Raw genomic sequence first — 57,671 nt, forward strand, 5'->3', positions numbered from 1 at the left:
CATCGTGTCGATCATGTTCAGCTCGGCCATTGCCTGGGCGAGGAACGGGTTTCGGTAGCGGCGCGGCGTCTTGTGCCCTTCGACGTATTCGTCAGGCAGACCCTCGAAGAAGCTGCCTTCATTCTCGAACAGCAACTTGTCCGGCAACTCGGTCACCAGAACACGGCCATTGCGTGTGTAGTCCTGATGGGCAATGCAGTTATGCAGCGCTTCCAGCACGATCTTCTGGTCGTACTTGGAGACCTCGACCAGGATCAGCTGATCCTGCGGCAAGATGCGCAACTGGATATTGCGGATGCGCTGGTACAAGCGCGTGGTGCTGAGCAAAAAAGGCGGGGCGAAGTGCTCGTAGGCGCGCTCCGCCCCCTCCAGCTTCCAGGTCAGTTGCGCGGGATGCGGCGACAGGTGAAAGGCCGCTTCGGCCTTGCCGAGCAAGAGTAAGGCGGCGCGTGTGACCTGCCCATTCTGGGTTAGCCGGGCGCGATCCAGAAAAGTCGCCAGCGGCCAGTTCGCCACCTCATCCGGTTTAAAACGATTGGCGTACTTCTGGGCGAAGGAATCGCGCGCCTTCTGTATGGCATCCGTATCCAGGTCTGCCAGGGTAGCGTCGGGCACCACCTGCGCTGTCCAGTCCTGCGCCAAGGTCTGGTGGCGTATTTCATCCTGCTTGTCCAGCCCCAGCGAAATCAGGCTTTCGCCTGCGCGGGCGTAGTAATGCCCCTTCCATGCGATCGGAATGCCTCTGGGCGCGGCGGGAACCTCAAACAACACCACGCGGCCATCCGCATGATGCAGCTCGTGTATGTCGCGAAAGGTCATGCGTGGCTCGGCGTTTTCGGCAATCTGCATCTTCAGCGATTGCAGGCGATCGGCTTGCGGTCGGTAGTCGCTGCCCACCACGGAGCGGGTCTTGTTGCTCACGCCGAACACCAGCCAGGCGGACTCAGCGCCGCGCAGGTTGGCTTCGTTTGCCAGCGCGGAGAAATACTTCCCGATGTCATCGGTGCTGTAGTCATTGTCCGCCTGTTTGAACTCGACCACCTCATTTTCCCAAGTGGCGATCAATTCCGACAGCAACTGAGCGAGCCTTGCCTGTTCCATCCCGCCCTCCTCAGATGGACTTCACTTCGGTGACGGGCGACAACAGCTTGAAAATCTGCTCCACGTTGATCTTGGTGGCGTCGTCCTTGAAGCCCGCATCGCGGAACACCACGCGCAGCGGTTGGCGCTTGGCCAGTTCTTTCACGAAGGCTTCGTCGATGCCACTGTGCGCGTCAAAGCAGGCGGCCAGTGCGTTGCCGTCGACAAAGAACACATCCTTGCCCTGAATGGACTGTTTGGTAATGGGCAGAGCCAGGTCGACGCCCCAATCCAGCATCACCTGGAACAGCAGGTCTTCCGGCGTGCGGTCGGGCTTGATGTTATCGACGAACAGTTCGAACTTGACCTTGTCGAACGCATCTGGGGCGTAGTAAACGTCGACCATGTTGGAGGTACCAAGTGTCAGGACACGAAAACCAAGGTCGACCGTTTCTTCTCGGGCCGCTTCAGATATGGCCCTTGCTGCCCGCCTGATCCTCTCCTTTGTCAGAGAAGGTATGACTTTTGGAAAATTCTGCTTTTCGCAGAAGATATACCCATCCTTCTGATTCTTATCATCGAATTTAAGAGGCTCCGCTAGCTGGATCAGTAGCCACCGTACATTTTCACCAAACTCGGAGTTGTAATCCATGACGCCGTGCGCAGTCGTTCCCGATCCCGCAAAAAAGTCCATAACCACTTCTCCGGACTTGACGCGCGATATTTCACATAGGTACTTAATCAACGATGATGGCTTAGCAAAGCTAAACGGCACGCCGAGCTCCTTTAGCTCATGGGAGCTGTTTTGATTTATATGATCCTCAATAAGACTATTTGGCTTGGCACTCGAATTGGCAATCACGTCACTCAAATAAGTCTTCGTGAATACGTTCCATAACACCGCATTGCCGTTTGAATCAACTAAATTAGAGGATCGAACTCTTTTAACGACAATCTTGTCCTTATTGTTGAGATACGTTTCTCGACTCCACCTCCACACCTTATCCGCACCCGTGACTGGAGCCACTCCTGCCCCATCCACCTTGGTTGCGGGAAAAGTGTTGCCGGGAGGAATTAGCAAAGTACCATCTGGGGCTTCTATGTAATATCGCTGATTGCTGCAACCTCGCATCGAGTCCAGGCTAGTCATGTACAGTCGAACAAGTTGATACTTTTCACCTTTCCGAGGACCATCCTCATCTGCATGCTTATAGGCACTTACATTGACACCGCCAAAGAACACCTCGCAGAATTCTTTGTTCTTTGCATATGTCAAAATGTAGTCAAAATTTGGCGACCAATAATCGCCTTGATTATTTGCCTTCTTTGATACTCGACATGCACATCCTAGAAAATTTTCCTCACCGAAGACTTCGTCGCACAACTTCTTTAGAGATGCTTGTTCATCGTCGCCGATTGATATAAAGATGAGCCCATTGTCTGACAGTAAGCTTCTCGCAAGTCTGAGCCTTGGATAAATCATGCTAAGCCAGTCAGAGTGAAACCTTCCGTTCGATTCATTGTTTGCAACCAGCTTATTCCCAGCATCATCTTGTTGAAAAGATCGAATAAAATATTCTTCCGCCGTCTCAACAAAACTGTCCTCATAGATGAAGTCGTTCCCCGTGTTGTAGGGGGGGTCGATGTAAATCATCTTGACCTTGCCTAGATAGGTTTCCTGCAAGAGCTTCAGCGCGTCGAGATTATCGCCCTCGATAAACAGGTTCTTCGTGGTATCAAAGTCCACGCTTTCATCGCGGCAGGGGCGCAGCGTCTTGGCAATCGGCGCGTTGGCTGTGAGCAAGGCTTCACGCTTACCTGGCCAGTTCAGGTGGTAGCGTTCCTGCGGCCCTTCCACAATCGACTCGGCCAACTCTTGCCGCAACTGGTCAAAATCCACGGCCATTTTCACGCTGCCGTCCTCGCCCTTGGCTTCGGTGACGCAGCCCGGAAACAGCTCACGAATGCGGGCGATGTTGTCCTGCGTGAGATTCGGCGAGTGCATTTTCAGTTTTTCCATATTCACTCCTCTGGTCACTGCATTTCCGATATCAGGGCTCAGCAGCTCAATTGTTCAAGTTCAGTTTTCAATTGCCGCAGGGCCGCGTTGATCTCAACCTTGCGCTTAAATTGCTTTTCCTTAGCCAGTCTCGCCTGGGTCTTTTCCACTTCGCGGCGCTTGGCTTCTGCCTGCTCGATGCGCACGACCCAGTCGGACAAGGACTCCTGTGAACGTATCGGGAGCGGCAACAGGCCTTGCAACAAGCCGATGTAGAGGTTAGCCATGTCGAGGGCTACCGGCATAGCCGTCCGGACAGTGCTGGCTGGCATCCAGTCGCTGTGGAAGTAGCTGGAGAGCACCCAGCAACGGGCGTCGGCTTCGCTCGGCCGCTTGTACGCGGCAATCACCTGTGTTCGGCCATCAAAGCTCAGCTCGAAGATGATGGGAAACTGCACCGCTCTATCGATGCAGCGCAAAACGTCCAGATTCAGCTCCGACGTCTTGAGCTGGATCGAGAAAATCTGGATTTCCGGCACACCGGACCGCGCTGGCAGGTTGATCGTTTCTGGGGCGAGCTTGTACTGCCAGACGATCTGCTCCACCTGCCGGGTGAACAAGTCCTTCAGCCTCGTATTGGCACCGCTGTGTTCGTAGATCTTGTTCTTTGGCAGGGTGCGGCCAAAGGCGGCTTGCTTGGGATAGGCGATCAGCGCTAGTTTTTGTGTGGACGCTCTTTGACTCATCCGGCCTCCTGAATCACAAGGAAGCTAATGAGTTCGAAGTCGTCCAGGCCGGCGATGGTGTTAACCAGCGCGGTGGTCTTGCCGCCGCTGAACAGGCTGTCCAAGTCCTTTTCTTCCTTTACCTCGATCATCGAACGGATGGATTTTCCCAACAGATCCGAGTACGGCTGCATCCGGCGGCCATCTGCGGTTTCCTGATTGAAGCGCTGGCACACCTCGACAATGGGTTTGTCTTGGCCCTTGCAGCAACTGCGCACCAGATCGAGCAGGCGCTTGACCTCGGTATGGTCGTGAATGACTTCACCCTCGCGGTTGATGTAGACGAGGTAGTAAGGGTGCAGGCGGTTGTGTTGGTTGACGTTCACGCCGGGATTGCGGTTGCGCAAGGTAAAGATCACGCCTGGGCGCAGGCCCAACTCCGGCTTGGCAGGCACCACGGCGTGCATCCCGTTGGGCAAATGGCTGAGCTCGCCGTGGGCTTTGACGTAGTTGAGCAAGTCCATGCGGAAGTCGTTCAGCCCCAGGTCAGTGATCGACACGCCAGTCTTCAAATCCTCCAGCTCGATCACTTCCTCCTGCAGGCGACGCAGTTGCTCCTTGCGGTAGGACACATCATTGGATTGGGCGCTCAGCACGTTGTCGTCGCCGGTGGCCGTGACGTCGGCAATCATCATCCGACTCTCAACCCGCTCCTTGAGGTTGATGTACTCGTCGAGCGAAATGTCGGGCCAGTAGTTGACCAGCTGGATACTGCTGTTGGGCGAGCCAATGCGATCTATCCGGCCAAAGCGCTGGATGATGCGCACTGGGTTCCAGTGGATGTCGTAGTTGATGAGGTAGTCGCAGTCCTGCAGGTTCTGGCCTTCGGAGATGCAATCAGTGCCGATCAGCAAGTCAATCTCTGCCGGTTCGTTCGGCAGCACGACGGCTTTCTCCTTCGAACGCGGCGAGAAGAGGGTGAGCAGTTCCTGGAAGTCGTAGCTCTTCTTGAGCGTGGACTGCGGCGCACCCTTGCCGGTGACCTTGGCCGTGTGGATGGCGAGCGTGGCCAGCAGCTCCGGCGCAAGGTTGGCGTACAGGTAATCAGCGGTGTCGGCAAAGGCCGTGAAGATCAGCACCTTCCTGTTGCCGGGGTTGATTGGGTTTGCAATCTTGCCAAGCAGTTGCACTTTGAGGTGCTGCAACTTGGCGTCGTCCTGCGGTGTGATCTTGTTCATTGAAGCCAGCAAGGCATCGATGACCTGTAAGTCCGCCTTCAGTTCGTGCTCCCAGGACGGCAAGTCCATGTCGGCGAGGCTGATCTTGATCTTGGCGCCTATTTTTTCAGACTCGTCGCTGTCCCCAATGGTGGACAGGTCGTCGTCGTCCGCGTCGAGGTTTTCCAACTGGTCGGTCAGATCATCAATGCTGGTGACGCTGCCGGTCTGATTGAACGTGCTGATCTTGGTCAGCGTATACGTGTGGTTCGCACGCAGGGACTGGAGCGTCAAGCGGAAAGACTCAATCGAGCTTTCTAGGCGCTTGAGCAGATTCGTTGTCATCAACGCCTGCAGGCTCTTTTCGCGGTCGGCTTGCTTGAGCTTGCCTTTGCCAGCGACCTGGGTGTCGTACATTTCCTCGTACTTCTTTAGCCGACTTGGCAGGATGTAGCTGATCGGGGCGTACACGGCGAGCTTGAGCAGGGACAGTTGCTCGAAGATCTCGTTGAAGCTCATCACGTCCGTTCGCTGCGTGAGCGGGCTGTGGAACGACAAAGGCTTGCGGCGCTCGGGGAATTGGCCGATGTCCTTGGTGTCGTAGAAGGTCTGAATATGCTTGCGCGAGCGTGCAATCGTGACGCTGTCGAGCAATTCGAAGAAGTCGAAGTCCAACGAGTCCAGGATGGCTCGCGCTGTGCGCTCTTCCGGTGGAAGCTTTGCCCATGCATTGAAGCTGGCCTGCGCACCACGGAAAATATCCTCTACCGTCTTGCCAGTGCGCAGCTTCTTGCTGAGGTTTTCTGAGTCGCCCTCGTAGGCCAGTGCCAGTTGGTTGCGCAAGTCGGTAAAGCGGTTGTTGACTGGCGTGGCCGACAACATCAGCACCTTGGTCTTGACCCCTTCCTGAATCACCTTGCGCATCAGCTTTTGGTAGCGGGTTTCCTTGTCCTTGTAGGCGTCGTTGTTGCGGAAGTTGTGCGACTCATCGATGACGACGAGGTCGTAGTTGCCCCAGTTGATGCGGTTCAGCGGTGTACCGAAGGACTCGCCGCTGATACGGGACAGATCCGTGTGGCAGAGGACGTCGTAGTTGAACCGGTCGCGGGCGAAGATGTTGGTCTTGAGGTTACGGTTGTAGTTCAGCCAGTTGTCCGCCAGCTTCTTGGGGCAGAGCACCAGCACAGATCGGTTTCGCAACTCGTAATACTTGATGACTGCCAGTGCGGTGAAGGTCTTGCCCAAGCCGACGCTGTCGGCAAGGATACAGCCGCTGTAGGTTTCCAGCTTGTTGATGATCCCGGTGGCAGCATCCTTCTGGTAGTTGAAGAGCTTGTTCCAGATCAGGGTGTCCTGGTAGCCGGTGCGGTCGTTGGGCAGGACGTCTTCGTCGATGTCGTCTAGGAACTCATTGAAAATGTTGTAGAGCATCAGGAAGTAGATGCTCTCGGGTGAGTTCTCTTGGTAAACCGAGGCGATGTGCTCACAAATCTGCGCTGTCACGTCCTCCAGCTTTTCGGGGTCATTCCAGATCTGATCGAACAGGCTCAGGTATGTAGCGGCAAAAGGTGCCTCATCCATCTTGTTGACGAGGTTGGACACCGCATTGCCTTGCTGGTACCCGAGATCGACAGCGGTGAACCCGTGCAGAGGCATGTAAGCCGTGTCGGTGCCACCAGCCTGCACACAGGCGAACTGCTGCATTGGCGCTTTGGTGCGGTTACTCTTGAATTTGGCCTTGCGCCGTATCCACTCGGCGCACTCCTTGGCCACCGCCCGCTGGGTGAGCTTGTTGCGCAGCTGGATTTCAAACTCGCTGCCGTAGAGGCTGCGTTCCCGGTCGAGCTTGGGGATGTGGAACTCCTTTCGCTCTTTGCGAATCTTGTCGGTGACCTCGTTGGCAACAAAGGTGGGCGAGGTGAAGATGAAGTCCAGCTCGTCGATCTTTTCCAGCTCGGCTTTCAGCGCCTCGAAGGCGTACATCGAAAAGCACGAGGCCGCGATCTTCAGGCGCGCGCCTGGCCGGAGGGTCTTCTTGAGATCATCGCCAAGCAACCGGCTGATGTTGTCGATCAGCTCCATTAGTTCTTCTTTGTCGAGGTACGATCTTTCAAGCATTCACCCATGATTTGTGGCAGCATCGAATCATTGGTCTACCGTCTTCAGATCCACTTTTTGGACCTTTTCCAGATTCACCCGCTGTCGCGCCTGCCACAAGTCAAAATGATCCTGCATGATCATCCAACTTTCCGCAGAGCGCCCTAGCGCCTTAGATAACCGTAGGGCCATCTCCGAGCTCACGCCGTTGCTACCATTGAGCACACGGGCCAAGGTAGAAGCCGATACCCCGAGTTTGGTCGCCAACTTCCGTCCGGTAATCCCATTCGGTTCTAGGTAGACTTCACGGATAAATTCGCCGGGGTGTGGGGGATTGTGCATTTCCATTAGTGGTAGTCCTCATAATCCAAGACATAGGCATGACCGTCCTGAAAATCGAAGGTCAACCGCCAATTCGCGTTGACCCGAATCGACCAGCGCCCCTTCTCCGTACCTTGGGCAGGATGCAGGCGAAATCCGGGGATGTCCATGTCGCCGATCGACTGTTCAGTATCCAAGGCCGCAAGTAGCGTGCGGAGCCGCTTGGCGTGCTGTGCTTGGATGCCGGCGAGAGAGCCCGACGCATAGAACGCCTCCAGCCCCTTGTGGCGGAACGATCAAATCATGGCTTGGAGTATACGGTGATGCGCTGTCCGCAACAAGGCGGGAAGTGTGTACCAGGGTACCCGTCAGGGGAAACCTCTCGCCCGCCATGAGGGGAGGAATATTTTGACGTTTTCGTGCCCGAGACCCGCCACTGCCAACACGCCCATCTTTGTTGACACCACGCCAGCTATACACAGGAAACATGGATTAGTTGGGGTGGATAATGATTCGGGTCAAACCTATCAAGAGCCGTGGCGGTGCGGCAGGGGTTGCGAACTATCTGCGCAATGAACGCCCGAGCGAGTCGGCAGAACAGGCGGTTGGTTATTATAGCGAGCGTGGTGGGGCGCCCTCCTTTTGGGCGGGCCGCGGTGCGGAAGCCCTGGGTCTGTCTGGAGCCGTGGATGCCGACCAGTTCCAGGCGCTACTGGAAGGCAAGCTGCCGGATGGAACGGATTTGGCGGGCCGGCACCAAAATCGTCGCATGGGCGACGGGTACGTCATCAGTGCTCCCAAATCGGTATCCATGATGGCCTGCGAGGATGAGCGCTGGAAAGTATGGCACGACGAGGGGGTCAAGGCCGCAGTTGAGTTTCTGCAGGAACGCATGGTCTATGCTCGTCTTGGCAAGGGCGGCAGGGTATCGGAGTACAACGGGGACATCATCGCCGCCGTGCACCGGCATGAGGATGCCCGTCCAGTCGATGGGCTCGTGGATATGGACCTGCATAGCCATGTGACGGTGCTCAACGCCATGCGACGGTCCGATGGGCAGTGGACCAGCATCAATAACGACCAAGGCGTCGATTGCGAACTCCAGAAAGAGGCCGATGCCATTTATCTGGCCACCATGGCCCGATTGGCCGTGGAGCACGGCTATGAACTGGAGCAAAGCGCCACCGGTTTTGAAGTGGCGGGTATCACTCGAGACCAGATCGAGGCATTCAGTCGGCGGCGGGGGCAAATCCAGGCGGACCTAACCGACAAGGGCGGCATCGAGGGCGCCAGCGTCGCGCAACGCGACGCGGCCTGGTCTGCCACCCGCGCCGAGAAACGACAACTGAGCCAAGCGGAGCAACGTTGGGAGTGGCGGCAACGGCTGCGGGAGGCCAAGGTCCCCACCCACAACCTATTGGTGAGGAGCATGGAGCGAGCCAAGCAGCCTAACAGGCCTCACCCAGACAGGGCAGCAATAGCTGTGCGACAGGCGCTGGATCATTGCAGTGAACGCGATACGGTCTTTTCGGCGTCGGCCGTCCGAGCCGAGGCTCTGCGCCAGGGCATGGCGGAAGGTATTCCAATCGAGGCCATCGACGCTGCCCTGCACGCGACCCCAGAACTGCTGGATGGCGGAGCAGTGGATCGGGACGGAACCAACAAGATGCGCAAGATGCACACCACCACGCTGGCCGTCGAGGAAGAGCTGGCGATCCAGGCTATTGCTGCCCAGGGCCAGGTCCAAGCCCTGCAACCCCCGGAAGCCGTATCAGCGCTACTGGAGCAAAGACAGAACGCGCAAGGCTGGAACTATTCCGATGGGCAGGTCGAGGCCATACGGATGGCCCTCACCGGCAGGGAACCACATCAGGGAATCGTGGGTGCAGCGGGCGCTGGAAAAACCACCAGCATGGCCGTCATCGTGGAACAGTACCGACAGGCTGGATACGAGGTAATCGGGCTTGCCCCCTCGGCCAAAGCAGCGGCAGAGCTGCAATCCGCAGGCTGTACCACGCAGACCCTGGAATCGTTCCTGCGCAGCAAGCCGGCAGAGACCCCCGGCAAGACCCTCTACATCCTGGATGAAGCGGGCATGGTATCCCGCCAGGACCTGCTGCGATTTTATCGGCGTGCCGAACAGGATGGGGCACGGACACTGGCCGTGGGCGACCCCAAGCAATTACAAGCCGTGCAGGCCGGCAATCCCTTCGAACAACTGTTACAGCGTAACGACTTCCGTCAGACCAGTATCTCCAAGATCAACCGCCAGGAAAATAAGGCGCTATTGGCCATTGCCGAAGCCTTCGCCAGGGGGGACGCAGAGGAAGGATTGCGATTTGCCGGCCACTATACGCGGGAGATTCCCCTGCCCGATCCCGTACTGGGTCAAAAGCAGCTCGACAAAGCCATCAAACAGGAGCTACTGGCGAGAGCCGCTGCCGAATCCTACCTTCGGCTGTCTCCCGAGGACCGAGGGCAAACCCTAGTCCTCGCGGCCAGCAATGGCACCAGACAAGTCGCCAATGCTGAGATACGCAAGGGCCTCATCGATCGTGGCGAGCTGGGCCAAGACGCCATCGTGATCACCGCACTCGACAAGGTCAGCCTGAGTGCAACCCACCAGGGGCAGGCAGCCTTCTATCAGCCAGGGCAAGTGGTGGAGCTTGGCCGAGAGGAGCAAGGTGTTGGCGATCGCGGCACGCGCTGGAAGATTGTGGGAACCGAAAAGGGAAAGCTGCAAGTCGTCCCACTTCTCGACACGGGAAAAGCGCCGGTGAACCTCACGCCCTCACAAAAACTGCAGCTATACAATGTGCGCCAAATGGAATTGCGCCAGGGGGACAAGGTCCTGTTCCGAAAGAATGACAAGACTCGAGATATCGATCTACGCAACGGCGATGATGCCGTCATTGCAATAAAGGATGGAAAAGCGTTCGCCAACATGAGCGACGGCAGAACGGTGGAACTGAAAACTAGCGAAGTGATGGATTACGGGTACTGCCGAACCGTGCATGCCTCGCAGGGGGCGACGGTGGATCGTGCCATCGTCATTGCCGAAAAAACCAAGGCCGGTGCCAATCTCGGATACGTCGCTCTGAGCCGAGAAAAGCACCATCTGGAAATCATCACCGATAACAAAGAAAAGCTGGCAGAGAGTTGGGGCAAATACGTTCAGCAGGAATCTGCGCGGGATGCGGCAATGCGCGGTACCGCCCAGGCAGCCAGACAACAAAACCGCGAAGCCCTATCCTTCCAACGCGCACGTGCAGAGGAGAAACGTCGGCGCGAAACTCAGGAAAGGGAGCGATACAGCCGGATTATCGAACAAAAAGACGACCGAGGCCGAGGCCAGGGAATGACTCTCTAACTGCCACACCACGGATATGCCCAAACAAAAGCGAGCGCGAAGCGATCGCCAGTGCGAGGTCGTGGGACTCTGCACGTCGTGAAGCGCGGATTCAAGAAAGAGCGAACCCCGTCCTTCGGGCGCGTCGTGCAGCCAATACCAGCCCCCATGCCAAGGACGCTGGGCACAGGTATCGTCACAGCGGACCGGCGAGTTGCCTCGGCAGCACAAGCGCAAGCGGAGCGTACCCAACAGGGTGCGTTTGTGCGGATAAAAGCCTACCCGCAGGGTGGGCGTAAACCAACGTGCATATATGAAAGAGGCCCTAGGTACACGGCAAAGCGTGTGAATCAACGCCCTTTGTGAGGCATTCCCGTGCCACTCCGTGTCAACCCAAAGTCAAACCGTGTTTTGGGTTGACATTCCGCCAGCTATGGGTAGGCGGCGTAAATCTGGCACGGGGCACAGATGCCGCTTTCAGGAGGGTATGGCATGGCGCGAACGCTCACCGCAAAGGTGCTTCCCTACCTCGAAGCCATCGAGGCGGCGCACCGAGCCGGCGAATCGTGGAAGGATATTGGTGCATTGGTGGAAGCGGCTATAGACGTGCGTTTCGGGTCGCCCATTTGTTTTGCGAATGCGGTCCGACGGGCACGCAAAGGGGTGGACGATGGGCGCCTATGGGTCGAGCAACGGCCCTTGCCCGGCATGGCGGACAAGCCTGTGGGTCTATCGCCAATTCATAAAACACCGATATCACAGGAACCACGTAAATCACTTTCTGTTGATCTGGATAAACCGTAAAGGAGAGTTTATGAAACATCTGGTCATTAGCCATGGCGATAAAGGTGGCGTAGGGAAGAGTATATTTTCCATGCTGGCAGTCGAGTTCGGACTGTTCTCCGGGCGGAACGTTGCGCTTGTGGAGGGCGATACCAAAATCGGGGATGTGAAGGCACGCTATGAGAATGTGGTTTCCGTCTTGTCGGTAAATCTGGACAAAAGCGGCAAGGACGCCGAGAACGCGATAGCCACCCTGTTTAGCCACCTGGAAGCCCTGCAGAGTGATTTTGTGGTGATGAACCTGCCTGCCAATTCCCACAAGGCGATTGACGCCTATGCGGAGATTATCGCGCCCGTTGCGCACGAGTTGGGGTTGCAGATCTGTGTGGCGTGGATGATCGGGCGCGAGTCCAGCAGCGCGACCCTGGCGAACGAATCCGCCATCTGCCAGTTGGCGGATCGCAAAATGGCCGTGGTCAATCGCCACGAATCCGATTTTGACCGGGATTACTATTGGTTCACGGTTCCGCAGTATCGGGAAGAGTGGATCGCATCGGGTGGTTTGACCGGAGAAATCCCTGAACTCGCCTCGCGGGTCGGGGCAAGGGTGAAGGAATACCAGGGCCAGTCTTTTGCCTCGCTGACGGGTCCGGAAAGCCCGCTCTTCATTGTCGAGCGACAGATCATCAAGCACTGGCTGCAAAAATCTTGGCAAGGGTCGGTGATCCCCTTGCTGGAAGGGGAATGAATCATGCGCGATGAGACCCAGAAAGAGACGACGAACACGGAACCGATGTCCCAGGTACTGAAGGGGATCAGTGCGGAGGATCTTGGTGGATTCCTCGGCTGGTCAACGCGCTTTCGGATCGGCCCGGACGACCCGATGTGGGGCGCGGTACTGGCGACGAAGATCTCCTACCAGGCGGCGGCAGTGTCCATGGAGGCGGCGACCGATTTATCCACCCAGGTGGCGAAAATCCCGGAGGTCATCTACCGGGGCGCGAAACGAGCGGCCAACGAGGTGTCGGCAAGCATCGCGGGGCAATCTGACGCATTTATGACGCGACTCGAGGCAGGGGGTGGTAAGTTCGCCCGGAACTTTTATGCGGAGGTGGAGCCCCTCCTCGACCAGTCTATGAAGAAAGGCGGGGAAACCCTGGGAAAGGCCTTGCAGAGCGGCAGCCTCAAGCTGGAGAAAGCAGAGCAGGCGCTTGCGTCCCAGCTTTCGGGAGAGGCTGTGCAACGCTATATCCAAGGTGCAAAGCAGGAGGCGCTGGCCACCTTCACCGACGAGGCGAGGAAAGCTGCCCAGGCGGCTGTGCGAGCAGATCTCACCTGGTCATACGCAGCTACCGGGGCGGTGATTCTGGTGCTGATCCTGACCGGCTGGATCGCCAACGACATCTACCTGCATGCCACCGACCGGGTCACACCCGAACCCATCCAGCGGTACACCAATGGCAAGCGATATTGCCATCAGGCAGGGCCAGACTATGTGTGCGTGCTCACCAAGGCACCGCCGGGACCTTGAGGCTCCAGCATCACCTTCCATCCTCTTTAGCCTGGCAAGGTCGGTTGATTCTCTGCCGGGCCATTCGTATGATGAGAAACCAAGCACGAATGGTCCACGCCAAGTGTATACCTGCGACGATCGCCGGTAGCTGCGGGACATTGCAGACGCTGAAATCTTATACTAGGCTCAACACCCGAGAGTTCTTGAAGATGAGGATTGACGTGATCTCAAAGGACTGAAAAAGACTGAAAGCGGTCATTGGGAACATATGCCACAAGCGGTAGAGTACGGGGCGTGGGCGCTACTCGTCGGCAGTGCTCTGGCGGAGCTTGTATAGCGCCAAATTGTCTAGCACGCTTGGTCACCGGAGCAGATTGTCGGGAGATTGCGTATGGAGCACCCGGAAGACCCCAGTCAGCGGGTTTCACTCGAGGCTATATATCAAGCGCTGTGAAAGACCCTGACCTACGACTAAGGTAAGAAAATGCCGCGACACGAAGAGCTGTAGAAGCGTATCCTGCTGCGTGAGTATTTTGCTGACCCACATAGCCCCTGGCAGCGGCCCACTTACCTAATTGCCAATGGGCGTGCTGCGTCAGCACTGCCCGAAGGGTACAGATTTGGCGCTACACTCCCAGTAATACTTGACTATTGAAAATCTCTGGTTTCCTAACGCCAGCTAAAGTCTTGCCTAGAAATCAGCTCGTTAAATAGGCGTGTTGCGGCAAAATTGAAATCGACTTTCAATGCTCATATGCTCCCTGCCATCAGCCAATTTGGCTAGGGTTTTACGTAGTCAAATCCATGGCTCTCTAATTGCATAATTCTGACTATGCCAGCAGGGACAATAACCGCAGAAGGAACCAACTTTGGCATATGCCCTAACTTCTTTTTAAACTGGAGCATGGTGTTGTGGCATGCATCAAATTCAACGCCTTCTGCATTCAATGCCGCTATTCTTTGTTTCATCGGGCTGTTCGCCAGCAAGAATTTCAGACCGGGCCCGAATGCGACTATCACTACTTGGACTTTTTCTTGCCCGAAATAGTTTAAAATATTCTGGCTGGTATTCAGAGCCAAGTTCCATCGCGCCGGGTTATCCTGACTGATTTGTACCACTAGCTTTCTGTTCGCAAACGGGTGATCGTGAACGAAAGCGGGATGATCGAAATGAAAATCATGTAGCATTGAAACATTGGCTACCGCCAATGTTGTTCCGAAGATAATGAACAACATCCCCAGAAACAGTTTATTCACTGCGTGTTTTAGAAACATCATTAGGTTGGCCTCCTCGCCTCAAAAACTGATCATCGCCTGCATGGCAAACTCATTGTCGGTTGCAGCGCTAACGGCTGCGCCGGGGCTGTTTGGTGCCACCCCTGGGGCCTTGAGCGTGCGGAAATAGTATCCCGCCATCAATTTTGTGAACGGTGTGAAGTGGTACTGCAGGGCAAGAGCCCAGGTCTTGAAAATTCGCTCCTGACCCGCTGCCTCTAAGTTGGGGAGACGATTGTAATAGTCATAGCGAACATCCGCCTCAATCCGTTTGGTGAGGAAAAGCCCTCCCTCGATATAATATCCGTTGGCAGTGTTGTTAATGTTCGTATACAACTGATCATTGTACAGTGCTGGCTGCAAGCCGAGTGCTTGACTGAAGGCGGCAGGCGCAGAGATCCATCCATTACCTCGCATATACTCGAATTTCAGCCTGCGACCCCATTGGTGCATGTAGCCTTGCAGGTACTGAAATCCAGCCCCCTCCCGCTGCATGGTATATGCGTGGCCAAGATAGTCCGGCTGTGCGTTCTGGTACCAAACCCAAGCGGTGACATCACTGCGGAACGGGCCGTGCCCACCGAAGATATATGATCCCTGAAGTCGGGCTGCATACAGGGGACTATTGGAGAGATTCCCCGCCGCTACGCTTCCATACATGCCGACCATGGCCCCGTAAGCGACCTGCCAGTGTCCCCATGTCTTCCAGTCAAAAAGCTGAATACCTGGGTACCGGAACGCGTTGACTCCGAGGGCTTCAGAAGAGGGGACAAGCACAGATCCACTGGGACCTGTTGCATAGGGCGATGACGGACTCGCCTCATAAAATGGTTGCAGCATTAGCTGATTGATGACTGTGGGGAAAACCACATAGTTGTAGCTCATGTACCCATTCATGGCATCTTCCGCACTCGGTGCGCGGATTATTCCTGCTTCAATGCGCACCCCGGGAACGTAGCCACTGAACGTGAAACGACCATCTTGCAGTTGTGGAGTATACTGCCCCCTGACCATAGTAGCGGCATTATTCCCAAATTCACCCGCAAAAAAGTAAGAAATATGTGGATTGATCCACCCTCGGATCATTAAACGAGCACGCTGGATAATACCCGTAGTGCTATTTGAAAAATTCGGCCCCACCAAATTGTCATGGGGTACAGCGGAAATATATCGTTTCAGAGCTGGATTATAGATCTCTGCCGGCGTTCCCGCCATCGCGAAAACATCTGGTTCGATAAACCCAGAAATCAGAGGAACATTCTTGGTGTTGGTATCCTGAATTTTAAACCAGTTTGCTGCCGACGCTGTTGTGAAGCATATGCCAATCGAACTTACCGCCAGAGCGATAGCGAGTCGACGTTTTGCCGCGACGGGACCATTCATTGTTCCACTCCTTTGGACTTGTGTTAATTGGTTGTTCGTGTAAGCATTATTCGTGCCGCTTTGAAAATATTGACAACCATCCTCAGAGTGGCGCGAAATGGCGCAGCTAGGCCTTGTACTAATGTCCGACAAGGAACAGCGCAATCTGTTTTTATTATGATTTACTTATTTTTAGGAGATGTGAAATGAGAAGCTCTGTAACAATTCTTGCAGGTATCACAGCCGCCATATTCATGACGTCTGTAGCCGGCGCGACCGACCTGTATGTTGAGACCATTTCGGCACCAATCAATCAAGTCGCCCCAGAGCTGGCGCGCGCCTTGGCTGCACACCACTTCAAGGTCGTGATGCATCTGGACATATTGAAGCGAATCGAAGCGAAAGAAATGCAGTTGCATATCCCTCACCTGAATAAGGGTCAGTTCACCGATGTACAGGCTTTTGTATTTTGCAACCCAATGTTTTTTAGTCAGTTACTCAACAGTGACTGGAAGTCCGCTTCGCTCTGCCCCTTGAATCTAACAGTGTACGGAAAGGGTATGTCTACCACGATCGTGTATCCTGAGCGCATCGCGTATGTTCAGAAGACTCCCGCCAATAGGACAGCACAGCGTATCGACTCCGCAGTTATCGCAGCTCTGAAAAGTATTCCCAAAGCAAACTGATCCTCACAACGAAACGCTCTTACTCTTGGCGCCAGGGTTGACATCAGGGCGCCAGGATGATGAGCGTTAGGCACAGCGTGGGATATTGAGCCATCAATACACGGGAACCAAGGCGTATCCTCGCTGCTGGTAAGCAATCACCGAGATGAAGCCACTCTCGACAGGCTGTACAGTTGGTATCAACGCAGAGGGATGAACATCCATGCCATGGAGAGCAACACCGCAGGCCTGGAAGCGGATACCTTCCTTGGTGAGCATACCAATCTCATGCTCGATAGTTGCAACAGCTCGTTCCTCGGTATACGGGATTCCCCTACGGTTTTTTGTCAAGAAGGCAACGTCTGGTCCAATAAAGACCACGATGAAATGTGGCGTTACCTTCTGTTGTAGAAGCTGTTTACGGGTTAGGCCGATAACTTTTACCAAGTGGGCAACAGCATTGGGATTTTTGATGTTAACCAGAAACACCGCCTTGGCTAAATGAAGACCAGAAAGTGCCTGTGCATCGGATAGGGTGTTACCCTGACTGATGCAGGAAAAGAGGCCTGACGATATAATCAAAATAATTGCTAATATTCTGAAGTTCATGTCGTTTCCTCTCCAAGTTAAAAGTCAGCCTGCCATCCACGAAGCAAAATCAGTACCGACGTCTTTGCGCCCCGTAAGAAAGGTGTTTTGGCTGAGTAAGCGCTAAGACTGAACGACAGCTTACGCTGCTATTTTGGCCTGATTACCGGCAGTACATGCAACATGTATCCGCCGAAAAGTCCTACCATGGCACCAAGCAGAACTTCGCCCATCCGCATGGTAGCATTCAGCCATGGAGGGCTAGTATTCAAATGGGATAAAATCACGATCAGCAGTAGTGTCGATACGACCTACCGCCCGCGGTCAGCAAACCCTAATATTTGGCTGAGTAGTAAGGATAGACCTATCACCACGGCCAAGGATCCCATGTTCGGCGGAAGGTAAATTAATGTGAAAGAAACAGCCTGAGGGGCGCACGCATCCCTGACCGATTTTGGCCATAGGTTGTAAGCGGGATGAAGCTAGGCTGGATCGGGGAGGAATCCGAACTTGATCAGCTTTTTCACCCAGCGGGAGGCATTGCGTTGCACGCTCAACGCTTCATAGTCGGTGGCGGCATCCCGGTAATATGTACCGCGAGAGAGCATGAAGTAGATGATGCGGAGCATTTTATGGGCCAGGGCGACAATGGATCGTTTATGCCCACGGCGCACCACGAGGCTTTGAAATTTGGATTGTAAGGCGCATCGGGTGCGACTGGCGGCATGGGCGCATTCACAGAGCACGCGCCGCACATAGGGATTGCCTTTCCGCGTGCGTCCGCTTTTCCGTTTGCCCGCTGACTCGTTGTTCCCAGGGCAAAGTCCGGTCCACGAAGCCAGGCGATCGGCGCTGCCGAAGACACTCATGTCGTCGCCCATTTCCACCAGCAGCAAGGCCGCTCCCATAAGGTCCACTCCCGGCAAGGTCTGCAGCAAGGTCAGCGCGTGCTGTTGTGGTTGCAAACCCTCCAGTAATCGGGCGTCAAAGCGGGCGATCTGGGCCTCCAGGGCTTCGATATGACGCATCGTTTCTTCCAGCACAAAACCATGGCTGGCACTCAAATCGCCCTGCAGCGCATCCAGTATCTCCGCCCGGCTGGCCTTGAGGCGACGGCTCGCCAGGGACAGCACTTCCTGGGCAGTGGCGCCCTGAATCAGCGCCTTGATCATGGCCCGCGCCGATTGTCCGTGAATGTCGCTGACGACGACACCCAAGCGAATGCCACCATCGGTCAGCACCTTGTGCAGCCGGTTCTTCTCTGCCGCCAGCATGCCCACCAACTTTTGTCGCTGACGGGCAATCAGGCGTAATTCCCGCAGCGCGGCAGGCGGGACAAACGAACCTCGTAACAAGCCCGCACGTGCCAACATGGCCAACCACTCCGCATCCCCCACATCGGTCTTGCGACCGGGCACCTGTTTGACATGACGGGCATTCACCACTTTGGCCTGGATGCCCACCTTTTCCAGTGCGGCATAGGGGCTTTTCCAATAAATCCCTGTGCTCTCCATGACCACCTCATCCGGCTGAAAGGACAAACACCATTCCGCCAGAGCGCGGCGGTCCTTCTTGAAAGCACCGAACTGGCGACGCTCTACATGAATCTGGCCATCAGGGTCGGCCACGATAGCGCAAGCCGTCACTTGCGCCTGATGGATATCCAGACCGATGACCCGTTGAAAAATTGGTTGTAGTTCCATCACATTCCCTCTCGCTCTATACTGGTAAGTCGGGAGGCGGCGGATGCCGAGACCGAATCAACCAGCCTGCAGCAAGCCACAGACGGTCCTTTTAATGTGCGCTCTCTGAGAGGCAATCCGGGGTACGAGTCGGTCCGGCGGGTCACGTTAGATACGGGATCAAGTCACCAAAATTTTGCGCGATCTCTACCCGCCACCACCCACTCGCATTTTCTTTCATTCTCCGGGGTGGCGCGAGTCGCAATGTACGTTAGATAAATCACCGCGGCAAGGGCGCCCAGGATGCCTGAGATCAAGGTGGCCCAAATACTGGATCGTGTTTCCTGCCAGTGATCCTTGAAGACGGCCAAGACCGTGACCGCTGACCATAATGCGCCAATGACTGCTGCTGTAACATGGGTGGGTACCAGTTCATCAAGGCCATAGCCCATGAAATACGCGATGAGAACCAGGACGGTGATGATCGTACTGCGCAAATACGGATCCCGGCGCTGCAATTGCATTTGCTTTTCTTTTAGCTGCAGAAAACTTCGTGCAAACAATGGCATGACAGTGGCAAATCCCCCATTTTCAGTGTCGTCGACTTACCTCGGACCAAGTTCGTCGAGAGTGTAGCCCGTAGGGTAGCTTGGCCGACGTAATCGTGTACGTAGAACAGGTCTTTGGTGCAGAGGCAATGCGGCAGCAACTCTCCCTCGCAGGCGTAGTGCTTGGGTCAGTGTCCAGGTCCGCCAGGTAGGTTGAGAGGGAATGCCCAAGGCGGATAGCAGGGGCGCATCGAGCAAGGCATGGATGGCGGGGCGGCCCAAAGCGAAGAAGGCACGAGGCAGATAGAATCCGAGCAGCAGATCAGAGGTCTGCCGGGCAACGTCGCGGTTGGACTGAGCAAAGCGGAATCGCGCGCTTTCATAGGCGATGTTGAACCGCTCGAACTCCCCATAGTCCATGGGGATGTCTTGAATGTGCATGCGCTCACCGACGGCACGCCAAAAGTAGAACCAGGCCAGTCGTTCGCGCCCCCGCAGGGGGCGGTACCCATAGCGGTCTATCCAGCGGATCGGTTCGTAGACGAAGGTGGACAGCACATAGAGATAGTCTTCATTCCGAATGGGATAGCGTGCGTGTTGGCCATTGATGTTGGCGATGGCGGCCTTCCCCCTTGGGCTATCGTAGCCGTGCTCGATGATCTCGCTGAGCAAGAGATCGGTGTCGTCGTAGCGTTTTCGGGTTCGTTCTGTGAGCTCACCTGTGCTGCGCAACAGTGCGGATATCCGTGGAACGGCGTAGGTCCGGAACAATGCCAACTCCAATGAGCGGGCTACATCGAAGGGAAACGCGCAGGTGGCGATCAGGAAGGTCATGCGGCAGTGATCGGCCAGGGGGTCGAGCTGCAGGAGTTCCTGGGTATAGGCGGTATCGGGACGGATGAGTCCTCCACGGAGGATGACGGTGAAGGGTAGGATGGTGCCCGAAGAGTCCTCCGGGAGCAAACGACGGACTGGGGATTATCGTCGTATCGGGATGCGCAGGTTGCCGGCGTCCGGCATATCCCCGGATGGGCCACTGAAGAGAGCCCCGCGCAAGATCACGGACTCCGCTGGTAGCGTCAACCCGGTTTGGGCGAGTTGTCGCTAAGCGCGTAAGTTTCGTCGCTACCGAGAGGGAACCAGAAACGGATCCACTGTCGACGAACCATTTGGTGTTGGTTCCCTTGCCAACAATGCTGCCCATGGCTACTCTTAGCCCATGAAGGCCACAAAACTGGCTCAACGCCGAGTCGTTCTTTCGGAGACGCGCTTCGCCGAGATCGTGGTCTGGCATGTTGCTAACCCGGTACCAGGCAGCGCGCACTCATTCAAATATCGGCTCGCTTATGTGGTTCTCGGCGAGTGCGTACTGCGCTACGACAACGAGGCTGGGAAAGGAGACCATCGGCACCTGGGCAGCAAGGAAGAAGTTTACCGATTCTTCAGCCCGCGGCAGTTGATGGCCGATTTCTTCGAAGATATTGCGAGGTGGAATGATGAACACCCTGACGATTGAGGTCCGGTCCCTACGCGACAGCCTAGCGAACGCCGCGCAGGCTATGGAGGACTTGACGCCGACCGAGACCTCTATCAGCTTTGATTCTCCCGAGCTGCTCTGGAAGGTTTTGACCGCAAAGCGGTGGGAACTCCTGAAGGTCATGGTGGGTGCGGGTCCGCTGGCGTTACGTGAAATCACACGGCGGACGGGGCGCGACGTGAAATCTGTCCATCTTGATGTTCATGCACTGTTGGATGCGGGGATCATCGAGCGCCAGGCGGCGGGTTTTATTTTACCGTACGATGCCGTGCACGTTGATTTTTTTCTCAAAGCCGGATGATGTGCCAACTATGGCAGATCTGCGGGAACATTGCACCTACGGGGCTTGCGGAGATATTATCGAATGCGGAGAATGGCAAATTCAGACTGGGAGCAGCCACTCCATTAGACTAGTCCGACAAGGAACGGTTCGCGTAGTAAATGAACATTTAGGAGATAATCGTATGAAACGAAGTATTCTAGTATATGGCTTATCCGTAGCGATAATTGGCCTTTTTAGCTCTTCATCATATGCGCTCACAACAATGCAACTATCGCATATGACAAAAGAACAAAAAATGCAAGCTCAGAAATATTTCCGAGCTCATTCATTGGGATTTTCACAAATTTTTAAGCGATATCATCCTGGCCCTTACTGGATACTACATAACGCCAAGGAATTTGGCCTAACCAAGAATCAAGTTGCTCAGGAAGAAAAGCTCAAGGATGGCATGGCTATCAGCACCATTACTGATGATAAAAAATTGCAGAAAGCCTATGCTATTTACAAGAGAAATGCAGCAGCTAGAACGCCTGATGAGTCGGTATTAAAACGTGATATTTACAATGTTGGGAAAGCTGAGACACTCCTCGCATGGGAAATGGTTCCGTATCACTTGAAAGGTTATTCGCTCCTAACTCCAGCACAAAAAAAGATATACACTATGTTGGCAAAGAAAACCTGGATGGAACGCACAAAGAGGAAACAGTAATTCTTACCTGAATTTCTATAGGCTAGACGGTTGGGAAACTTGTTGGTGGATGCTCACTATTTAGTGTGCGCAATACTATGCAGTTGCTCAACCGTAGTTTTCTGTGGCTCGTCTTAGTAGTGGGGTTTTGATACGCAGAACTGGAGAAAAACGTGAATCTCCTGACGATATACGGCGCATCGGTGGTAACTTTGATGATGGTATTTTATGCTCTGGAGCAAAAATCATCGTGGTTTACCCTCGCATTTGGAATAAGCTGCATCGGTTCTGCGATCTACGGGTTTCTTGCCGGAACGTGGCCGTTTGGCATCGTAGAATCCATCTGGAGTTTGGTGGTTTTTCGGAAATGGTATTCTGTGCGGAACAATCCTGAGAAATAGAGTACTCCTGAGTCGATAATATGGATCTCGCGAACGACTGCTTCCGCTGCGTTCCTGCCATTGGCACGTTCTCTACAGAATAATCGCGTGGCCAGTCTTTACAGTGACAACGGACATGGTCGCTACTATCGTCAGCGCTGTGCGCATGAACAAAGGCGATTGTTCCCACCCAGCTAACTCGATTACAGAACGACCAGCCAAGGAAAATACGCATCCTGACGTCCGCATTCATGTCCTACTCACACTCTATAAAATCCCAAGCGAGTTGTCCATTGGGCTCCATAAAATAGGGTGCTGCCGTGACCGATCCGGATGTTTGGGTGAGAGGGCATGCCGCCATGGCCTCGAGATAGGCCAACAGCCGTCGGCGTTTTTTGCTTACCGCTTGCCGTGAGCAGCCCATCATCCTACCCAGTTGTGCCTGGCTTGCACTCGGGAACTCCAGACGCAAGGCCACCAGCTTGCGGATTGCGGGCGGGGCCAGCCGAATGAGACGCTCTGCGGTTCGGTCATCCTCCAGAAACGGTGCGGCTGCCCCTGACGCCACTACCGCATCCTTCAGTAGCGCCATGCCCTGAGCATGCTGTTGCCGGATACGACGATTTGCGAGAGCCTCGGACGTGGTCTTGGAGAGCAGTGGATCATGCTCGAGCAACCACCGATCCGCATCGTCAAGATGAGAGGGTCGTTTGATCATCTTCTCCCTCCTTGATGAGTTCATAGTGCGTGCAAACGCGCAGGCTGAAGGGATAGCAGACGCCGTACCCCGATCCGCCCTTGGGCGGCAAACCGGAGAGCGTGCGCGTGCAACGGCCTAACCCTTGTGGCGGGTTGATGGTATCGGGTTGGAAGTGGGCGCAGGTGCCACAAGACACACGAGTAGGTGCTCCCACGCAGGATGATTCCGCCAAAGAGAGAGAAGGGTTATTGCCCATCGGCTACACCTCCTAGTGCGCCTTCATGGGCGCGCTCTCTATCCCCCATACCCCCTGCTCTATGTGAGGGCGCAGAAGGCGCGCTCACATGAGTGGCTGTGACAGGTGCGCTCTCATCATATGAAGGCGCAGAGGACGCAGAAGGCGCACTTTCTCCGACAGCCTCCCATCCTTTGGCGGTCAAAGCCCATGCCGTTCGGGACTTGCGGTAGGCATCGCGATAGTCCTCCCGGCTGATGAGTCCTTCCCGCTCGAGTTGCCTCATGGCGGTGAGTAGTGCGCCGGCGTTGCGGTATTTTTTGCGCGGGAACCCCACTTCGTCTCGCAGCATGGCCCATGCGTTGGTGTGGGCTTTTGGCTCCGGGCTGACACGCTCCCCTCGCCTAACGAAATCCGCCAGGAGGCGCAGCAGGGTGCTGGTCGGCGGTTCGTTGGCCGCGTCCTCCGCGTCGTGTGCGTTCTCATCCAGCTCCAGCACTCCACCATGAGAGCGCACCAGATGCAGCGGCTCGGCAGTTCGCGGGCCAATGTTCAACTTGTCGAGGCTCAGGGTTAGGCGGCTGTCGTCATCCTTGGCGGGTGTGAGCGATAGGCGCGCGCGTGCGGAATTGTGCCAGGCTGTGCTGCCGCTGTAGCTTTCGCCCCGACCGTTCACGGCCTGCTTGGGCGTATGGGTCAGCAGCAGGATCGCTGGATGACTCTCCAATTGGCGGCATATCCTCGCCAGGGATCGCACAAAACCTCGGACCTGTGATCGATCGTTTTCGTTACCCTCAAAAACATCGCTGGCATTGTCCACAATGACGAAGACGGGCTGGTGCTCGGTAAGAATTTCCCACAGTCGCTTATATATGGTGGTCGGCGCGATAAAATCGCGACCCGTTTCCCGATCGCGAACCGATTCGCCAAGCGCGGGATTTTCGGTTGCATCCAGCACCAGCAGACGCTCGGCCAGGGCATGTGGATTTACGTCCAGAGCGTGGCAGAGGGTGGCCAGGCGATGGCGCAGCAAAGGCTCCGCATCCTCCCCAGAGAAAACCAGCACACGGCCAGGCGTTGTCGGTACTCCCAGGAGAGGCATGCCCATTGCCACCGCAACGGCCAGTTGCAGCGCGAGGGTGCTCTTGCCGCTCCCACCATGCCCAGATAGCAGACAGATGTGACCACGGGGCACCATGCCGTTCCAGACAAAATCCGGTGGCGGCGAGGGGGTATCGATCACCCCGGCCACATCCACGCGCGGCAGGTCCACCAGTGGCTGTGGTTCTGGAAAGCCACCGTCCACACCAGCGGGCTCAGATGGGGACTTGCGGCAGGGTGCGCACCCATCACCGTAGGGCAGGACGTTTCGCGTCCAGTCGCTCTCAAGCATGGATCACCGCCTGCCGTCTGAAGGCCATAAAATCGTTCCAATCGGTGCAGCCCGGTGGGATCTCAGCGGGCGGTGGCAGAATACGGGCGCGAGCGGCAAGGGCCGCATCCCGGCCCTTGGTGGTACCAACGCTGTCGAAGTCCGGACATACCACGATGTCCAGCGCAGGCCATCGGCGGCGGGCTTCAATGGCCACGCTGGCAAGGTTGCCGGCGTCGAGTCCGGCAATGACGCAGACGAGCGGGCGCAAGGCTTGGAGAGTACAGGCGGTGGCCCAGCCCTCGGCAATCCATAGTTGGCGTTTTCCGTCCGGCTTTTCTGCTACTGGGATAAAAGCCCCGGCCTTTTTCATGCCGCTGAGGAATCGCTTTTGACCGTCCGGCCGGATGTACTGCACTCCGCGCAGATATCCCGGGAAATCCAGCACAGGCAGGACCAAAGCGTCACCGCGTTGGCGGGCAATGCCGGGCTCTACGCCTTTTCTGCGTAGGTAATCGTGGTCTGGGGTGGTAGGCCTGGCATGCTTCCAGACCCATGCACCACGCTTGGCGGCGTCCCAGTATTGAGCTTCCCTTTCGGCCTGAGCGGCAGCGCGCTCCTGATCGATTCGGCGGCGCAGAATGGCTAGTTCGATGGCGGTGAGGGTTTGTCTGCGATTGGCGCACCACTTCACCCGGCGACCGGTCCGCCAGTCACCAGCAACGCCAGCAGGCGGTGGGTCGGAGTGTAAACGGTACCAGCCTGTCCGTTGCCCCGGCTTGTCACCGGCGAGACGCACCCGGTGCAGTTTTCCGTCTGGGTTTATGCTCTGGCCTGGGGCAAGCTCAATGCCCCCAGCAGCCAGGGCCTGAGTAAATTGCTCAATGATATCTGAGGCCATTGGATCAGCTCTCAGCACCCTGTCGGCGCTTAGCAAGCCAAGCGGCAAGATCTGCTACTCGATAACGCACCAATCGGCCAACTTTTATGTAGGGCAAGTTATAACGCCCAGTGGTGCGCCAGTTAGTCAGGGTAGAGACTTTGACGCCCAACACTTCAGAAGCAAGCTTTTCGTTGATTTGTACGGGGATGGCTTCAGGTGGGTAGCCGAGGGTACGACCAATCTCCGCCACAATCGTGTCCACAGATTCAGTGTTACTATGCATTGGGATTGCCTCACAATTCCAGATATCGTGAGACAATGATGGCGGGAGAATTCAGGGCGATGCGGCAAATAGACCTATTTGCCGTTTGCCGTTTTGAAAAGAGCTATTTTTCCTTGCGGCAGCGCATAGCTTCCGGGATGTCATTTTTCAGGTCACGGATGGTGCGCTCTGAGGCAGGCGTTCCTTGCAACTCGAGCAAACGGGTCATCTTGCTAGTAAACCCGCGATCCTTGGGGTTGATTCCGGCTTCCTTACAAAGCGCGTGGATGATGGTCAGCAAGATCTTCCGGCTATTCTGTGCACTACCTGGCAATATATCATTCTTGGCTACCTTTTCTGCTTCCTCACGCTGATTTTCTACGCGCCGGACCTCAGAACTGAGCACGGCCAGTTCATCGACCGTTATGAGTGACGCAGTCTCGAAATGATATCCCGCTGGCAAAGGTGGAAGCAGACCACCATAGGAGGTTGTTGAGTCTCGAACTTCATACATCCAAAACGACCGTTCATCTGGCACATCAAAGATCCTATTCTCGGCCCCAGTAAAATGACTGACGCTCTCCAACACATTATCGCCTAGCCCTCTAATCTCTTTATCCCAGGCCTGGAGAGAGCTTTGGGATAAAACGGCCATACCAGATACGCTAATTTCAATTCTGTGCGCTTTTATTTTGCGCCATATTTCGTGCGCAACACGCACTCTACCTCTCTCAAATGGCCTTATTTCTTGACCTTCAAGTCCTTTTTCTGCTTTACGAGAAACTCGAATACAAAGGTGCCCATATGGCAGACTGGGAAAAAGACTTTCTAGATTTTCTACCGTATCCGGATCATCAGAATCACCAGCGACCCAGACCCATATGTTATGCGGTATTGGCCATACGAACTGTAGCTTACCTTCAGCCCCGAGCCGTAAAAGGTATGATTCCGAGACATCCCATCTCTTGGTAAGTTCCGCCAACTCGTAGTAGTCAGGTTCCGGGAGTGTCAGTGTCATTAAGACGGTGATGAAAAAGTCGGTGGTATACTGGGCAAAATGGTGCAGCGGGGGTTGGAAAGATGCGTGGAGCGAAGGTAGAGACCCAAGGGTTGTTCAGCTACGTTTCCCCGGAGCAACGGGTGCCCCAGGACCATCCGCTGAGAGCGATCCGAGCTATCGTGGATCGCTCCCTGGCGGAGATGGATAGCCACTTCAGCACGATGTACTCGACCTACGGTCGCCCCTCCATTCCCCCGGAGTTTCTCCTGCGGGCGCTACTGCTGCAGGTGTTTTACAGCATCCGCTCGGAACGGCAGCTGATGGAGCAACTCAACTACAACCTGCTGTTCCGTTGGTTTGTCGGTTTGGGAATGGACGACGACGTCTGGGTGCCCACGGTCTTTACTAAGAATCGCGATCGGTTGCTGGATCATGGGACGGTACGGGAATTCTTCCGATCCGTACTGGAACAGGCCCGCGGCCAGAATCTGCTTTCCGAAGAGCATTTCTCCGTCGATGGCACCCTGCTGGAAGCTTGGGCTTCGCAGAAGTCCTTCCGGCCGAAAGATCCCGAGGACCGTGAGGGCGATGGTTCCGATTTCCGCGGCCAGTCGCGCAGTAACGAGACTCACGCCTCGGTGACCGACCCCGATGCCCGGCTCTACAAAAAGGCGCCCGGCGAAGCTTCCCGCTTGGCCTATCTTGGGCATGTGCTCATGGATAATCGGCATGGATTGATTGCCGGAGAGCAGGTCACCACCGCCGACGGTACGGCGGAAGTCGACGCCGCCGTCCAACTCGTGGACGATCTGGGCGGGAACCAGCGCATCACCCTCGGTGCCGACAAGGGCTATGACCGCCACGGCTTCGTCCAGAATCTCCGGGATCGGAATGTGACCCCTCATGTAGCCCGCAAGCGAAAAGGCTCGGCCATCGATGCCCGGACTACTCGCCACCGGGGCTATGCCATGAGCATCCACGTCCGGCGGCGGATAGAATCCATCTTCGGCTGGATGAAGACTGTGGGAGGGATGCGGAAAACCCGATTCCGTGGTTTGGAACGGGTCGGTCTGCACTTTTCCTTGGTCACCGTCGCCTACAACCTGGTCCGCATGGTGCGGTTGGGGGTGGCCTGATGGGAGTACTGCGTCTGGAATCCCAAAATGGCCCCAAAAAGACTGCAACAGCGGGCAAAACAGGCCTGATAGGGCTGCCTATTCGGCAATTTTTGACCAAATCCGATAGCGCCAGGGCGTTTCTACGGATTTTTTCCGCATCCTCTTAAGTGCGTCCCGTTGGAAATAAGAATGGGAGGAGTGTAATGGTCGCAATCTGCTACATCCTTGGCGGCGACCGCCTTAGCAATTCTGAGGAGCAAGATAGGGTTTTCATTCGCGATGAATCGCCAATCGGCTCCCGCGCATTCGCTGCTCAGTCAACGTGTTCTCGGTGATCTGCGCGTCTGTGACGCACTCATTCAAGGGCGCGGCTCCAGCCGCACTACGGCCCGGCTTCCGGTAGCTTCTGCGATCCGCGCAATGGTTCGCATGGATGGCGGGGATTTGCCACTTTCCAGGCGGGCAATAGCCGATTGGGTGGTGCCCATGCGTTGCGCCAACTCCGCTTGCGACAATCCAGCGCGGGTCCGGGCTTCGATCAACTCGCGGGCAAGGTTGAACTCACCTTCCAGCGCGTCGTACTCCGTTTTGAACGCGGGGTCTTTCATCCATTGCTCTTTCAGTTCCGATAAGCGGCTCATTGCAAAACCTCCTTGGCGCGTTGCCGTGCCGTCTCTATGGCCCGCTTGGGCGTCTTCTGCGCTTTCTTGACGAAAGCATGCAGGATGACCAGCCGTCTCCCTGTTGCAGTGACATATATTGCTCTGGCAATCCCATCCGGCGCCTTGGCGCGTATTTCCCAGAGCTTGTCTTCCAGGTGCTTGATGTGTGGCTCGTGGACCTGCTCCAGCCCCACCTGCTCAATGAGCTCCACTATCCGCAACAGTCGCGCGCGCAACGCGGACGGCAGGGCTTTGAGTTCATCATCAACACACTTGTCGAGGGTCTCTGCGCTCCACTTCATACTATAGCGTTTTTGCGATGACTGGGCAATTTCTTCATCGGCGTGATCTCAACAGATTGCTTGACCCCAGCCGCGACCAGGATGGCGTCCGTACCTTTCTGCCAGGCATCGGCAACGGGGTCTTGCGCCAACCTTGCGTAGACGGCAGTGGTTTGCTGCGAGTGGTGTCCCAGCCCCTTGCCGATGACGGCCAGAGATACCCCGGCATCGATCTGAAAGGATGCGAGCGAACGGCGCAAGTCATGGATGCGTAGGTCATCAATGCCTGCTCGCTGCAATAGACGTTGCCAGCCTTTTTTGGGTTCTACGAGATGGCCTGTCCTGCCCGGTCCGGGGAATACCCACCCCTGCGCCCCGGATGTCTCTGCGCGGGACTGCAGCACCTCTATGGCGGCGTCGGTGAGAGGTACGGCGATGCTATCGCCAGCCTTTGCCTTGGAGCTTGGAATGGTCCAGGTTTTGCGCTCTAGATTGATCTCCTGCCAATGCATCGCCAGCACGTTGGCCCGACGTGCCCCGGTCAGCAGCGACAGCATGACATAGTCGCGCACGTCCGGACTTTCCTCGGCGGCCAGTGCCTCAAAGAATCTTGGCATTTCATCGGCGTGCAGGCGACGATCCCGGCTTTCCTCTCGGTTCATCTTAAGGCCAGCAGCCGGATTGGCCAGTCGCGGAATATCCAGCGTGTTGATTCCGAAATTGAACACGGCACGGACCAAGGCCAAGACACGGTTGCCCTGATAGATCCCGGCTCCCGTGCTGACCTTCCGGTGCAGCGCGCGAATATGCTGACGTTCGATTTCGGACAGTTTCTTCTTGGCGATCTCTTGCAGGTGTAGACGAAAGTTGCGCTCGTCGTTGCCCAGGCTTTTTTTGCCCTTGGCGCGGCAATCCTTCACCCATTCGCTGAACAGATCGGAGAACGTCATCTCTGCCTTCTTGATGCGCCTCTGCTCAGCCGGGTTAGTCCCTGCGGCAATCTGGTTGATGATCCCAGCAGCGGTTGTGCGAGCTGTCTCAATGGTCACGGTAGCGGCATCGCCTATGCGAATTTCCTCCACCCTGCCGTCTACCTTGCGAATGCAATAGAAGGTCTTGGTCCCGGCTGGGGAAACATATACGGCCAAGCCCTTCTGTTTTTCGTCATAGACGCGGCGCCGCTTGCCGGGGATTGGTTCCAGCGCCGAAAGACTGGCCTTGGTGAAGTTCACTTTTTCAGTCATCGTGGTCTCCTTTCAAAATCTGGAACCAGTGATTTTCAGTCATTCGATCGCGCATCCAGTCTATCATTATAAAAAACATTATGTTACGAGCACGATCAACAGAACGATCAGACCTACTGATTCCGGTTGGATCATCCAACCTATATCCAACCAAATTACGGTAAATACGTCAAATTTGGTAAGGGTAGTATCTTTATAACTATCTGATAAATATAGATACATGAGAGTCGATAAACCGTCATAAATGCCAGACCGCAAGACTCTTAATCAGCGGGTCGTGGGTTCGATCCCCTCACAACCCACCAAACAAAACAGGCACTTAGGAAGTTCTCCTAGGTGCCTTTTTTCATGTCAGTAGACGTATAGTAGACGCTTGGCGTCCAATTCCAGGCACGCTCATGCCGGGTAAAGCAAGAACCAGACGGTGAGTGGTGCCCCCCTCCCCCATTTTGTGGGAAGAAGAGGTGTTCACGTACAGACATAATTTCCATGTCCGAACCACTAAACCCCCGCAACCACCCGTAGTGAAGCACGTTTGCACTCCAAAGCGGCCATCAGGTACTGTAGCCTACGCAGATATTGCTTCGCATTCTGCGGAGAGGACCACGGCTCAGAACGCGAGTTATAAAGCCAGATATGGCCTTGATCCATATTTACGATCATACGCGGGTCAAATTCCAGAACAAAACCAAGCTCATTTACCTGCGGACTGACATATTTTTCCGGATGGTTCTGGTCCCGGACCAGGTAATACCGATTCACCAGATGAAGCACCTCGGTACCGTCATAATATGTTCCCCTTTTCAGTCCATAAGGTAAGCGTTGGCACCATGCAGAATACAGCTCGGCCTTTGCTTGGCGTTTCTTGGTGGGTTTGCCATAGACCATGTTATCCAGGCTGAGTTCTTTCTTATGGTACTTAAGCAGGTTCTTTTTAGTGCTTAACGTATCTTTCACCATTTGCTCTGCTTCTCTGCACAGATCCAGAGCATCCTCAATTGCACGCAACTCTGCACGCGCCTCCCGAATGATCCACTGATCCATGGCCATTGCTTTGGCCTGTTCCATGTCTTCTATCCAGATTTCAGAAGGGTCACTATATGGCTCACGATATGTCCCGCCGTCATTAAAACTGCAAGATTCAGAATAATTGTCACTCAAATTAAAACCAGTGTTTTCTTCAGGGTTCATGGTGTGTTTTCCAGTTAGATTAAAAGGGGTGGAACTGACGAGTTCTTCAGCATATTCATTTGCGTGAAAACTCTGCGCGTCAGTCATAAACTTACTACTTTGTATGCTCATTTCAAATACTCCTCTACTTTTTTAACTAATTGAATCAACTGAATGTGGCGTTGAGCAGAAGGAACCCGCCCCTCCCGCATCCAGCTATGTAAGGTTGAAGAAGAAACGCGTAGCTGGGAAGCTACGAAGGTTGGCCCACCGGCCCGGTGGACTAGTTTGTAGACTTCACTACTGCCAGTGTCACTCATAAGAAACCTCCATGTCTGAGATTGGCTTCGGAAACGACAAAAACCACTTATGCAGTTTCTGTCCACTTACGCATTAATTTTAGTGTGTGTTTTTTTATTGAACCTAATTTTTCTCAAAAAAATGGTATAAGAATCCAGGAGCAACACCGCCCCGTTATTTCATTCGGAGGATTCAATGAAATGGATATACAATTTACGGTTTTGGCTGGGTCTGGCCATACAGGTGGCCAGTCATCTTTTGGATCGGGAAATGGATTAAGGAGGATTGTGTTATGGCCCATTTGGTAGAAACAATGGCATTTATAAGAGAGACCCCATGGCACGGCTTGGGGAATCGGCTGTTGGAAAAGCAGCCTTTGGACGTCTGGCTGCAGGCGGCGGGCATGGACTGGGAGATCAAGACCACTGATGTCCTGTTTCGTGTCGGTACCGGCAGTAATTTCAACATCCATCCCAACCCGGATGCCAAGGTGCTGTATCGGTCGGATACCTTGGCCCCCCTGTCCGTAGTTTCTCCCCGTTATAAGGTGGTTCAACCCAGGGAGATTCTGGAGTTTTACCGTGATCTGGTGGAGGTCGGTGGCTTTGCCCTGGAGACTGCCGGTGTCTTGAAGGGTGGCAAGAAACTCTGGGCGCTGGCACGTACTGGAGAGGAGTTTCTGCTGCGTGGTGCTGATCGGGTCAAAGGCTATCTGCTGCTGGCCACCAGCTGTGACGGCACCCTGGCCACCACGGCGCAGTTCACTTCGGTGCGGGTGGTCTGCAACAACACCCTGCAGCTTTCATTGGAGCAAGGCAAAGATGGCGCCATCAAGGTACCCCATTCCACGACGTTTGATCCCGATGCCGTCAAAGCGGCATTGGGTGTGGGTGTTACGGCCTGGAACCGTTTTGCCGAGTCCGCTCAGGTGCTGGCCGAACGGAAGGTCAACCGCCTGGATGTGACGAAGTTCGTCATCAGCGTGCTGGGAGACCGGGATGCGCCCTTAACGGCACAGCCCAACGAAAAGGCGCTGAAGGGCGTCATTGAACTCTTTGCCGGTCAAGGCAAGGGCAGTCAGTTGGCATCCAGTAATGGCACCGCATGGGGACTGGTCAATGCCGTCACCGAATATGTAGACCACCACCGCCGGGCCAAGAGTCAGGATACCCGTTTGGACTCTGCCTGGTTTGGTCAGGGTGCGGGCATCAAGGCCAAAGCCTGGACGGAGGCGCTGAAACTGGTGGCTTGAGTGCCGGCAGCCTTTCCCGCAGTAATCTCTCTCAACCGCCCTCAAGGTTTTTACCTTGGGGGCTTTTTCATTTTTGGAGGAACACCATGAGTGCATTGAAATTAGTTTCTACCCGCAGCCTGTCCCGAGAGGAGTGGCTGCAATGGCGGCACAAGGGCATTGGCTCCAGTGATGCCGCCGCCGCCATCGGCAAGTCTCCCTACACCGCACCTTTGGCACTATGGTTGGAGAAGACAAGCCGTAAGTCCGCAGAGGACCTCTCCCAGAAAGATGCCGTCCGTTGGGGCACCTTACTGGAACCGCTCATTGCCCAAGCCTATGCCGAACAGACCGGCAAGAAGGTGCGGCGGGTGAATGCCATTCTGCAACATCCCGAGCATCCCTATCTGTTGGCCAATCTGGACCGGATCATTGAGGGGGGTGGGATCCTCGAAATCAAAACGGCGGGACTGCGTAGTCAGGGCTTCTGGGAAGAAGGGGTACCCGAGCATTACCGCATCCAGGTACTGCATCAGCTCCTCGTGACCGGCAAAAGCTGGGCCGAAGTGGCGGTGCTCATTGGGGGGCAGGAGTTTCGGACCTACCGGATAGAACCGGACGGTGGGGAGTTGTCCGAATTGCTGCACGCTGAGCAGGCATTCTGGCATTACGTCAGCTCTGACACCCCCCCCGAAGCAGATGGCACGGAATCCAGTGGCAAGGCCCTGCAATGGCTCTATCCCCGCTCCACGGCCACTTTGGTGGATTACACCGAGCATGGGGCCATGAATGCCCTCTTCCGGGAGCTTATCCAAGCCCGTGCCAAGAGCAAGGCCGCCGAAGTCCACGAAGCCATTCTGGAGCAGCGCATGAAGGAAAGTCTCGGGGATGCCGAAGGCGCTCTGTTCCTGCAAGGCAAGGTGCTGTGGAAAACCAGCAAGGACAGCCGAACTCTGGACACTCAGAGCCTTATTCAAGAACACCCGGATTGGGTAGCGCCGTATTGGATCACCAAACCCGGCAGTCGCCGATTCACCGTACAAGCAGAGTAAGGAGACATTATCATGATCAAAGGACTCGCCATCACCCCGCCCGTATTGGGGCGGATTGCCATCGGCAAGGTTGTAGAGAAGAACGGCAAGCGCCTGCCCGAAAAGGATGACGCCTTCACCATCACCACCCAGGTGCAGCAGCAGGGAGAATGGATGCTGCATCCGCTGCATCTGCAATTACAACAGCAACAAGGCACTCAAAAGCTGCGGTCTATTCCCGTGACGTTGCTCTTCAATGACCCCGATCTGAACCTCCGGGCGGATTATAGCGCCTTTGACAAAACCACGGGCAGGCCGCTTTGTGTGGGCAACGGAGAAAGCGCCCGGCGGATGACGCAGGACGGCATGCAGTCGGTAACTTGTCCGGGGCCACAACTCTGTGGTTTTGGGCAGGAAGCGCGGTGCAAGCCTTATGGGCGGCTCAACGTGCAGATTGAAGGACAGGATGATCCCTTGGCGTCATTCATCTTTCGTACCACGGGCTTCAACAGTATCCGCACCCTGGCGGCACGGCTCAGCTACTGGAACGCCGTGACGCAGGGCGCCGCAAAGTATCTGCCGCTGTCCCTAAAGCTGCGGGCCAAGAGTACGACACAAAGTCATCGGGCACCCATCTACTACGTGGACCTGACCCTACGGGAGGGAGTAGACACCGCCGAGGTGCTGGGGCAAGCTACAATCCATGGGAAGGAACATCAAGAGGCGGATCATGCATTGGAAGCCGCAGCCAGACAAGGCCTCAGTAACGGGATCTTGGAAGAGACCGACGAGGAACGGGAGGCTGTGCTGGAGGAGTTTTTTTCAGAGTAAGTTCCCGCTTGCGTATAGTGCTTTGACAAGCGCTGCCATCGCCCTTAAAAAGCTTCTGATTGTACCTACCGGAAAGCGCTATGAATACAATCATAGCGCTTTTTTTATGCTCAATAAAAAGCGACCATAGTCACCCAAAGGAAATCAAAATGAACGAAGACATTATCAACATCGGAGTCAAGCTCATAAAACATATCGCTTCGAGGCAGCAGGTCGGGGTAGAGAACGAGCAAATTAGTCAGCGACTAAGTGATGATCTGTTCAACTTTAAAGAGTTACTATTAAGCCAAACGACTGGAGTGGCAGAAATTTTTTCAAATATAATTCTAAAAGCTTCGGAAGAGATTGACGCAAAACGACTACGCAACGCAGAATCGTTTTTAGCCTTATACATTGACCCAAACTGGAATGAAGAGTCTAAGGTTAGGGTCACGGAAGCGCAAATAAAAAGTGACACTGTAAATTCCGTTGCTGAAAAAGCATCTATAGCGACTGTGGCCACTGTAGCTATTGGGGCACTTGGATGGATAATAAAAACGATTATAGACAACAAAACAAAGCCAAAGAAGTTTTGGGAGAAATAATTTTTTACCATAACGAGTATAAATAGCAAAGCTTCCAATCAAGGAAACTACAAATGCACAGAACAAGAAACCATCTTTTCTCTTGGCAAGCAAACAAGAGACAGATAAAGAGACCAACCATGCATGGGAAGCCGCAGCCAGACTGGGACTCAGCAATGGGCTCCTGGAAGAAACCGACGAGGAACGGGAGGCCGTGCTGGAGGAGTTTTTCAGTGGTGAGGACGCTTCTGGTCAATCTGTCGGCCGCAAATCGGAACAAGCTGCGGCGTAGGAAGCCTTCCAGTGAGAGCCAGAGGAAGCAGGCTGCCCATGGAGTGGCTTGCTTCTTTTTTTAGCCAAGGTGTGTCGCGTTAGACTGAAAGCGGACATGTGGATGGGTTACCTTGGCCCTTTGTGCGTACCCAGGCTGGGGGGGGGGGTCATTGTTTTGTCTTATGTTGGCCGTTCATGACAAACCTTTGAAAAACAACCGGTTGGAGTTATCATCGAGGGCGCACCATGGGACAGAATGATCTTCTGTGCCAGGTGTTGAACATGCATGGATGCCGATAAGTCGTCTGTGATATCATTCAACCATCTATAAAACCTAATCAAAGGCTGGAAGTGGCTGCAGAACATCACGAGGTTTCCCTGGTCGTACCCTGTCATAACGAGGCGGGCAATCTTTCCGTCCTCTACGAGCGCGCCCTTGCCATCATGGAGCAAACGCAGAAGTCGTGGGAACTAGTGTGCGTCAACGATGGCAGCAAAGACGATACACTGGATCGTCTGCTGGCTCTGCACCAAACGGATCCCAGAGTGGTGGTCATCGATCTCTCCCGTAATTTTGGCAAAGAAGCTGCGCTCACTGCGGGGCTGGATCACGCCCGTGGAGACTGCGCCATTCCGCTCGATGCTGACCTCCAAGACCCTCCAGAGCTTATCCCAGATCTTCTGGCCAAGTGGCAAGAAGGGTATGACGTTGTCAACGCGGTGCGCCTATCAAGAAAAGGGGAGTCATGGCTCAAGCGGGCCAGTGCTCACGCATTCTATCGGTTTATCAACCGGATGAGTGACATACCGATACCTGAAGACACCGGGGACTTCCGACTCCTTTCCCGACCGGTATTGGAAGCATTGCAAAGACTTCCTGAGCGCCGCAGGTTCATGAAGGGCCTTTTTGCATGGGTGGGTTTCCGAACAACCGTTGTGTATTACCATAGAGATCCTCGTCTATCTGGGAAAACCACCTGGAACTACTGGAAGCTCTGGAATTTTGCTGTGGAGGGCATCACATCCTTCAGTAAGGTACCACTACAGCTCGCGGCACATCTAGGACTGATCGTTTCGGGCCTGGCATTCCTCTACGCGATCTATCTAATTATCGGGACCCTAGTATATGGAAACCCTGTCAAGGGCTACCCATCCATGATGGTTACCGTCTTATTCCTGGGCGGTGTGCAGCTGATCGCGCTCGGTGTCATCGGTGAGTACCTTGGCAGAATCTATGAAGAGACAAAAGGTAGACCAGTGTATTTGGTGCGCAACGTCTCAACGAACTCTCAGTATCCCAACGGTGATCAGCATGATCAGGAATAAACAAATTCACCAGATGGTTCGATTCGGGATCTCTGGTGTGGCAGGTTTTCTCGTAGATGCTGGCCTCGTTGCTCTATGTACTCAGGTACTCAGCATTGGTCCCATACTCGCCCAGGTAATCGCGTTCAGTGTAGCGGTCACTGTAACATGGCTAATCAACCGTCATTGGACCTTTGCGGAGCACGCAAGCGATAGATGGCTGTATGAGTTGGCCCGATATGTGACGGCTAATTCTGTTGGCGCGGCAGCGAATAATGCCGTCTACGTTTCCTTGGTTCTCACTATAACCGCATTTTCAAAGGATCCAGTCCTCGCTGTAGCTGCTGGCTCTTTGGCTGGAATGAGTCTTAATTTTGCATCCTCAAAACTCATAGTATTCAAACCACGGCGAGCAGCGTAGTGCATAATATTACACATCAAGGACTCTGAATGACCACCACCAGAAAGAACACCAATATATTTTTTATATTATCATTTTGTTTTTTATATATTTTTATTAATATAGTTTATTTTCACCCATTTTCTCACAACTTTGAACACACTATATTTATGCCTGGAGGTGATCAGGAGTCATTCATATGGTTTATAAAGTGGTGGCCATATGCTATTTCTCATGGGTTAAATCCTTTTATTGCGCGATATATATGGAGCCCTAGTGGATTTAACCTAACTTGGGCGACATCCATCCCAACATTATCAATACTCGCAGCCCCATTAACAATACTATTTGGTCCAATATTTAGTTGGAATTTGTTAAGTTTGTTGGCGGCACCGCTCAATGCAATCTGTGCATTTCTTTTGTTGAGATATCTATATAAGAATAATTTTGCTGCTTTCCTGGGCGGCTATGTGTTCGGCTTTGGCTCATATGTAATGGGTCAGTTGCTTGGACACCTAAACCTAGATTTTGTCTGTTTAGTTCCATTGGCCATATTATTATTTGTGATGAGCGTTAAAGATGACATAAACAGATACTATTTTGTAATAATTATGGCGTTCATTATTTTTCTTGAAGCCGGAATATCAACAGAGATTTTGGCGACAAGCACATTGTTTGGATTTATTTCTATAGCGGTGTTCGTCTTCCTTCAAAACGTGGCGCGCAAAAAGATACTGGTGTCGGCCTTATATTTATCTATATCATATGTTCTTGCAGCGATTTTATTATTTCCATTTCTATATTTTCTGATCAAAGGCTTTTCTGGCGTTCCGAAAATAATTAACAGCCCAACAGCCTACTCATCAGACCTACTAAATTATATAATTCCAACACCAGTAACAAGAATTGGAAGAAGTGTTTTTTCCAGCATCGCTTCTCGATTCACGGGAAACTATGCGGAAGAAGGCGCATACATTGGATTGCCGTTACTTTTATTTACGTCATTCGCTATTAGAGATTACATTGCTGAACAAAAGAGAACAGGCATTGCTCTGTTCATCATTTTTATAGTGATTATCGTTTTTTCATTAGGCCCATATTTGCAAGTCAATGGTGTGAATACACACGTTATAATGCCATGGACATTTTTTACGCATGTACCGCTGATAAGGGGAGCTCTGCCCACCAGGTTTACAAATTATGTAAGCCTAATGGTGGCCATTTTTGTTGGATTCTGGCTTTCCACACAAAAAGTGACTAAGAAAAGATATATGGCAGCAATTGCGTCAATTGTTTTCATTATTCCAAATATTTCTATTTACAATTGGGGTGGTCAACACGTCCCAAGCATTTTCACCAAACATAAAATATTAGCAGGATCTAATGTTATAGTATTGCCTTTCGGGTATACCGGGCCATCCATGTTTTGGCAATTAGAATCAGGAATGAGTTTCAACATGGTTGGTGGATATGTTGGTTTTTCTCCCCTGCCATTTAGAAGACTTCCAGTCACGTCAGACCTTTTTTCTGGTATTCCAGGCGGAAATTTCAACGATTTATTTAGAGCATACTGTTCGCAATTTCATGTAAAATATGTGGTTGTATGCCATAATACTCCGGCTTCGTTGGCTAAAGCTGTGAAAAATGAAGGTTGGGACAGTAAAGAATATGGCCAATGCATGGCTTATCATGTCCCAAGCCATATGAAATATTACGTGTATTCTGGAAATGTGTGGGGGAGTTATGATAGATATGGGTGGATCGGGAAGAACGTAATCCTAAAGACCCAAAACGAACCGATAAAAATAATTCTTACTGGGCAATTCATCCCGCATGGTGCACCTAACGTCAAAATAAGGTTATATGAGGCCGACGGAAAAGTCATAAAAAAGACTTTTATTCCAGGGAAAAAGCAATCACTGGCTGTAAATATGAGAGGGGTTAAGCGTATATATATATCTGCAGGTAACACGTGGATCCCAAAAAATATAATCCATAGTGGTGACACTAGGAAACTATCTGTCAGCATGAAGATAGAAAAACAGAGATAGGGTTAATAGAATCTCTGATCCTGTTTTTTAGGCATTATATGGCTGAACCGGGAATAGTAAGGTTTCTTCATGTTTGTCTGCCCGCTATCGCTATGAAGAATGCGATACATTGATAACCTACGATGAGGATCCAGACATAGGTAGAAATGTCCGTTGTCACTGACCGGCAATATGGCGCCACCGATGTGCGGCGTAATGGCGCCATTTTCAAAGTGCCTGAAATGGGGTCTCGAACAGTGTTAAGAATGGGTGTTTTTTGCTCCTTTCGCAATGATGTTTTTTTGGGGGGGGGGCGAAAACTATCGCCCTCCAGGATCAGCCGATAAGCATCGTGACGTAGACGATCCAACGTGGCCCACCCCGAGCATGCGGTTGGCTGGAAGACGTCTCGGCTTTATTGCGCGTCTGGCTCCGGTGCGGTAGTAAGGTTTCTATGGAGTCCACTGATGGGCGTCGGCTGAACTGCCGGGCATCCACAGGTCAGGCGTGGGGGTGCAGGTGCGTTCGGTCGTGGATGTCACCGGCACACCGCGGTGGCGGTTTTTTTTGAGGAACTTTCAGTGACCGTCTGTTTGAACGCCAACAGGCACAACCGCGGTTGGCCCAACGGCGAATTCGGAGTCACGGCGGGGTGTGGGAGCCGTGAGCGAAGACTGGGGCTCAAGCTGTAACGCGCGTAACGCACGGATTTTCCTTCCGTTACAATAAAAATCAATATAAACAATCTTGTAACGCTGTAACGCCTGTTACGTTCTTTTAATTAATTAATAAAGAAAATATCATCTCTCTATAAAGCTCATATATATTCAGCTCTCTCCCCTAGAGGCGCGTTACAGGCGTTACAGCGTTACAAGCTGCATCTGAGGGTCCTTCGGCGGCCACCAAAGTGGCACCCTGGCAACCGCCGACTTGACATCACTCTTCCCTAACCGCTGCCCCCCCCTGTCACCTCAAAAACGGCAGTATCTAATTGCTCCTCGGGCAATTCTCCGGAAAGGATTGCACCTTTGACGGCGTACACCCGCATTGGTCTCATATCTGGGACTCGTCGTGTATCGGCCTTAGGCAGGTCCATGAAGCCCTTAGCTACCAAGTGTTCCGCCAGCTGTTGCTTCGTCACCCCCTGGCAAAACTCGGCCTCAAAAGTCGGCACAGGAATCCAAAACTCAAACTGCGGGTTGGCTTCGCTGCTATCTATCCACTTGCCATAACCCCAGCACGGGTTTGGGACCCTGGTGCCTTCCCCCAGACCAATTTGTCCAGAGCGGTTTATCCACTCAAAGCGGGCAGAGCCGTAGAGATGCAATTTTTGCACCAATGCCTCATAAGCGCGGATGATATCAGTGGATTCCGAACCCCCTCGTTCATTCAGCCAGGCCTGGAAACACCACTGTGCTGCCGCAATGGCTTCACCCTCTTGAAAAGGAAGAATATGCCATAAAATTGCCAGTTCCCCAGCGGCAGCTACAGCAGCGAAGCGTTGAGCAACGCGATGCACTTGGTTGTCTCCACCTCGGACGTGCCAGTCCGCCTGCAGGCGGTGGATCTGCGCATCGAAACGCGCAACGGTCCAATCCTTATCCTCGGTTGTAGCCAGTAACCGAGTCAAGAAGGCCCTGATGGGTGTGCCATAGAACCGACGGCTGGCCTCATCAAGATGATCCACCAACTCCCGGGCGCTTTGAAAGCCGTTGAGGCTTTGAATGATGCCCATCCCCGCCCCAGCGTCGGCCTTGACGTCAAGCAAACGCACCTCATGTCCTGCCATAGAACGCTGGTTGGTCTGGTGAAGCAACTGATTCAGTGAGATTTCCCCAGAAGACAGAAAAACCAGCCGGAATTTCGTCACCGGTCTTGCGGAAGCATCCGCCCGCATTCGCCCCTTTCCTTGCCCATTACCAAGCAAATATGTAGCATCCCCTGCCGAAGCTGCTGAAAGGGAACCCAGTTCGTCCAGCGTCAAGAGTGCATCGTTGCGGGCCGCAGCCAAGGTTTCCAGTGCATTATCCGTCGTCCGCCAACTATTGATATATTGCTGCGGATCCCCCCACACCGATGAGGCCACCTTAAGCAACCTGGTCTTACCTGAGCTGCTGGGGCCACGGAAATGGACACCAATATTTTCCATTCCCGTCAGGCGTAGCAGAGGGGGCAGAAAAGCAGCAGACAACGCCAGCACCAAGAGCGGATTGCCCTGGCACAATGCCGCCACATGGGTCTGCCACTCATCCAAAGTCCCCGCCTGCCCGTAGGCCTGCATAAATTCCATTAGGCGCTCTGCCATGTGGTACCCGTCAGTTCCTTGGTCACCTGCAATCCCAAAAACAGCATCGGGCAGAGCAAAGACGGCGCATTCCTCATCCAGCCAGCCGCTGGATTCCACCAGAGTCAGACGACGGTTTACGGGAAAGTCTTGGATAAAATATGCCAGAAGCTCCCGGCCTTTAGTCGTCGTATTGCATCGAACACCGTGATCCATCAGCGCCCGCCTGAAATTTTCAGAGGTCAAATCGGTAGCTAAGAGGCGGATGTTATGGCAACTCCCATCGGGATCCCAGACCTTCAGCAGGTATGACCACTGTCCGGATGACAGATCTCGAACCAAGGCATCCACAATGATGGGCGTTGCCAGCCAAGTGACCACCGGAATGTCCTTCTTGCCAACACTATGATGGGTCACCGCCTTCTCATCCACTTGGAAAGGACCAAAGCGCAAAGAGGGAAATTCGACCTCGTCGTCTCTTGCGTCACGAATCTCCTCGATCCAGCCCAGTTCTCGCACCTTATCGACGGCTGCCGGACACAACTCCTCAAGAGGAATCTCCGTCTCGTCACCATAACGCCGGGCGAGCCAAGGCTTACCCTTGGTTACAAACCAGGACCCGGGGGTGTTTTCGTCCGTGAAATAGAGCACCAAGATGGCGCCATTCCCCCGCAACCTCGTATCCTGCAAAGTCCGTCCTGTGCGGACCGCATTGGGATCAGTAGGCACCAGACAGGTGTAACGGCGGCGTTGCCCATCCACCTCGGCAACTCGGCTTTGCAACTGATGGCCATGTTCCACCGCCCAGGTTTCCCTGATCTCCCTTCTTTGCCGATTTACCGCGCCTGGCAAGTCGGATGCAATATCCGGCAGGTTCACGCTGTCTGCGGGTTTAGCCACGAAACCCAGACGCTCCTGGTGGGTGATGTCACAATTGATTCCGCTATCAATCATCGGTTCCGCCGTATAGTGCAGCTGGTTTGATGATTTGATCGGCGCCATATCAATACCAAGTACCACCATGGGTATGCCACCCTTGTTCAAGTCCACACTGTAGAATCCAGTCTGAAAGCAGAATTGTTCCAGGTGGGCGGCCAACATGGCCCCTCGGACGGGGCGGGTCAGCCAGAAGAAGAGGTGTACCCGGATACCGGGTTTTAAGTAACTGCCGCCCGGATTCATGATGCCCGCTGAATTTGAAAACATGTACACGTAGCTGACCTGCTGAAATTCGGGAGGCAGCATTGAGACCACATATTCCACCGCTTGCAGGCTGCAGGGCGCAATACCCTCAGGAGCGGGTATGCCGTCGATGTCCAGCATTACCCAGGGCGTGCCCTCCGGGGCCTCGGGAAAGGCTTCGCTGGTACGCCTGGTCACTTTTTCCGTTTGCGGCGTGGGCAACCCCCGAATTATTGCACAGCGCCGATTCCGATAGATGTCCTGTAACAGGGTATGAAACTCCCTGATACCCTCTACCGGCCGCTGCTCCCAAACAAACTCGGCGCAGTTCGGGTAGGGGTCGGTTTTCACCACGTTGTTTTCGGTTAGCTGAAAGTCCTTGGAAAGTGGAATGAGTTCGTCAGTGGGTCGCAAAACGGTGATGTATGTTGTCATTGCGTAACTCCTCTGCGGTCTGAAGTGGATAGGTGTTGGCACTGGGCTATGAATTGCTCCAAGTCGTGCTGGCGGTATCTGACCGCTCGGCCGATGCGAACGAAGGGGATGCGGCCGGTAAGGACGCGGTCTTTGTTGAGCCACGACTCGGAGAGCCGCAGGTAGGCTGCGGCATCGCGGGTTGTTAAGAGATTGCTGATACTCTGTTGCATTTGTATTTCACCTCATGCGGTGGCAGCCCAATTGCTGCCGACAAGAGCAGCTTAACCCTCTTTAAACTACATTACAATGTAGCACGCCATCATAAAAATGTAGCTGGTGATTATTTCTATGCTTGCGTGCCAGCCATACAAGATGGTATCCTAATTGAAAAGAAGGGAGGTGATATGGAAAAAAAGGCTGGAAGGAAGCCCTTGAAGCAAGCGGACTTGGTTGCATATGAGAAGGCAAGGAAACTCCTAAAAGGGGAGATGCTCCGTCTCGGATTCACAACTACAGACTTGGCGCGCAGCCTTCAGCTGGGTGGAGTAGAGATTGATGTCAACGGTCTCGGGAGGAAAATCCATAAGGGTGGCTTTTCTTTGGCATTTTTCCTCCAGTGCATGGAGGCCATGGGTATTACCCAGCTTGATCTCTACAATGCCCGCCCCCCAGAATCCCGCTTCTCCCCGGAGCTAGGTATTCAGCGTGGCGAAAAGATGAAGCTCATCGATGATGAAGACCCCGCCTATCAACGGAAGGGAGGGGAATCTGATCCAGAGACCTGAGCAAGAATAGCTCCGGCAATCCGGTCCATAGGCTCCCGTAGCCGCTCCACGCCGCTAACGATATAGCCCGCTGTGACATCTCCCCGGTCGGTGCGGTGGTTCACCAGCCGCTTCAGGGCGTAAGCGCTAATGTCCAGGCTGTCGGCAACGGTGATGAAGGTGCGCCGCAGGTCGTGAACGGTGACGCTGACCCCTGTTTTTTTCGCCACCGCCGCAAGGGCCTTCCGAGGTTCCTGCACGTAGCCCTTCGCCCCACTGCTGGAGAATACAAAAGGGCTTCCCGCTTGACCAGCCTCAGCACGGCGCTGGATCAAAAGGTCCACCAAGAACTCCGGCAAGGGCAGCTCCAGCGGGTCGTGATTCTTGGTATTGGTGATGGTCACCATGCGGTTGGCCAAGTCCACCTGCTCCCAGGTCAGGCTGGCCGCCTCTTCCCGCCGCAGGCCGGTAAATAAAAGGAACAGCAAATAATCCCGCAGGGTGGCGTTGCCCAGTTCCTTGACCGCCGCCATCCAACGGCCCAAGTCCCCCGGCCTCAGGCAACCCTGCCGCCGGGGAATCTTTTTCCATGCGCGGGTGTGGGAAAGCGTCTGCACCGGGTTTTCTCGAAGCAAGGGGCGCTCCGCGGTGCCGTACTGATGCATAGCGAAATTCATGATGGCCCGCAAGGCCCGCATCACCACGTTGGCCGTGGCGGCACCCCTCTCTTCCGCAAGACTGCTGAACCGCTCACTGACCTTTTCCCGTGTGATGCTGGCCAGGGGACGGTCCGCCCAGTCGGCCAGATAGAGATCCACTGCCCGCTGATATTCTTTGATGGTCTTAGGGGTCAGACCCCGCACTTGAACGTATTGTAGAAACGCCTCCCTGAGCGTGATCCCTTTGACACGTTCCTGCCGCTTTTTTTCCGTCGGCAGTTCACCACCGGCCATCTCCGCCAACAATTGCTGTGCCCTGTTGCGGGCATTCTCAGGCGTCCATGGAGCGCCATAAGCACCGATGGTCACCCGCTTGGGTTTGCCGTTGACCCGGCGTTCGGCAACGAAGATTTTGTTGTGCTCCGTCACCTTGAGTCCAAACCCACGGAGCTCGTTATCCCGGTAAAACCTCGGCGGCTGGCCGGGTGCTTGCAAGGGGATGGCGTCTACTGCCCGCTTGGAAATCTTGATTCTGTCTACCATGGTCACGACCCGCTGATTGTTTCCGTAGTAGACGTATAGTAGACGCTTGGGAGGAAATCACAACCCAGACAGTGCTAGATGATGCAAAAGAATGACTGTTTAACTACATGATATGTAATAGATTATGATAGAAGGTGCAAAATGGTGAGAGACTGTGAAACAAGTCTTCCGCTAACTCTTAATCAGCGGGTCGTGGGTTCGATCCCCTCACAACCCACCAAATAAAACAGGCGCTTAGAGAGATTTTCTAGGTGCCTTAGTTTTTGCCATCCACCCCATATCCACCCACAAGCCAAGGCGGCTCAACCCATAAACCCGACGACTGGTTTAGCGCATTCCAGCACGGTGAAGAGCGCCCCGACGTCATCGGCCACCTGGAATAGGCGGTCAATCGTTCAGTTCCAGAACGTCCCAGTCCGCCGGGCGCGCCTCGCCGGTCTGGTAGAACTGCTTCACCAGCTTCAAGTATTCCAAAAAATCCCGGCTCTCCGTGGCCAGTCGATTGGCCATGTCCCAATCGATCTCATCGCGCTCGCGGGCCGGAATCAGCACCTGACTGTCGGCAGGATTGTCCACGTCCAGCTTGATGAAGCCGATGCCGTGGGCGGCAAACAGCATCCGTAGCTCCTTTAACGTATCGGTGCCGCCGATTTCAGCCGCGACCAGGTAGCCGAAATTTGCCCACGACGAATTCGAAACCGCCTGAAAAAAACACTCGCGCACGTTCGAACGGTTTATCAGCAGCTTGGCCTCGAATGACCACAGCTTGGTGCGCTTGTCGGAATACTGCGTGACGCAATCGCGGACTTCGCGGTGCCATTCCTTGCTCAAATCCTCCATGCCGACCACATCCGGGTACAGCCAACGGTTGCCGTTGGGTCCGCGTTTGTTCGAGGAGCGCTTTTCGTCGATGCGTTTGGAGAACACGCCGAATTCCTCCCAAAGGTATTGAGAGAGCATCGGGTACAGCGCGTGCTCGCCGATTTTTGATGCATGCGTATCTGCTGCCGACGCTGCCCCTTCGCTTTCGACCGCAGCCACCTCTGCGCTGTCCGTTCGCTCCGAGTAGTAGTACTTGCGCGGCCGCCCCTCGGTGGTTTTTAGCTCTGGATGCCGTGCTTGCATGCGTGGGCGCTGCGAGCTGATTTCTGCGACGAGCTGCTGCACCAAATCCGCATCAGACTTGATGTAGTCGCCTCGACTTTTGGATTTCTTTTCCTTACACTCGACGGGATAGTTTTCAAAAATCCACTCGGCGATTTGTCTCGCCGTCAGCTTTTCGGCGGAACGCGACTTCAATAATTCCAATACGGTTTTTGCCAGATTCAACGCCATAGAAATTCCCCTCAGAGCCTGAACAACTTCTTGACCTCATTCTCTGCCGTTATCGGCAAATCATCCTTTTCGTATTGTCTGACATTAGCCACGATATTCCTTGCGCGCGTGATCTCATTGTTCACCCACTGTGAGTACGACGAGCTGGTGTTCAGGTTATCAATGACGGCAAGGAAGTAGTCCTTCTGATTTGCCAGAAACCAAAAACGCAGGCCGCAGACCCATTTCTCCATCTTAAAGGATTGGAACGGGAATCCAGCGGTTGCATTCCAGTACTTAAATAGCCGAATGGTTGGTTTAATCAGCGACTTGTGTTCCTTGTTTTTCGCCTCAAGAGTCGCGTTGAAGTCGTTCGGATTCGTAATCATCCAGCCACCTGTACCATTGGGAATCCGAAGTCCTCCGAGCCATGTTTTTATCGCAGGCACCAAGTCGAATTTGATATGGTTCAGCTCAAGCACAATAGTTGGAGTTGACTGATAAATTTCCGACGATCCATAACGCTTTTCGACGAAATCCTTTAATCGATTCAGGTACGTCTGCGGGGCAGCGCTGCCATCGCTGAAGACCACCATGTAATCAATATCAGACTGCTCATCCATCGAACGGGGCAGGATCGTGCCTCGAGTCGACGACCCGAAGCGAAAGTGCTGGTTAATAACACCGTTGGCGAAATGCGACGACATCCGCGACTGCAATGTCGAGATCGAGGTCGTGATTGACGACTGCTCAGTAGTAGAAAGCACTGCGCTGCTGGCGGTACTGGTGAGAAAACTCAATACCGACATACTTTCAACCTTCCTTATCTACCTTGTGAGTCGCTTCGCCTTCTTCGATGCCTTTGCGGGCGGAATCAAACGCGCTACGCGGGACGCTTGGGCTTTTTTGGTTCAATTCGTTGCGCGTGGCCGAAAGCGCCTTCAGGCGTTCGGGCAGTTTCCCCAGAAGTTCCACCTGCAGCAATTCGACTTCACGGAAAATGCGGGCATCGTTGCGCAGTGCCAGAAACTGTCCCGCCGCAACCCGATGCATCGCAGCCCGCTCGTTTGGCTTGAGAAACGTCATGAGACCGGCCAGCAGCGAGGCCAGCAGTGCCAATGCACTACCCACCTCGGCATAGCTCTTGAACAGAGCCGCCCCCGCGATAGCGGCAAATGCAGTGGCCGGAATACCCAACCAGTAATGGCAGCGTTCCCACACCTGCGCGGCATTAAAATGGCTCTTGCTGGAATAAGTCGCGTCTTCCTCGATCCGCTCGGCTTCCCGACGCAAGGCCGCAACCTTTTCCTGTTGGTTGGCTTGGGGTTCGTTCATCCCGTTTGTTTCCTGTAAGGACATTTCACGCCGACACCCCAGTCGGCGGCGGTGACTTTGGTGGCACCGCCCCCGGGTGGTAAGTCGCATCGAACACCGTGTCCGTCAGCCAACGCTTGAAGTTGGGGTTGTCGCTGAACTGCTTGAACAGTTCGGTGTGGTCAGACAGCAGCTCCAGCACAACGCGGTTCAGCGCTTTGTCGTGCTCCAGCTTGGCGTTTTGCTTGTCGGAGTTCGCTTGTGCGTTCTGGTAGGCCTTGTCCTGCGCCACCCGCGCCGGGATCTCCTCGGCGATGACCTTGCGGATCTTGTCCTCGTCCTTCCACTCGATGTTGCCGAAGAGGTCGTTGAAGGTCTTGATGATTGCGGAGAGCCTGTCGATGTCTGCCTCGCCTTTGCCGCCTCCACCACCGGGTGGCACCGGCTCGACGGTGGCGTCGGCGTCGGCCATCGCCATCTTCAGCGCAGCTTTGGCCTCAACCCGGTAGCTGTCCATGTCGATGGTCTCCAGCACCCCCTTGGAAAGATCTTCCTCCTTGGGCGCGGGCAGCTTGGGGATAAGGAAATTCAGGAAGATCGACAGCTTCTCCCACGTCGGGTGACCGTAGCTCAGGATCGCGGCGAGGAAGCCGTAGCTGCGCACGAAGGCCTTGGCCTTGCCCTTGAATTTGACCTGATCGTCCTCGCCGAGCTTGTCGGTGTATTCGGCCACGCAAGCATCGAGGATGGGGTCGAGTTTGTCCCGATCTGCGCCGCTCAGGTACAGCGCCACCAAGTCTTCCACCTGCTGCCAGCTGTACACCTGCTGCCCGTCGAGTTCGGGTTTCAGGTCGTGCAGCTTGTTGGCGTCGGTTTCGCCGGTCTGTATGGTGGCGCGGTAGTAGTCCTGAAACGCCGCCTTCACCGCCTCGGCATTTTCAGCGAAGTCGAGCACGAAAGTGTCGTGCTTTTGCGGGTGCGCGCGGTTCAGGCGTGACAGGGTCTGCACCGCCAGTACGCCCGCCAGCGGCTTGTCCACGTACATCGTGTGCAGCAAGGGCTCATCAAAGCCGGTGACGAACTTGTTCGCAACGATCAGGAAGCGATACGGGTCTTGTTTGAGATTGGCCGGAATGTCCTTGCTCGGAAACCCGTTGAGGTCGGCCTCGGTCTTCTTCTGTCCGCCAATCTCGAAGTCGCCCGAGTACGCCACGATGGCCTTGTACGGGCTCTTGATCTGCGTGAGGTAGTCCGACACCTCGCGCCAGTAGTCGATGGCCCGCGCGATGCCGTTGCACACGATCATCGCCCGTGCCTTGCCACCGATCTTCTGCTTGCCCGCCACCTGCGCGATGAAGTGATCGACCATGATCTCGGCCTTGCGACGGATGGCCTTGTCGTGCGATTCGACGTAGTGGCGGATCTTCTTCAGCGCCTTCACCTTGTCGAATTCCGGGTCGTCCGCCACCGTCTTGGCCACTTGGTAGAAGCTGTCGTAAGTGGTGTAGTTCTCCACGACGTCGAGGATGAACTTCTCCTGGATGGCCTGCTTGGTGGTGTAGGTCAGTTCCTCGGGCGAGCGGAACTGCACTTTGTCGCCAACCAGGGTCTTCTCGCCGAACAACTCCAGCGTCTTGTTCTTGGGTGTGGCCGTGAATGCGAAGTAGCTGGCGTTGGCCAGCAATTTGCGCGAGGCAATGCGCTTCTCGATTTCGGCATTGACCGCATCCTGCGTGCTGTCCTCTTCGAACTCCTCTTCGGCAGCCTTGCCGCTGGAATCGTGAGCGGCGGCTTTGCCGCCAAGGGCTTCGTGCATCCGCGCCGTGGTCTTGCCGCCCTGGCTGGAATGCGCTTCGTCGATCAACAGCGCAAACTTCTTGTCGCTGAGGTCACCCAGCTCATCGAGGATGAACGGGAATTTCTGCACCGTGGTGACGATGATCTTCTTGCCCCGGCGCAGGTACTCACGCAGTTCCTGCGCGTTGTCGGAGTGGCCGAAGATCGCCGCCACGTGGTCGTAACCCTTGATGGTGCGGGCAATCTGCGTGTCCAGCGCGCGCCGGTCGGTGATGACGATGATGGAGTCGAACTGCGCCGTCATCGGGTCGTCCTTGCGGCGCAGTTCCACCAGTTGGTGCGCCAGCCAGGCAATCGTGTTGCTCTTGCCGCTGCCTGCCGAATGCTGGATCAGATAGCGCTTGCCCACCCCATCGGTGTGGGCACGGCGCAGCAGTGCACGCACCGTGCGCAACTGATGGAAGCGCGGGAAGATCTGCTTGCGTTTCTTGCGTTTCTTGCCGCTGGCGTCTGCTTCTTCCTCCTCCACCACCTGCGCGTAGCTCTCGATGATGTTGGCCAGCGACTCGCGGGTCAGCACCTGCTTCCACAGGTAATCAGTCTTCAGGCCATCCGGGTTGGGCAGGTTGCCTGCGCCGCTGTTCCAGCCCTGGTTGAACGGCAGGAACCACGACGCCTTGCCCTTCAGCTCGGTGCAGAACGCGGCCTCCGCGTCATCCACCGCGAAGTGCGCCACGCAACGCCCCAGCTGGAACAGCAGTTCCCGGGGCTCTCGCGTGGTCTGGTACTGGACGATGGCGTCGGCCAGGGTCTGCTTAGTCAGCGAATTCTTCAGCTCGAAGGTCAGCACCGGCAGGCCGTTGATGAAGACAACCAAGTCCAGTTCGTTGCCGGAATCGTTGCTGTAGCGCACCTGCCGGGTGACGCTGAAGATGTTCTTGCCGAAGGCGTCCGCAGCGGCAGCGTTGCCCGGCGTGGGCAGCAACTTATAGAGATCGACGTGTACCGGCCCATGGCTCACGCCGTGGCGCAAACAGTCCACCACGCCGCGCTTGGTGATCTCGCCCTGCAGCCGGTGCAGGAACTGGGTGCGATTGATGCCGTCCGCCGCCAGTTCCAGCGTTTCCACCGCCTTGGGCTGGGTGGCCTGTAAGAAAGCCAGCAACTGCACCACATCCAGCGCCACGTCGCGGTTGTAGTCGGTGGGTTTGCCCTGAACATAGCCGTTGTGGGTGGCGGCGAAGTCCGTGGGAGCCAGCGCATGGCTGTACTCGGGCTGCGGCACACCGGTCAGGCCGCGCACCACGCGCGCCTCGAACCAGCGCTCGCTGGTGTCAGTCTTCGCCATCGCCATCCTCCTCTTCGGTCACATCTTCTGAATCATCAACGAGCGCAGCCAGCGCCGTGTCGTCCACCACGTCCTCCGGGCCGGGCTGCCAGCCCCGCACGTCCACTTGGCCCGTGACCACATCGGCAATCAGGCGATCGCGGTATTCCCGGATTAGCTTGATTTCTTCTTCGGTGCGGGTAATGGCGTCGTCCAGCGGCTGGCATTCGTCGGTGATCCAGCGGCAGATGGCTTTTTGCTCCTCGATGGGTGGTAACGCGATGACTGCGTTCTTCACATCGTGCTTGCCGAGTGCAAAGCGCGTGACGCCGGTGGCGAGAACGTGGAACTGCTGCGCCGTGCGCGCCGAGCCGATGGCGCGAAACAGGAACTCTCCCAACACGCGATCCGGTACGGGACGCAGCAGGCCGAGGTGATACGCGCAAACCACGCCGGGCAAATCCTCCGGCACCCACGCGGGTACACCGATGTCGTCCGGCGTTTCGGAATCTTTCGTCAGAATGACATCGCCCGCGTTCAGCGTCAGGCGGGCGATCTCCGCCGCCGTCGCTGTGGCGCGCATCAAGTCCATATCGTCGGTGATGCGGTCATTCTTGTAGACGTCGGTGTAATTGCACAGGCGCACCGGTGTTTCGTGGTCGTGTGAATGTTTGTCCACACCGCTGAAGCGCACGTCCGCGACGTGCTTAATGAGGGCTACCTCCCAATGCTCGGGCACCTCGCCCAGCCATTCGATGCCTGACGGCTTCAGCGCTACTGATGAATCAAGGCCGCGCGTGACAGCGTGGTCGATGATGCGCAGCTTCTGCTCGGTGAGCAGCTTGATCAGATCACGCTTGGTCTTGATGAAGCGGGCGATGTGCGCGTCCTGCGCGCGCAGGTAGGCGACGATCTGGTCTTGCTCGGGGCGCGGCGGCTGGATCAGCACAATGTCGAGGAACTGGTTCGGGTACAGGCGCAGGCGCGAGGATCGGATGCCCGTCGAGCGCCCGATGTATTCGGCGACATAGGCGCGGGTGCGCAACAGGTAATCGAGATACGCCGGGTTGAAGCTGTCGGCGTGGTGCGGGCGGTACACGCCGTAGGCCGGACTGACGATGCCCACGTGCCTGCTCGCACCAAGCGCCGCCATCCACGCCCACAGCGTGTTGATGACGATGTCGCCTGGACGGCACAGTTTGGAGCCAACGTAGCTCGCAGCCTTGAACATCGTGACCTTCTTTTGACTGCGCGGAGTAACGCCAGTGAGGTGAGACACCGACAGCAGTTCTTCCTGTCCGGTCTTCGAGCGCTCATCCACCTCGCGGAAAAAGGTCTTGGCGCGTTGCTCGCTCCAGTGTTCCGGCACAGCGGGTAACCAGCGCATCTTCGGCTGCCGGTAGTTCGGGTACGCGCTCGCCACCGTCATTACGCGCCCCCCACGATCTTGTGCAGCAACCCTTCGCTCTGGCGCTCCAGCGCGAGGATGTCGGCGCGGATTTCTGCCAGCGTGCGCAGCGGCGCGGGCTTGTAGAAATAGCGGGCAAACGAAATCTCGTAGCCGATCTGGGTCTTATCCGTGGCGATCCAGGCGTCCGGCGCGTGCGGCAGCACTTCGCGGGCGAAGAAGGCGACGATGCCGCCCGGTTCCTTCAACGGCACCTGCTCGGTGTCGCGCAGCTCGCTGTCAGGCTCGTACTCGACGATGAAACGATCCTTGCCCACGGTCTCCAGGTACGCGCCATCGAAGCCAGGCTCGAAATGCTCGCCCGCCTTGAGCTTGCTGCGCTTGGCGATGACCGGCGGCGCGGCTTCGTCGCGCCAGCTCACCGCCTTATAGATGGCCTTCTTCTCCGGCGCGCCGAGCTTGTCGCCCTGCGCCTTCAGCGCAGCATCGAAGCGGGAGCGGAACTCATTGTGGTCATCAAACACGGCGCTGCCCAGTGCCTGCTGCGCCCGCTGCGCCACCTCCATCAGCCCCTTGTCGCGCTGCCACGTCGATGCGTCGAGCAGCTTCTTGCGGCGCTTGGCGGGCACGGCCTTACGGGCGGCGGAGGCTTCGCCATCATCGCCGCTGTCGCTGTCTTCGCTGTCGTCGTCTTCGTTCTCGTCCTCGCCTTTCAGCCACGCCTCGATGGCTGGTTTGCGCTTGGCGAACTCGGTGTAGAGCGCCTCGCCGTGGGTGGCGTAGATCTCGGCGCGCAGCACCTCGTCGCCGGTGGCAAACCGCAGGGGCTCGATGCGCTCGTCGGAGAGCTGGTTTTTCAGGCGCAGCGGGCGCTCGACGGTGATCTTCCAGTAGCCGAAGTCCTGGGTGTCGAACCATTTCGACTCGGCGGTTTCCTGCGCCTCGCCGAGGTAGAGGTCGAGGATTCGCTGGATGTCTCCATCCGAGAGTTCGCAGTTCTTCTTGCCGAGGTTGCGGCGCAGCGGCTGGGACCACTGAGATGCGTCGATCAACTGCACTTTGCCACGCCGCGCTTCGGCCTTCTTGTTGGCCAGTACCCAGATGTAGGTGGCGATGCCAGTGTTGTAGAAGATGTTGAGCGGCAGGGCGATGATGGCTTCGAGCCAGTCGTTCTCCAGCACCCAGCGGCGGATGTTGCTCTCGCCCTGGCCTGCGTCCCCTGTGAACAGCGCCGAGCCGTTATGCACCAGCGCAATGCGGCTGCCCAGCGGCGTGTTGTGCTTCATCTTTTGCAGCTTGTTCACCTGGAACATAAGCTGCCCGTCGCTGGAGCGGGTAATGAGCTTGAACTCGTTGTTGCCCGCGTGGCTGACGATGAAGCGAGGGTCGTTGAATTCCTTCTTGCCGCCCATGCGCTCCAGATCGGTCTTCCAACTCTTGCCGTAGGGCGGGTTGGAGATCATGAAATCGAATTCGCGGCTGCGGAACTGGTCGGCGGACAAGGTGGATTTGTCCGCGCCACCGACGATGTTCTCCGCCTCCGCGCCTTCGCCCTTCAGGAGTAGGTCTGCCTTGCAGATGGCGTAGGTTTCGTCGCTGATCTCCTGCCCGAACAGGTGGATCGACACTTCCTTGCCATGCTGCTCGGCCAACTCGTGGAGCGCTTCCTCGGCCACGGTGAGCATGCCGCCGGTGCCGCAGGAGCCGTCGTAGAGCGAATAGGTGCTGGACTCGATGCGGTCGGCCACCGGCAGGAACAGCAGCTTGGCCATGAGCTGCACCACGTCGCGCGGGGTGAAGTGCTCGCCTGCCTCTTCGTTGTTTTCTTCGTTGAAGCGGCGGATCAGCTCCTCGAACACCGTGCCCATGCCGTGGTTGTCCAGCGCGGGCAGCTTGATGCGGCCGTCGGCATCCTTGACGGGCAGCGGCGCAAGATTGACCTCGGGGTCGAGGAAGTCCTCGATCAGGTAGCCGAGGACGTGGGAATCCACCAGCTTCTGGATTTGGTTGCGGAAGTTGAACTTGGTGAGGATCTCCTGCACGTTGGGCGAGAAGCCGTCCAGATACGCAATGAAGTCATTACGAAGCCGCTGGCCTGCCGCGCTGGCTTTCAGCTTGGCCAGCGTGAATTCCGAGACGTTGTAGAAGGCCTGGCCTGCCGCCATGCGCAGCGCACCGTCCTGCTCGGCCACCTCGTGGGTGTCGAGAAACTTCTTGCGCTTCAGCACCGCGTCCTTGGTGGCTTCGAGCACGGCGTCGAGCCGCCGCAGCACGGTGAAGGGCAGGATCACGTCGCGGTACTTGCCGCGCACATAGACATCGCGCAGACGGTCGTCAGCGATGTTCCAGATGAAGTCAGAAATCCATTTGATCTGGCTCTGGTCTTGTTGTTGTTTCTTCTGCATCGACACGTTCCTCAGTTCTCCGCCGTGCCTGTTGTGGAAACGGCGAGATTCCAGTGATCTTTGAGCACGCCGACAAGGCGTTTCTGGCGCTCGGCCAGAAGCGTGGGCGTCCACTCGTTTTCTGCTCTGACTTCCTGCGTCAACACGAAGGGCGACGCCTTGCCTTTGCCCCTAAAGTAGGCGTCCTTCTTCTTGGCAAAATCGTAGTTGCCCGCAGATGAATTCTTTTTTCTATCCAAAGGTACCAGATTGGCCAAACGGTGCGTCCAGCCATCGCGCTCGTCTTCGTCCGGGAACCACTTGATCCAGCCCGAACCGTCGGGCGGGCTTTGTGGCAAGACGTGTTCTAGAGACACGGCATCTTGAAGCTGCACTCCGGGGGCGCGCACCAAGGACTCAAGGCGCAAAACCAGCGCCATCCGTGCCTTGGGCAGATCGTCGTACACGTCTCCATCGAGTGCCGCGACGAACTTGCGCTTTTGCGCGTCTGTCAGCGCCAGCGTGGTGAGCGCAGCCAGATCCCCCTTGAAGGTCTCCGGTTCAATTTCCTTGGTGAGCGCGGCGTAGGTTTCGATGCGCTCGTTGATGCCGACCTTAGTGACCAGCAGGAAGTAGGTCAGGCGTTCTAGCGACTGGAAAAATTCTGCGAGCAGTTTGGGCTGCTGCCGGAAGCGCTTGAAATAGACCAGTGCCGGTGGCACCCAGTCCTTGAAGTCCACACGATTGAGCCAAGACAAGTGCTCGTTGATGGTCTCGGCGTGCTCCGTGGCCTCAAAGTCGGCGTCGCGCACGAAGTCCCACACCTCGGCGTAGGGTTTGATGACCTTGTCGACGAGGTCGATGGGAGCCTTGCATTCGGTGACGTGCTCCTGGAATTCCTTGACCAGCGTGTACTTTTGCTTCTTCTTGGCGTAGATGCTGCGGATGTGGCCGAACAGGTCTCCGAAGGCGTCGCGACCCAGGGCAGTCTCGATGCGGCTCCACTCTTTGGCGTAGGCCCGGCTCTTGACGTCGCCTGCCGTGGTACGGATCAGGCCCAGCACCTGCGCCTTGATGATGTCGATGGGCGCGAGGTCGAGTCCCCGGTTGTTGAGTACAGAGAAGATGCGGTATGCGGCTTCGAGGTCGGGCGTGGAGATGACAACCAGCGAGCAATCGTTGGCCAGGAACTGCCACAGCGCAATGAGGTCGGCGGGTGGTATCGCCTTGGCCTTGGCAAGCAGCAGCATAGCGTTTTCGCGGTAACGCAGGCGGCTGTCTTCCAGCTTGTCCGTGCTGGCAACCAACTGCGTGATGCCGCCCGGCTCCTGGATATTGGTGCGGAAGAAGTCGGCATCTTCCTCACGGGCGGTCAGGCGGTACTCGTTTATCTCGCCAAGACTGACCTTGCCCTTTTTGTAGAGGAAGTCGGTGATGTCGTCTGCTGCATCCGGCATCACGGTGCGCAACACGGCAAACAGCATCGTGAGCGTAGACAGGCGTTGCTGACCGTCGACCACCGAAGATTTCGGGTCCCGGTCGTTCTTGATCAGAACGATGCTGCCCAGGAAGTATTGGCTGCTGGCCCCTGAGACACGCGCGTCCTGCATCGCCGAGTACAGATCATCGAACAGCTCTGTGGCCTGCTCGGTTGTCCAGGCGTAGGGACGCTGGTAGTCCGGAATCTCGAACTGGTAGCTGCCTTCGAAGATCTCCCGGATCAGTTTGTCGTGGGCTTCAAGTGTCTTGGCCATTTTTGCGCTTTCACCTTTTTTCAATTTAGTTATGGGGCAGGAGTCGAGTCTGGATTCTTCGGTTATCTCGCGCCCTCTGGGTATCTGGACTCCTTTGGCTGTCTGCATGATTTATACCACGAATGCCGATGAGCGCAGTACAGCCCGGCTGCACTCCCAAGTAACCTGAGAACAAAATCATTTTCGTTGACACCACGACAGCTATTCACAGGAACCATTGGATGGCGGGGTGTGGGATGATTCGGGTCAAACCTATCAAAAGCAGTGGCGGTGCGGCAGGGGTCGCGAACTACCTGCGCAACGAGCACGTGGGCGAATCGGCAGAACATGCGGTTGGTTATTACAGCGAGAGCGGGGGGGCGCCTTCTTTCTGGGCGGGCCGTGGTGCGCAAACGCTGGGTCTGACAGGAGCGGTGGACACGGTCCAGTTCAAGGAATTATTGGAAGGTAAGCTGCCAGATGGCACGGATTTGGCGGCCAGGCACGAAAACCGTCGCATGGGGGATGGCTATGTCATCAGTGCTCCCAAGTCGGTGTCTATGATAGCCTGCGAGGACGAACGCTGGAAAGTGTGGCACGACGAGGGCGTCAAGGCTGCCGTAGTCTTCCTGCAGGAAAGAATGGTCTATGCCCGTCTGGGCAAGGGCGGCATGGTGTCCGAGTACAACGGAGATATTATCGCCGCCGTGCATCGGCACGAGGACGCCCGTCCAGTCGATAGTCTGGTGGATATGGACCTGCATAGCCATGTGACAGTCATCAATGCCATGCGTCGGGCCGATGGGCAATGGACCAGCATCAACAATGACCAGGGCGTCGACTGTGAGCTCCAGAAAGAAGCCGATGCGATTTATCTGGCCACAATGGCCCGATTGGCCGTAGAGCATGGCTACGAACTGGAGCAAAGTGCAACTGGGTTCGAAGTAGCGGGCATCAGCCGCGAGCAGATCGAGGCGTTCAGTCGGCGGCGGGAGCAGATCAAGACAAACCTGGCGGAGACTGGCGGCATTAAGAACGCCAGCGTGGCACAACGGGACGCTGCGTGGGCTGTAACTCGCGCGGACAAACGCCAGTTGAGCCAGTCGGAGCAACGTTGGGAGTGGCGGCAACGCCTACGAGAGGCCAAGGTCCCCACCCATGAGCTATGGCTGAAAAGCAGGAGGCGAGCGAATGAGCGCAAAGAGCCCCCGCATGATCAAGCTGCGGTGGCTGTAGAGATTGGGCTGGATCACTGCAGTGAGCACGAAACGGTATTTTCGGTGTCGGCAGTCCGGGCCGAGGCTCTGCGGCAGGGTATGGTGCAGGGCCTACCCATTGAGGCCATCGACTCTGCCCTGCAGGCGGCCCCAGAACTACTGGATGGCGGACAGGTGGACCGGGATGGAACCGGCAAGATCCGCAAGCTGCACACCACCACACGGGCCGTTCAAGAAGAGTTGGTGATCCAGTCAATTGCCACACAGGGGCAATCGGAAGCGCTTCAGTCTCCAGAAGCCGTGTCGGCGCTGCTGGAGATAAGGGAGAAAGCGCAAGGCTGGACC

At 55.4% G+C, this 57,671-nt stretch carries 51 protein-coding genes (2 of these 51 cut by a window edge); 20 read left to right on the plus strand and 31 right to left on the minus strand.

The annotated features are described in order from the left end of the window. The 6 genes from M5D89_RS09675 to M5D89_RS09700 form a co-directional block, all read right to left on the minus strand. Nucleotides 1-1,101 carry the 5' portion of an RNA-binding domain-containing protein gene (locus M5D89_RS09675; RefSeq protein WP_248885597.1) on the minus strand. The gene continues 567 nt to the left of window position 1, outside the view, so the window shows 1,101 of its 1,668 coding nt (coding positions 1-1,101); it begins with the start codon at nt 1,099-1,101; the stop codon falls past the left edge of the window. Nucleotides 1,102-1,111: 10 nt separating this feature from the next. Continuing rightward, nucleotides 1,112-3,100, minus strand: a complete 1,989-nt coding sequence (locus M5D89_RS09680; RefSeq protein WP_248885598.1) for a site-specific DNA-methyltransferase — start codon at nt 3,098-3,100, stop codon at nt 1,112-1,114. A gap of 38 nt (nt 3,101-3,138) precedes the next feature. Then, complete coding sequence (locus M5D89_RS09685) at nt 3,139-3,825, minus strand: DUF4391 domain-containing protein (protein ID WP_248885599.1); 687 nt, start codon at nt 3,823-3,825, stop codon at nt 3,139-3,141. Continuing rightward, a complete protein-coding gene (locus tag M5D89_RS09690) occupies nt 3,822-7,103 on the minus strand; it encodes a helicase-related protein (RefSeq protein ID WP_248885600.1) in 3,282 nt (1,093 codons plus the stop codon). Before M5D89_RS09690 ends, M5D89_RS09685 begins: the two co-directional genes overlap by 4 nt. A 63-nt stretch (nt 7,104-7,166) precedes the next feature. Beyond that, on the minus strand, nt 7,167-7,466 hold the full coding sequence (locus M5D89_RS09695; RefSeq protein WP_248885602.1) for a HigA family addiction module antitoxin: 300 nt from the start codon (nt 7,464-7,466) through the stop codon (nt 7,167-7,169). Continuing rightward, a complete protein-coding gene (locus M5D89_RS09700) occupies nt 7,466-7,717 on the minus strand; it encodes a type II toxin-antitoxin system RelE/ParE family toxin (protein WP_283103135.1) in 252 nt (83 codons plus the stop codon). Before M5D89_RS09700 ends, M5D89_RS09695 begins: the two co-directional genes overlap by 1 nt. Nucleotides 7,718-7,947: 230 nt before the next feature. On the opposite strand from M5D89_RS09700, the gene mobF (M5D89_RS09705) reads away from it, so the two are divergent. From mobF (M5D89_RS09705) to M5D89_RS09720, 4 genes are all read left to right on the plus strand, one after another. Beyond that, nucleotides 7,948-10,809, plus strand: a complete 2,862-nt coding sequence (mobF, locus tag M5D89_RS09705; RefSeq protein WP_248885603.1) for a MobF family relaxase — start codon at nt 7,948-7,950, stop codon at nt 10,807-10,809. A 471-nt stretch (nt 10,810-11,280) separates the two neighbouring features. Further along, on the plus strand, nt 11,281-11,592 hold the full coding sequence (locus M5D89_RS09710; protein ID WP_248885604.1) for a hypothetical protein: 312 nt from the start codon (nt 11,281-11,283) through the stop codon (nt 11,590-11,592). 10 nt (nt 11,593-11,602) lie between these two features. Beyond that, nucleotides 11,603-12,319: a hypothetical protein gene (locus M5D89_RS09715; protein ID WP_225487371.1), complete on the plus strand. Its 717-nt coding sequence runs from the start codon at nt 11,603-11,605 to the stop codon at nt 12,317-12,319. A 3-nt stretch (nt 12,320-12,322) separates the two neighbouring features. Then, nucleotides 12,323-13,102: a hypothetical protein gene (locus M5D89_RS09720; RefSeq protein ID WP_248885606.1), complete on the plus strand. Its 780-nt coding sequence runs from the start codon at nt 12,323-12,325 to the stop codon at nt 13,100-13,102. Between the two features lie 762 nt (nt 13,103-13,864). On the opposite strand, the gene M5D89_RS09730 is transcribed toward M5D89_RS09720, so the two are convergent. Continuing rightward, entirely contained in the window at nt 13,865-14,362 is a 498-nt protein-coding gene (locus tag M5D89_RS09730) for a DsrE family protein (protein ID WP_201765144.1), read from the minus strand. A gap of 18 nt (nt 14,363-14,380) precedes the next feature. After that, entirely contained in the window at nt 14,381-15,742 is a 1,362-nt protein-coding gene (locus M5D89_RS09735; RefSeq protein WP_248885607.1) for a porin, read from the minus strand. Between the two features lie 185 nt (nt 15,743-15,927). Here M5D89_RS09735 and M5D89_RS09740 point away from each other — a divergent pair, with 185 nt between their 5' ends. Further along, nucleotides 15,928-16,407 (plus strand): DUF302 domain-containing protein, encoded by a 480-nt coding sequence (locus tag M5D89_RS09740; RefSeq protein WP_248885609.1) that lies wholly within the window; start codon nt 15,928-15,930, stop codon nt 16,405-16,407. Nucleotides 16,408-16,500: 93 nt separating this feature from the next. On the opposite strand, the gene M5D89_RS09745 is transcribed toward M5D89_RS09740, so the two are convergent. From M5D89_RS09745 to M5D89_RS09760, 4 genes are all read right to left on the minus strand, one after another. After that, nucleotides 16,501-16,995 carry a DsrE family protein gene (locus M5D89_RS09745; RefSeq protein ID WP_248885610.1) on the minus strand — a complete coding sequence of 165 codons (495 nt, stop codon included), beginning with the start codon at nt 16,993-16,995 and terminating at the stop codon, nt 16,501-16,503. Between the two features lie 461 nt (nt 16,996-17,456). Further along, nucleotides 17,457-18,677 carry an IS110 family RNA-guided transposase gene (locus M5D89_RS09750; RefSeq protein ID WP_215864884.1) on the minus strand — a complete coding sequence of 407 codons (1,221 nt, stop codon included), beginning with the start codon at nt 18,675-18,677 and terminating at the stop codon, nt 17,457-17,459. A 164-nt stretch (nt 18,678-18,841) separates the two neighbouring features. Then, on the minus strand, nt 18,842-19,225 hold the full coding sequence (locus tag M5D89_RS09755; RefSeq protein ID WP_248885611.1) for a hypothetical protein: 384 nt from the start codon (nt 19,223-19,225) through the stop codon (nt 18,842-18,844). Nucleotides 19,226-19,261: 36 nt separating this feature from the next. Then, nucleotides 19,262-20,167 (minus strand): oxygenase MpaB family protein, encoded by a 906-nt coding sequence (locus tag M5D89_RS09760; protein WP_248885613.1) that lies wholly within the window; start codon nt 20,165-20,167, stop codon nt 19,262-19,264. Between the two features lie 256 nt (nt 20,168-20,423). On the opposite strand from M5D89_RS09760, the gene M5D89_RS09765 reads away from it, so the two are divergent. From M5D89_RS09765 to M5D89_RS09780, 4 genes are all read left to right on the plus strand, one after another. Beyond that, nucleotides 20,424-20,720, plus strand: coding sequence for a toxin-antitoxin system TumE family protein (locus M5D89_RS09765; RefSeq protein ID WP_248885614.1), 297 nt, complete (start codon nt 20,424-20,426; stop codon nt 20,718-20,720). Continuing rightward, the gene (locus M5D89_RS09770; protein ID WP_248885616.1) at nt 20,698-21,042 is read left to right on the plus strand and encodes an HVO_A0114 family putative DNA-binding protein; all 345 of its coding nucleotides are present in this window, start codon (nt 20,698-20,700) and stop codon (nt 21,040-21,042) included. The genes M5D89_RS09765 and M5D89_RS09770 overlap by 23 nt, the downstream gene beginning before the upstream one ends. 163 nt (nt 21,043-21,205) lie before the next feature. Further along, the gene (locus tag M5D89_RS09775) at nt 21,206-21,733 is read left to right on the plus strand and encodes a hypothetical protein (RefSeq protein WP_248885617.1); all 528 of its coding nucleotides are present in this window, start codon (nt 21,206-21,208) and stop codon (nt 21,731-21,733) included. Between the two features lie 152 nt (nt 21,734-21,885). After that, entirely contained in the window at nt 21,886-22,113 is a 228-nt protein-coding gene (locus M5D89_RS09780; RefSeq protein ID WP_248885618.1) for a hypothetical protein, read from the plus strand. Nucleotides 22,114-22,348: 235 nt separating this feature from the next. Here M5D89_RS09780 and M5D89_RS09785 read toward each other — a convergent pair whose 3' ends face one another. The 5 genes from M5D89_RS09785 to M5D89_RS09805 form a co-directional block, all read right to left on the minus strand. Further along, entirely contained in the window at nt 22,349-22,810 is a 462-nt protein-coding gene (locus M5D89_RS09785) for a hypothetical protein (protein ID WP_248885619.1), read from the minus strand. Nucleotides 22,811-23,037: 227 nt separating this feature from the next. Further along, on the minus strand, nt 23,038-24,420 hold the full coding sequence (locus M5D89_RS09790; protein WP_248885620.1) for an AAA family ATPase: 1,383 nt from the start codon (nt 24,418-24,420) through the stop codon (nt 23,038-23,040). Further along, nucleotides 24,413-25,300, minus strand: a complete 888-nt coding sequence (locus tag M5D89_RS09795) for a toprim domain-containing protein (protein ID WP_248885622.1) — start codon at nt 25,298-25,300, stop codon at nt 24,413-24,415. Before M5D89_RS09795 ends, M5D89_RS09790 begins: the two co-directional genes overlap by 8 nt. A gap of 4 nt (nt 25,301-25,304) precedes the next feature. Next, nucleotides 25,305-25,565 carry a helix-turn-helix domain-containing protein gene (locus M5D89_RS09800; RefSeq protein WP_248885624.1) on the minus strand — a complete coding sequence of 87 codons (261 nt, stop codon included), beginning with the start codon at nt 25,563-25,565 and terminating at the stop codon, nt 25,305-25,307. A gap of 103 nt (nt 25,566-25,668) precedes the next feature. Then, entirely contained in the window at nt 25,669-26,265 is a 597-nt protein-coding gene (locus M5D89_RS09805; RefSeq protein ID WP_248885625.1) for a hypothetical protein, read from the minus strand. A gap of 359 nt (nt 26,266-26,624) precedes the next feature. Between M5D89_RS09805 and M5D89_RS09810 the strand changes: the two genes are divergently transcribed. Continuing rightward, nucleotides 26,625-27,680: an IS5 family transposase gene (locus M5D89_RS09810; RefSeq protein ID WP_248884234.1), complete on the plus strand. Its 1,056-nt coding sequence runs from the start codon at nt 26,625-26,627 to the stop codon at nt 27,678-27,680. A gap of 341 nt (nt 27,681-28,021) precedes the next feature. Here the strand turns inward: M5D89_RS09810 and M5D89_RS09815 are convergent, their stop codons facing one another. From M5D89_RS09815 to M5D89_RS09830, 4 genes are all read right to left on the minus strand, one after another. Beyond that, the gene (locus M5D89_RS09815; protein ID WP_248885626.1) at nt 28,022-28,303 is read right to left on the minus strand and encodes a helix-turn-helix domain-containing protein; all 282 of its coding nucleotides are present in this window, start codon (nt 28,301-28,303) and stop codon (nt 28,022-28,024) included. After that, entirely contained in the window at nt 28,300-28,626 is a 327-nt protein-coding gene (locus M5D89_RS09820; RefSeq protein WP_248885627.1) for a type II toxin-antitoxin system RelE/ParE family toxin, read from the minus strand. The genes M5D89_RS09815 and M5D89_RS09820 overlap by 4 nt, the downstream gene beginning before the upstream one ends. Further along, a complete protein-coding gene (locus M5D89_RS09825; protein WP_248885629.1) occupies nt 28,623-29,849 on the minus strand; it encodes a tyrosine-type recombinase/integrase in 1,227 nt (408 codons plus the stop codon). The genes M5D89_RS09820 and M5D89_RS09825 overlap by 4 nt, the downstream gene beginning before the upstream one ends. A 501-nt stretch (nt 29,850-30,350) precedes the next feature. Then, nucleotides 30,351-31,151, minus strand: coding sequence for a hypothetical protein (locus M5D89_RS09830; RefSeq protein ID WP_248885630.1), 801 nt, complete (start codon nt 31,149-31,151; stop codon nt 30,351-30,353). Between the two features lie 460 nt (nt 31,152-31,611). Between M5D89_RS09830 and M5D89_RS09835 the strand changes: the two genes are divergently transcribed. The 8 genes from M5D89_RS09835 to M5D89_RS09865 all read left to right on the plus strand — a co-directional run bounded on the left by M5D89_RS09835 (nt 31,612) and on the right by M5D89_RS09865 (nt 39,004). Continuing rightward, the gene (locus M5D89_RS09835; RefSeq protein WP_248885631.1) at nt 31,612-32,571 is read left to right on the plus strand and encodes a DUF932 domain-containing protein; all 960 of its coding nucleotides are present in this window, start codon (nt 31,612-31,614) and stop codon (nt 32,569-32,571) included. Nucleotides 32,572-32,657: 86 nt separating this feature from the next. Continuing rightward, complete coding sequence (locus tag M5D89_RS09840) at nt 32,658-33,602, plus strand: YqaJ viral recombinase family nuclease (RefSeq protein ID WP_248885632.1); 945 nt, start codon at nt 32,658-32,660, stop codon at nt 33,600-33,602. A 12-nt stretch (nt 33,603-33,614) separates the two neighbouring features. After that, nucleotides 33,615-34,412 carry a recombination directionality factor gene (locus tag M5D89_RS09845; protein WP_248885633.1) on the plus strand — a complete coding sequence of 266 codons (798 nt, stop codon included), beginning with the start codon at nt 33,615-33,617 and terminating at the stop codon, nt 34,410-34,412. A 149-nt stretch (nt 34,413-34,561) separates the two neighbouring features. Continuing rightward, complete coding sequence (locus M5D89_RS09850) at nt 34,562-34,996, plus strand: hypothetical protein (RefSeq protein ID WP_248885634.1); 435 nt, start codon at nt 34,562-34,564, stop codon at nt 34,994-34,996. Nucleotides 34,997-35,078: 82 nt separating this feature from the next. After that, complete coding sequence (locus tag M5D89_RS09855) at nt 35,079-35,267, plus strand: hypothetical protein (RefSeq protein WP_248885635.1); 189 nt, start codon at nt 35,079-35,081, stop codon at nt 35,265-35,267. Between the two features lie 332 nt (nt 35,268-35,599). Beyond that, entirely contained in the window at nt 35,600-36,574 is a 975-nt protein-coding gene (locus M5D89_RS09860) for a glycosyltransferase family 2 protein (protein ID WP_248885636.1), read from the plus strand. A 13-nt stretch (nt 36,575-36,587) separates the two neighbouring features. Further along, on the plus strand, nt 36,588-36,974 hold the full coding sequence (locus M5D89_RS14445; RefSeq protein ID WP_431307172.1) for a GtrA family protein: 387 nt from the start codon (nt 36,588-36,590) through the stop codon (nt 36,972-36,974). A 29-nt stretch (nt 36,975-37,003) separates the two neighbouring features. After that, on the plus strand, nt 37,004-39,004 hold the full coding sequence (locus M5D89_RS09865; RefSeq protein ID WP_248885637.1) for a hypothetical protein: 2,001 nt from the start codon (nt 37,004-37,006) through the stop codon (nt 39,002-39,004). Nucleotides 39,005-39,929: 925 nt separating this feature from the next. Here M5D89_RS09865 and M5D89_RS09875 read toward each other — a convergent pair. Both M5D89_RS09875 and M5D89_RS14450 read right to left on the minus strand, forming a co-directional pair. Then, nucleotides 39,930-42,530 carry a DUF927 domain-containing protein gene (locus tag M5D89_RS09875; RefSeq protein WP_248885638.1) on the minus strand — a complete coding sequence of 867 codons (2,601 nt, stop codon included), beginning with the start codon at nt 42,528-42,530 and terminating at the stop codon, nt 39,930-39,932. A gap of 350 nt (nt 42,531-42,880) precedes the next feature. After that, a complete protein-coding gene (locus M5D89_RS14450; RefSeq protein ID WP_431307155.1) occupies nt 42,881-43,096 on the minus strand; it encodes a helix-turn-helix domain-containing protein in 216 nt (71 codons plus the stop codon). Between the two features lie 174 nt (nt 43,097-43,270). On the opposite strand from M5D89_RS14450, the gene M5D89_RS09885 reads away from it, so the two are divergent. Continuing rightward, nucleotides 43,271-43,651, plus strand: a complete 381-nt coding sequence (locus tag M5D89_RS09885; RefSeq protein WP_248885642.1) for a DUF6471 domain-containing protein — start codon at nt 43,271-43,273, stop codon at nt 43,649-43,651. Here the strand turns inward: M5D89_RS09885 and M5D89_RS09890 are convergent. The 8 genes from M5D89_RS09890 to M5D89_RS09925 form a co-directional block, all read right to left on the minus strand. Beyond that, nucleotides 43,615-44,832, minus strand: coding sequence for a site-specific integrase (locus M5D89_RS09890; RefSeq protein WP_248885644.1), 1,218 nt, complete (start codon nt 44,830-44,832; stop codon nt 43,615-43,617). The genes M5D89_RS09885 and M5D89_RS09890 overlap by 37 nt on opposite strands. A 387-nt stretch (nt 44,833-45,219) precedes the next feature. Continuing rightward, nucleotides 45,220-46,167, minus strand: a complete 948-nt coding sequence (locus tag M5D89_RS09895; RefSeq protein WP_248885645.1) for a COG2958 family protein — start codon at nt 46,165-46,167, stop codon at nt 45,220-45,222. Between the two features lie 11 nt (nt 46,168-46,178). Continuing rightward, complete coding sequence (locus tag M5D89_RS09900; RefSeq protein ID WP_248885646.1) at nt 46,179-46,955, minus strand: SMODS domain-containing nucleotidyltransferase; 777 nt, start codon at nt 46,953-46,955, stop codon at nt 46,179-46,181. Between the two features lie 4 nt (nt 46,956-46,959). Then, entirely contained in the window at nt 46,960-47,481 is a 522-nt protein-coding gene (locus tag M5D89_RS09905) for an SLATT domain-containing protein (RefSeq protein ID WP_248885647.1), read from the minus strand. A 25-nt stretch (nt 47,482-47,506) separates the two neighbouring features. Then, complete coding sequence (locus M5D89_RS09910) at nt 47,507-50,605, minus strand: type I restriction endonuclease subunit R (RefSeq protein WP_248885648.1); 3,099 nt, start codon at nt 50,603-50,605, stop codon at nt 47,507-47,509. Further along, nucleotides 50,592-52,013 carry a restriction endonuclease subunit S gene (locus M5D89_RS09915; protein ID WP_248885650.1) on the minus strand — a complete coding sequence of 474 codons (1,422 nt, stop codon included), beginning with the start codon at nt 52,011-52,013 and terminating at the stop codon, nt 50,592-50,594. The genes M5D89_RS09910 and M5D89_RS09915 overlap by 14 nt, the downstream gene beginning before the upstream one ends. Beyond that, nucleotides 52,013-54,397, minus strand: a complete 2,385-nt coding sequence (locus tag M5D89_RS09920) for a type I restriction-modification system subunit M (protein WP_248885651.1) — start codon at nt 54,395-54,397, stop codon at nt 52,013-52,015. Before M5D89_RS09920 ends, M5D89_RS09915 begins: the two co-directional genes overlap by 1 nt. A gap of 11 nt (nt 54,398-54,408) precedes the next feature. Beyond that, nucleotides 54,409-56,130, minus strand: a complete 1,722-nt coding sequence (locus tag M5D89_RS09925; protein ID WP_248885652.1) for a DUF262 domain-containing protein — start codon at nt 56,128-56,130, stop codon at nt 54,409-54,411. Nucleotides 56,131-56,366: 236 nt separating this feature from the next. Here M5D89_RS09925 and mobF (M5D89_RS09930) point away from each other — a divergent pair, with 236 nt between their 5' ends. Beyond that, a protein-coding gene (mobF, locus tag M5D89_RS09930) for a MobF family relaxase (protein WP_248885654.1) crosses the window boundary here: on the plus strand, nt 56,367-57,671 show its 5' end (the start). 1,569 nt of this gene lie beyond the right edge of the window; 1,305 of the gene's 2,874 nt are visible here — the first part of the coding sequence; its start codon is at nt 56,367-56,369; the stop codon falls past the right edge of the window.

It is taken from the genome of Acidithiobacillus acidisediminis, assembly GCF_023277115.1.
Taxonomy (GTDB): domain Bacteria; phylum Pseudomonadota; class Gammaproteobacteria; order Acidithiobacillales; family Acidithiobacillaceae; genus Igneacidithiobacillus; species Igneacidithiobacillus acidisediminis.

What these genes read in the sequence shown, in the direction of transcription:
- M5D89_RS09740 (WP_248885609.1), top strand. Translation starts at nt 15,928, where the DNA reads ATGAGAAGCTCTGTAACAATTCTTGCAGGTATCACAGCCGCCATATTC.
- M5D89_RS09900 (WP_248885646.1), bottom strand. Translation starts at nt 46,955, where the DNA reads ATGTCGGTATTGAGTTTTCTCACCAGTACCGCCAGCAGCGCAGTGCTT.
- M5D89_RS09770 (WP_248885616.1), top strand. Translation starts at nt 20,698, where the DNA reads ATGATGAACACCCTGACGATTGAGGTCCGGTCCCTACGCGACAGCCTA.
- M5D89_RS09915 (WP_248885650.1), bottom strand. Translation starts at nt 52,013, where the DNA reads ATGACGGTGGCGAGCGCGTACCCGAACTACCGGCAGCCGAAGATGCGC.
- M5D89_RS09785 (WP_248885619.1), bottom strand. Translation starts at nt 22,810, where the DNA reads ATGATCAAACGACCCTCTCATCTTGACGATGCGGATCGGTGGTTGCTC.
- M5D89_RS09745 (WP_248885610.1), bottom strand. Translation starts at nt 16,995, where the DNA reads ATGAACTTCAGAATATTAGCAATTATTTTGATTATATCGTCAGGCCTC.
- M5D89_RS09920 (WP_248885651.1), bottom strand. Translation starts at nt 54,397, where the DNA reads ATGCAGAAGAAACAACAACAAGACCAGAGCCAGATCAAATGGATTTCT.
- M5D89_RS09710 (WP_248885604.1), top strand. Translation starts at nt 11,281, where the DNA reads ATGGCGCGAACGCTCACCGCAAAGGTGCTTCCCTACCTCGAAGCCATC.
- M5D89_RS09755 (WP_248885611.1), bottom strand. Translation starts at nt 19,225, where the DNA reads ATGCCATTGTTTGCACGAAGTTTTCTGCAGCTAAAAGAAAAGCAAATG.
- M5D89_RS09835 (WP_248885631.1), top strand. Translation starts at nt 31,612, where the DNA reads ATGGCCCATTTGGTAGAAACAATGGCATTTATAAGAGAGACCCCATGG.
- M5D89_RS09735 (WP_248885607.1), bottom strand. Translation starts at nt 15,742, where the DNA reads ATGAATGGTCCCGTCGCGGCAAAACGTCGACTCGCTATCGCTCTGGCG.
- M5D89_RS09820 (WP_248885627.1), bottom strand. Translation starts at nt 28,626, where the DNA reads ATGAAGTGGAGCGCAGAGACCCTCGACAAGTGTGTTGATGATGAACTC.
- M5D89_RS09890 (WP_248885644.1), bottom strand. Translation starts at nt 44,832, where the DNA reads ATGGTAGACAGAATCAAGATTTCCAAGCGGGCAGTAGACGCCATCCCC.
- M5D89_RS09730 (WP_201765144.1), bottom strand. Translation starts at nt 14,362, where the DNA reads ATGATGTTTCTAAAACACGCAGTGAATAAACTGTTTCTGGGGATGTTG.
- M5D89_RS09715 (WP_225487371.1), top strand. Translation starts at nt 11,603, where the DNA reads ATGAAACATCTGGTCATTAGCCATGGCGATAAAGGTGGCGTAGGGAAG.
- M5D89_RS09720 (WP_248885606.1), top strand. Translation starts at nt 12,323, where the DNA reads ATGCGCGATGAGACCCAGAAAGAGACGACGAACACGGAACCGATGTCC.
- M5D89_RS09810 (WP_248884234.1), top strand. Translation starts at nt 26,625, where the DNA reads ATGCGTGGAGCGAAGGTAGAGACCCAAGGGTTGTTCAGCTACGTTTCC.
- M5D89_RS09680 (WP_248885598.1), bottom strand. Translation starts at nt 3,100, where the DNA reads ATGGAAAAACTGAAAATGCACTCGCCGAATCTCACGCAGGACAACATC.
- M5D89_RS09800 (WP_248885624.1), bottom strand. Translation starts at nt 25,565, where the DNA reads ATGCATAGTAACACTGAATCTGTGGACACGATTGTGGCGGAGATTGGT.
- M5D89_RS09850 (WP_248885634.1), top strand. Translation starts at nt 34,562, where the DNA reads ATGAACGAAGACATTATCAACATCGGAGTCAAGCTCATAAAACATATC.
- M5D89_RS09775 (WP_248885617.1), top strand. Translation starts at nt 21,206, where the DNA reads ATGAAACGAAGTATTCTAGTATATGGCTTATCCGTAGCGATAATTGGC.
- M5D89_RS09815 (WP_248885626.1), bottom strand. Translation starts at nt 28,303, where the DNA reads ATGAGCCGCTTATCGGAACTGAAAGAGCAATGGATGAAAGACCCCGCG.
- M5D89_RS14445 (WP_431307172.1), top strand. Translation starts at nt 36,588, where the DNA reads ATGGTTCGATTCGGGATCTCTGGTGTGGCAGGTTTTCTCGTAGATGCT.
- mobF (WP_248885603.1), top strand. Translation starts at nt 7,948, where the DNA reads ATGATTCGGGTCAAACCTATCAAGAGCCGTGGCGGTGCGGCAGGGGTT.
- M5D89_RS09910 (WP_248885648.1), bottom strand. Translation starts at nt 50,605, where the DNA reads ATGGCGAAGACTGACACCAGCGAGCGCTGGTTCGAGGCGCGCGTGGTG.
- M5D89_RS09865 (WP_248885637.1), top strand. Translation starts at nt 37,004, where the DNA reads ATGACCACCACCAGAAAGAACACCAATATATTTTTTATATTATCATTT.
- M5D89_RS14450 (WP_431307155.1), bottom strand. Translation starts at nt 43,096, where the DNA reads ATGCAACAGAGTATCAGCAATCTCTTAACAACCCGCGATGCCGCAGCC.
- M5D89_RS09840 (WP_248885632.1), top strand. Translation starts at nt 32,658, where the DNA reads ATGAGTGCATTGAAATTAGTTTCTACCCGCAGCCTGTCCCGAGAGGAG.
- M5D89_RS09885 (WP_248885642.1), top strand. Translation starts at nt 43,271, where the DNA reads ATGGAAAAAAAGGCTGGAAGGAAGCCCTTGAAGCAAGCGGACTTGGTT.
- M5D89_RS09905 (WP_248885647.1), bottom strand. Translation starts at nt 47,481, where the DNA reads ATGAACGAACCCCAAGCCAACCAACAGGAAAAGGTTGCGGCCTTGCGT.
- M5D89_RS09765 (WP_248885614.1), top strand. Translation starts at nt 20,424, where the DNA reads ATGAAGGCCACAAAACTGGCTCAACGCCGAGTCGTTCTTTCGGAGACG.
- M5D89_RS09695 (WP_248885602.1), bottom strand. Translation starts at nt 7,466, where the DNA reads ATGGAAATGCACAATCCCCCACACCCCGGCGAATTTATCCGTGAAGTC.
- M5D89_RS09795 (WP_248885622.1), bottom strand. Translation starts at nt 25,300, where the DNA reads ATGGCCTCAGATATCATTGAGCAATTTACTCAGGCCCTGGCTGCTGGG.
- M5D89_RS09825 (WP_248885629.1), bottom strand. Translation starts at nt 29,849, where the DNA reads ATGACTGAAAAAGTGAACTTCACCAAGGCCAGTCTTTCGGCGCTGGAA.
- M5D89_RS09690 (WP_248885600.1), bottom strand. Translation starts at nt 7,103, where the DNA reads ATGGAGCTGATCGACAACATCAGCCGGTTGCTTGGCGATGATCTCAAG.
- M5D89_RS09685 (WP_248885599.1), bottom strand. Translation starts at nt 3,825, where the DNA reads ATGAGTCAAAGAGCGTCCACACAAAAACTAGCGCTGATCGCCTATCCC.
- M5D89_RS09750 (WP_215864884.1), bottom strand. Translation starts at nt 18,677, where the DNA reads ATGGAACTACAACCAATTTTTCAACGGGTCATCGGTCTGGATATCCAT.
- M5D89_RS09790 (WP_248885620.1), bottom strand. Translation starts at nt 24,420, where the DNA reads ATGCTTGAGAGCGACTGGACGCGAAACGTCCTGCCCTACGGTGATGGG.
- M5D89_RS09895 (WP_248885645.1), bottom strand. Translation starts at nt 46,167, where the DNA reads ATGGCGTTGAATCTGGCAAAAACCGTATTGGAATTATTGAAGTCGCGT.
- M5D89_RS09830 (WP_248885630.1), bottom strand. Translation starts at nt 31,151, where the DNA reads ATGAGCATACAAAGTAGTAAGTTTATGACTGACGCGCAGAGTTTTCAC.
- M5D89_RS09845 (WP_248885633.1), top strand. Translation starts at nt 33,615, where the DNA reads ATGATCAAAGGACTCGCCATCACCCCGCCCGTATTGGGGCGGATTGCC.
- M5D89_RS09925 (WP_248885652.1), bottom strand. Translation starts at nt 56,130, where the DNA reads ATGGCCAAGACACTTGAAGCCCACGACAAACTGATCCGGGAGATCTTC.